Annotated in this window: 60 protein-coding genes and 1 tRNA gene (2 of these 61 only partly in view); 27 read left to right on the forward strand and 34 right to left on the reverse strand. The window is 56.1% G+C overall.

Annotation, left to right across the window (positions count from 1 at the left end; translation table 11 throughout):
• Together KORM41_RS08845 and KORM41_RS08850 are read right to left on the reverse strand one after the other, a co-directional pair.
• On the reverse strand, window positions 1-116 hold the start of the coding sequence (locus tag KORM41_RS08845) for a cob(I)yrinic acid a,c-diamide adenosyltransferase (RefSeq protein WP_068143537.1). Its footprint begins 451 nt before the window's first position; only the first 116 of its 567 coding nucleotides appear in the window; the start codon lies at window positions 114-116; its stop codon lies beyond the left edge, outside the window.
• Between the two features lie 10 nt (window positions 117-126).
• Window positions 127-315, reverse strand: coding sequence for a twin transmembrane helix small protein (locus KORM41_RS08850; protein WP_068143539.1), 189 nt, complete (start codon window positions 313-315; stop codon window positions 127-129).
• A 231-nt stretch (window positions 316-546) separates the two neighbouring features.
• Between KORM41_RS08850 and KORM41_RS08855 the strand changes: the two genes are divergently transcribed.
• A complete protein-coding gene (locus tag KORM41_RS08855) occupies window positions 547-1,071 on the forward strand; it encodes a hypothetical protein (protein WP_156431845.1) in 525 nt (174 codons plus the stop codon).
• Here KORM41_RS08855 and gluQRS read toward each other — a convergent pair.
• Together gluQRS and KORM41_RS08865 are read right to left on the reverse strand one after the other, a co-directional pair.
• On the reverse strand, window positions 1,055-1,906 hold the full coding sequence (gluQRS, locus tag KORM41_RS08860) for a tRNA glutamyl-Q(34) synthetase GluQRS (protein ID WP_068143543.1): 852 nt from the start codon (window positions 1,904-1,906) through the stop codon (window positions 1,055-1,057). The genes KORM41_RS08855 and gluQRS overlap by 17 nt on opposite strands.
• A gap of 60 nt (window positions 1,907-1,966) precedes the next feature.
• Complete coding sequence (locus KORM41_RS08865) at window positions 1,967-4,150, reverse strand: hybrid sensor histidine kinase/response regulator (protein ID WP_197420913.1); 2,184 nt, start codon at window positions 4,148-4,150, stop codon at window positions 1,967-1,969.
• A 242-nt stretch (window positions 4,151-4,392) separates the two neighbouring features.
• Between KORM41_RS08865 and KORM41_RS08870 the strand changes: the two genes are divergently transcribed.
• On the forward strand, window positions 4,393-6,555 hold the full coding sequence (locus KORM41_RS08870; protein WP_068143547.1) for a TauD/TfdA family dioxygenase: 2,163 nt from the start codon (window positions 4,393-4,395) through the stop codon (window positions 6,553-6,555).
• A gap of 176 nt (window positions 6,556-6,731) precedes the next feature.
• On the forward strand, window positions 6,732-7,304 hold the full coding sequence (locus KORM41_RS08875) for an HNH endonuclease (protein WP_068143550.1): 573 nt from the start codon (window positions 6,732-6,734) through the stop codon (window positions 7,302-7,304).
• 152 nt (window positions 7,305-7,456) lie between these two features.
• Here KORM41_RS08875 and KORM41_RS08880 read toward each other — a convergent pair whose 3' ends face one another.
• The 3 genes from KORM41_RS08880 to KORM41_RS08890 are packed head-to-tail and all read right to left on the reverse strand — an operon-like array spanning window position 7,457 to window position 9,138.
• Window positions 7,457-8,053, reverse strand: a complete 597-nt coding sequence (locus tag KORM41_RS08880; RefSeq protein WP_068143552.1) for a demethoxyubiquinone hydroxylase family protein — start codon at window positions 8,051-8,053, stop codon at window positions 7,457-7,459.
• Window positions 8,054-8,063: 10 nt separating this feature from the next.
• Entirely contained in the window at window positions 8,064-8,549 is a 486-nt protein-coding gene (locus tag KORM41_RS08885; protein ID WP_068143554.1) for a disulfide bond formation protein B, read from the reverse strand.
• Between the two features lie 10 nt (window positions 8,550-8,559).
• Entirely contained in the window at window positions 8,560-9,138 is a 579-nt protein-coding gene (locus KORM41_RS08890; RefSeq protein WP_068143556.1) for a YqaA family protein, read from the reverse strand.
• A 199-nt stretch (window positions 9,139-9,337) separates the two neighbouring features.
• Here KORM41_RS08890 and KORM41_RS08895 point away from each other — a divergent pair.
• Together KORM41_RS08895 and KORM41_RS08900 are read left to right on the forward strand one after the other, a co-directional pair.
• Window positions 9,338-9,422: transfer RNA gene (locus KORM41_RS08895), tRNA-Leu, on the forward strand.
• A 343-nt stretch (window positions 9,423-9,765) separates the two neighbouring features.
• A complete protein-coding gene (locus KORM41_RS08900; protein WP_068143558.1) occupies window positions 9,766-10,311 on the forward strand; it encodes a hypothetical protein in 546 nt (181 codons plus the stop codon).
• 21 nt (window positions 10,312-10,332) lie between these two features.
• On the opposite strand, the gene KORM41_RS08905 is transcribed toward KORM41_RS08900, so the two are convergent.
• The 3 genes from KORM41_RS08905 to KORM41_RS08915 all read right to left on the reverse strand — a co-directional run bounded on the left by KORM41_RS08905 (window position 10,333) and on the right by KORM41_RS08915 (window position 12,392).
• On the reverse strand, window positions 10,333-10,824 hold the full coding sequence (locus KORM41_RS08905; RefSeq protein WP_068143559.1) for a YybH family protein: 492 nt from the start codon (window positions 10,822-10,824) through the stop codon (window positions 10,333-10,335).
• 89 nt (window positions 10,825-10,913) lie between these two features.
• Entirely contained in the window at window positions 10,914-11,540 is a 627-nt protein-coding gene (locus KORM41_RS08910) for a class I SAM-dependent methyltransferase (protein WP_068143560.1), read from the reverse strand.
• A 135-nt stretch (window positions 11,541-11,675) separates the two neighbouring features.
• Window positions 11,676-12,392, reverse strand: a complete 717-nt coding sequence (locus KORM41_RS08915; protein ID WP_068143562.1) for a hypothetical protein — start codon at window positions 12,390-12,392, stop codon at window positions 11,676-11,678.
• Between the two features lie 148 nt (window positions 12,393-12,540).
• Here KORM41_RS08915 and KORM41_RS08920 point away from each other — a divergent pair, with 148 nt between their 5' ends.
• Entirely contained in the window at window positions 12,541-12,900 is a 360-nt protein-coding gene (locus KORM41_RS08920; RefSeq protein WP_068143564.1) for a GFA family protein, read from the forward strand.
• Window positions 12,901-12,927: 27 nt separating this feature from the next.
• On the opposite strand, the gene KORM41_RS08925 is transcribed toward KORM41_RS08920, so the two are convergent.
• Together KORM41_RS08925 and KORM41_RS08930 are read right to left on the reverse strand one after the other, a co-directional pair.
• Complete coding sequence (locus KORM41_RS08925; RefSeq protein WP_068143566.1) at window positions 12,928-14,661, reverse strand: sensor histidine kinase; 1,734 nt, start codon at window positions 14,659-14,661, stop codon at window positions 12,928-12,930.
• A complete protein-coding gene (locus KORM41_RS08930) occupies window positions 14,658-15,629 on the reverse strand; it encodes an ABC transporter substrate-binding protein (RefSeq protein ID WP_068143568.1) in 972 nt (323 codons plus the stop codon). Before KORM41_RS08930 ends, KORM41_RS08925 begins: the two co-directional genes overlap by 4 nt.
• Before the next feature lie 198 nt (window positions 15,630-15,827).
• Between KORM41_RS08930 and KORM41_RS08935 the strand changes: the two genes are divergently transcribed.
• Entirely contained in the window at window positions 15,828-17,120 is a 1,293-nt protein-coding gene (locus KORM41_RS08935; RefSeq protein WP_068143571.1) for a serine hydrolase domain-containing protein, read from the forward strand.
• A gap of 87 nt (window positions 17,121-17,207) precedes the next feature.
• Here KORM41_RS08935 and KORM41_RS08940 read toward each other — a convergent pair whose 3' ends face one another.
• The 12 genes from KORM41_RS08940 to pabB form a co-directional block, all read right to left on the reverse strand.
• Complete coding sequence (locus KORM41_RS08940; RefSeq protein WP_068143573.1) at window positions 17,208-17,624, reverse strand: ExbD/TolR family protein; 417 nt, start codon at window positions 17,622-17,624, stop codon at window positions 17,208-17,210.
• A gap of 11 nt (window positions 17,625-17,635) precedes the next feature.
• The gene (locus KORM41_RS08945; RefSeq protein WP_068143575.1) at window positions 17,636-18,259 is read right to left on the reverse strand and encodes an energy transducer TonB; all 624 of its coding nucleotides are present in this window, start codon (window positions 18,257-18,259) and stop codon (window positions 17,636-17,638) included.
• A 70-nt stretch (window positions 18,260-18,329) separates the two neighbouring features.
• Complete coding sequence (locus tag KORM41_RS08950) at window positions 18,330-18,920, reverse strand: NAD(P)H-dependent oxidoreductase (protein ID WP_068143578.1); 591 nt, start codon at window positions 18,918-18,920, stop codon at window positions 18,330-18,332.
• Window positions 18,921-19,074: 154 nt separating this feature from the next.
• A complete protein-coding gene (locus KORM41_RS08955) occupies window positions 19,075-20,433 on the reverse strand; it encodes a tetratricopeptide repeat protein (protein WP_068143580.1) in 1,359 nt (452 codons plus the stop codon).
• A 15-nt stretch (window positions 20,434-20,448) separates the two neighbouring features.
• Window positions 20,449-21,066, reverse strand: a complete 618-nt coding sequence (locus KORM41_RS08960; protein ID WP_068143582.1) for an energy transducer TonB — start codon at window positions 21,064-21,066, stop codon at window positions 20,449-20,451.
• Window positions 21,063-21,467, reverse strand: coding sequence for an ExbD/TolR family protein (locus tag KORM41_RS08965; RefSeq protein WP_068143585.1), 405 nt, complete (start codon window positions 21,465-21,467; stop codon window positions 21,063-21,065). Before KORM41_RS08965 ends, KORM41_RS08960 begins: the two co-directional genes overlap by 4 nt.
• Before the next feature lie 63 nt (window positions 21,468-21,530).
• On the reverse strand, window positions 21,531-21,947 hold the full coding sequence (locus KORM41_RS08970; RefSeq protein WP_068143586.1) for an ExbD/TolR family protein: 417 nt from the start codon (window positions 21,945-21,947) through the stop codon (window positions 21,531-21,533).
• Window positions 21,948-21,970: 23 nt separating this feature from the next.
• Window positions 21,971-22,498: a MotA/TolQ/ExbB proton channel family protein gene (locus KORM41_RS08975; RefSeq protein WP_068143589.1), complete on the reverse strand. Its 528-nt coding sequence runs from the start codon at window positions 22,496-22,498 to the stop codon at window positions 21,971-21,973.
• Window positions 22,485-23,852, reverse strand: coding sequence for a MotA/TolQ/ExbB proton channel family protein (locus tag KORM41_RS08980; RefSeq protein ID WP_068143590.1), 1,368 nt, complete (start codon window positions 23,850-23,852; stop codon window positions 22,485-22,487). The genes KORM41_RS08975 and KORM41_RS08980 overlap by 14 nt, the downstream gene beginning before the upstream one ends.
• A 2-nt stretch (window positions 23,853-23,854) precedes the next feature.
• The gene (locus KORM41_RS08985; protein ID WP_197420915.1) at window positions 23,855-24,622 is read right to left on the reverse strand and encodes a DUF3450 domain-containing protein; all 768 of its coding nucleotides are present in this window, start codon (window positions 24,620-24,622) and stop codon (window positions 23,855-23,857) included.
• Between the two features lie 644 nt (window positions 24,623-25,266).
• Entirely contained in the window at window positions 25,267-25,473 is a 207-nt protein-coding gene (locus tag KORM41_RS21790) for a hypothetical protein (protein WP_156431847.1), read from the reverse strand.
• 245 nt (window positions 25,474-25,718) lie between these two features.
• Window positions 25,719-27,578, reverse strand: a complete 1,860-nt coding sequence (gene pabB / locus KORM41_RS08990; protein WP_197420916.1) for an aminodeoxychorismate synthase component I — start codon at window positions 27,576-27,578, stop codon at window positions 25,719-25,721.
• A 180-nt stretch (window positions 27,579-27,758) separates the two neighbouring features.
• Between pabB and KORM41_RS08995 the strand changes: the two genes are divergently transcribed.
• From KORM41_RS08995 to KORM41_RS09005, 3 genes are all read left to right on the forward strand, one after another.
• Window positions 27,759-30,119: a transketolase gene (locus KORM41_RS08995; protein ID WP_068143597.1), complete on the forward strand. Its 2,361-nt coding sequence runs from the start codon at window positions 27,759-27,761 to the stop codon at window positions 30,117-30,119.
• Window positions 30,120-30,214: 95 nt separating this feature from the next.
• Window positions 30,215-31,117 carry a TIGR02285 family protein gene (locus KORM41_RS09000; RefSeq protein ID WP_068143599.1) on the forward strand — a complete coding sequence of 301 codons (903 nt, stop codon included), beginning with the start codon at window positions 30,215-30,217 and terminating at the stop codon, window positions 31,115-31,117.
• A gap of 103 nt (window positions 31,118-31,220) precedes the next feature.
• Complete coding sequence (locus tag KORM41_RS09005) at window positions 31,221-32,378, forward strand: acyltransferase family protein (RefSeq protein ID WP_068143601.1); 1,158 nt, start codon at window positions 31,221-31,223, stop codon at window positions 32,376-32,378.
• A 46-nt stretch (window positions 32,379-32,424) separates the two neighbouring features.
• On the opposite strand, the gene KORM41_RS09010 is transcribed toward KORM41_RS09005, so the two are convergent.
• On the reverse strand, window positions 32,425-32,814 hold the full coding sequence (locus tag KORM41_RS09010) for an MAPEG family protein (protein ID WP_068143603.1): 390 nt from the start codon (window positions 32,812-32,814) through the stop codon (window positions 32,425-32,427).
• Window positions 32,815-32,882: 68 nt separating this feature from the next.
• Here KORM41_RS09010 and KORM41_RS09015 point away from each other — a divergent pair, with 68 nt between their 5' ends.
• Window positions 32,883-33,470 carry a hypothetical protein gene (locus KORM41_RS09015; RefSeq protein ID WP_068143605.1) on the forward strand — a complete coding sequence of 196 codons (588 nt, stop codon included), beginning with the start codon at window positions 32,883-32,885 and terminating at the stop codon, window positions 33,468-33,470.
• An 88-nt stretch (window positions 33,471-33,558) separates the two neighbouring features.
• Here KORM41_RS09015 and KORM41_RS09020 read toward each other — a convergent pair whose 3' ends face one another.
• The 4 genes from KORM41_RS09020 to KORM41_RS09035 form a co-directional block, all read right to left on the reverse strand.
• Window positions 33,559-33,738 (reverse strand): hypothetical protein, encoded by a 180-nt coding sequence (locus tag KORM41_RS09020; protein ID WP_068143608.1) that lies wholly within the window; start codon window positions 33,736-33,738, stop codon window positions 33,559-33,561.
• 122 nt (window positions 33,739-33,860) lie between these two features.
• The gene (locus tag KORM41_RS09025) at window positions 33,861-34,997 is read right to left on the reverse strand and encodes an acyl-CoA dehydrogenase family protein (RefSeq protein WP_380084399.1); all 1,137 of its coding nucleotides are present in this window, start codon (window positions 34,995-34,997) and stop codon (window positions 33,861-33,863) included.
• 231 nt (window positions 34,998-35,228) lie between these two features.
• Window positions 35,229-35,579 carry a hypothetical protein gene (locus tag KORM41_RS09030; protein WP_156431848.1) on the reverse strand — a complete coding sequence of 117 codons (351 nt, stop codon included), beginning with the start codon at window positions 35,577-35,579 and terminating at the stop codon, window positions 35,229-35,231.
• Window positions 35,580-35,735: 156 nt separating this feature from the next.
• On the reverse strand, window positions 35,736-36,521 hold the full coding sequence (locus KORM41_RS09035) for a hypothetical protein (protein ID WP_068143614.1): 786 nt from the start codon (window positions 36,519-36,521) through the stop codon (window positions 35,736-35,738).
• Window positions 36,522-36,765: 244 nt separating this feature from the next.
• Here KORM41_RS09035 and KORM41_RS21795 point away from each other — a divergent pair, with 244 nt between their 5' ends.
• A complete protein-coding gene (locus KORM41_RS21795; RefSeq protein WP_156431849.1) occupies window positions 36,766-37,239 on the forward strand; it encodes a hypothetical protein in 474 nt (157 codons plus the stop codon).
• Window positions 37,240-37,293: 54 nt separating this feature from the next.
• Window positions 37,294-37,773 carry a GrpB family protein gene (locus KORM41_RS09045; protein ID WP_068143618.1) on the forward strand — a complete coding sequence of 160 codons (480 nt, stop codon included), beginning with the start codon at window positions 37,294-37,296 and terminating at the stop codon, window positions 37,771-37,773.
• 8 nt (window positions 37,774-37,781) lie between these two features.
• On the opposite strand, the gene KORM41_RS09050 is transcribed toward KORM41_RS09045, so the two are convergent.
• From KORM41_RS09050 to KORM41_RS09060, 3 genes are all read right to left on the reverse strand, one after another.
• Complete coding sequence (locus KORM41_RS09050) at window positions 37,782-38,309, reverse strand: hypothetical protein (protein ID WP_068143620.1); 528 nt, start codon at window positions 38,307-38,309, stop codon at window positions 37,782-37,784.
• A 21-nt stretch (window positions 38,310-38,330) separates the two neighbouring features.
• A complete protein-coding gene (locus KORM41_RS09055; protein WP_068143621.1) occupies window positions 38,331-38,630 on the reverse strand; it encodes an SCP2 sterol-binding domain-containing protein in 300 nt (99 codons plus the stop codon).
• Window positions 38,631-38,703: 73 nt separating this feature from the next.
• Window positions 38,704-39,429, reverse strand: coding sequence for a DUF748 domain-containing protein (locus KORM41_RS09060; RefSeq protein ID WP_068143623.1), 726 nt, complete (start codon window positions 39,427-39,429; stop codon window positions 38,704-38,706).
• A 174-nt stretch (window positions 39,430-39,603) separates the two neighbouring features.
• Between KORM41_RS09060 and KORM41_RS09065 the strand changes: the two genes are divergently transcribed.
• The gene (locus KORM41_RS09065) at window positions 39,604-41,118 is read left to right on the forward strand and encodes an EAL domain-containing protein (RefSeq protein WP_068143626.1); all 1,515 of its coding nucleotides are present in this window, start codon (window positions 39,604-39,606) and stop codon (window positions 41,116-41,118) included.
• A 65-nt stretch (window positions 41,119-41,183) separates the two neighbouring features.
• The gene (locus KORM41_RS09070; RefSeq protein WP_068143627.1) at window positions 41,184-42,071 is read left to right on the forward strand and encodes a TIGR01459 family HAD-type hydrolase; all 888 of its coding nucleotides are present in this window, start codon (window positions 41,184-41,186) and stop codon (window positions 42,069-42,071) included.
• Between the two features lie 67 nt (window positions 42,072-42,138).
• Here the strand turns inward: KORM41_RS09070 and KORM41_RS09075 are convergent, their stop codons facing one another.
• Both KORM41_RS09075 and KORM41_RS09080 read right to left on the reverse strand, forming a co-directional pair.
• A complete protein-coding gene (locus KORM41_RS09075) occupies window positions 42,139-43,113 on the reverse strand; it encodes a protein phosphatase CheZ (protein WP_068143629.1) in 975 nt (324 codons plus the stop codon).
• Window positions 43,113-43,499: a response regulator gene (locus KORM41_RS09080; RefSeq protein WP_068143631.1), complete on the reverse strand. Its 387-nt coding sequence runs from the start codon at window positions 43,497-43,499 to the stop codon at window positions 43,113-43,115. The genes KORM41_RS09075 and KORM41_RS09080 overlap by 1 nt, the downstream gene beginning before the upstream one ends.
• Before the next feature lie 257 nt (window positions 43,500-43,756).
• On the opposite strand from KORM41_RS09080, the gene KORM41_RS22365 reads away from it, so the two are divergent.
• From KORM41_RS22365 to mutL, 12 genes are all read left to right on the forward strand, one after another.
• Complete coding sequence (locus KORM41_RS22365; protein ID WP_269448945.1) at window positions 43,757-43,885, forward strand: hypothetical protein; 129 nt, start codon at window positions 43,757-43,759, stop codon at window positions 43,883-43,885.
• Between the two features lie 202 nt (window positions 43,886-44,087).
• The gene (locus KORM41_RS09085) at window positions 44,088-45,128 is read left to right on the forward strand and encodes a bifunctional riboflavin kinase/FAD synthetase (RefSeq protein WP_231727057.1); all 1,041 of its coding nucleotides are present in this window, start codon (window positions 44,088-44,090) and stop codon (window positions 45,126-45,128) included.
• Between the two features lie 36 nt (window positions 45,129-45,164).
• Window positions 45,165-45,887 carry a TerC family protein gene (locus KORM41_RS09090; protein WP_068143633.1) on the forward strand — a complete coding sequence of 241 codons (723 nt, stop codon included), beginning with the start codon at window positions 45,165-45,167 and terminating at the stop codon, window positions 45,885-45,887.
• 146 nt (window positions 45,888-46,033) lie between these two features.
• Entirely contained in the window at window positions 46,034-47,290 is a 1,257-nt protein-coding gene (locus tag KORM41_RS09095; protein WP_068143635.1) for a hypothetical protein, read from the forward strand.
• Between the two features lie 145 nt (window positions 47,291-47,435).
• Window positions 47,436-47,939, forward strand: a complete 504-nt coding sequence (locus KORM41_RS09100; RefSeq protein ID WP_068143637.1) for a response regulator — start codon at window positions 47,436-47,438, stop codon at window positions 47,937-47,939.
• Window positions 47,940-48,046: 107 nt separating this feature from the next.
• Window positions 48,047-48,580 (forward strand): response regulator, encoded by a 534-nt coding sequence (locus KORM41_RS09105; RefSeq protein ID WP_068143639.1) that lies wholly within the window; start codon window positions 48,047-48,049, stop codon window positions 48,578-48,580.
• Between the two features lie 225 nt (window positions 48,581-48,805).
• Window positions 48,806-51,658, forward strand: coding sequence for an isoleucine--tRNA ligase (ileS, locus tag KORM41_RS09110; RefSeq protein ID WP_068143642.1), 2,853 nt, complete (start codon window positions 48,806-48,808; stop codon window positions 51,656-51,658).
• 8 nt (window positions 51,659-51,666) lie between these two features.
• Complete coding sequence (gene lspA, locus KORM41_RS09115; protein ID WP_068143644.1) at window positions 51,667-52,200, forward strand: signal peptidase II; 534 nt, start codon at window positions 51,667-51,669, stop codon at window positions 52,198-52,200.
• On the forward strand, window positions 52,197-52,622 hold the full coding sequence (locus KORM41_RS09120) for a DUF3035 domain-containing protein (protein WP_068143646.1): 426 nt from the start codon (window positions 52,197-52,199) through the stop codon (window positions 52,620-52,622). The genes lspA and KORM41_RS09120 overlap by 4 nt, the downstream gene beginning before the upstream one ends.
• 242 nt (window positions 52,623-52,864) lie before the next feature.
• Window positions 52,865-53,224 (forward strand): hypothetical protein, encoded by a 360-nt coding sequence (locus KORM41_RS09125; protein WP_156431850.1) that lies wholly within the window; start codon window positions 52,865-52,867, stop codon window positions 53,222-53,224.
• Window positions 53,225-53,229: 5 nt separating this feature from the next.
• Complete coding sequence (locus KORM41_RS09130) at window positions 53,230-53,664, forward strand: hypothetical protein (protein WP_068143650.1); 435 nt, start codon at window positions 53,230-53,232, stop codon at window positions 53,662-53,664.
• Between the two features lie 81 nt (window positions 53,665-53,745).
• Window positions 53,746-55,322, forward strand: the 5' portion of a protein-coding gene (gene mutL, locus KORM41_RS09135; RefSeq protein ID WP_068143652.1) for a DNA mismatch repair endonuclease MutL. Its footprint extends 346 nt past the window's final position; the window shows 1,577 of its 1,923 coding nt (coding positions 1-1,577); it begins with the start codon at window positions 53,746-53,748; the stop codon falls past the right edge of the window.

The raw sequence follows: 55,322 nt of genomic DNA on the forward strand, positions 1-55,322 counted from the left end.
TCCACTGTGCCGTAGGCCTCAATGCGGGCGTTGTCCTTTGCCACGCGTTCACCGCCGGTGAGCGATGTCTCACCCTTGTCGCCGCCGCGTGTGTAGATTTTGGTCAGCTTCACCATGCCTGGGGCCCTAAATCGTAAAGGCAAACAGGGCGAAGAACACAATGGCCAGTGCCTGTGCGCCTACGCGGGCCTGCATCAGCTTATTGCCGTATTTTTTGTTGAAATCACCGCCCTTCGCCATGGAGCCAAAGCCGGCGAACAGGATGAAAAGGGTGATCAGCATGAACAGCATGCCGAGAACGAGGAAAATAAACATATGCGCTGTCTCTCTTTTGCGTTTCGCACACTATAAAGCAGTACGGATGCAGGGCAACATCAGACCGGTAGGTGCGGCAAAAAGGACGCAACAATATCTATTTCGAAAATCGCGTTATTGTTGTTACATTGTTATCATAAATAGCAACGGGAGGCTGGTTTGAGATTGAAATGGATAGTGTTGGTAGTGGGGAGTTTGCTCTGGTCTACGGCTGCAATTGGGCAGACTACTGTGACAAAAGTAAACGGCGGGAGTGTTAAAGTTGAATTGGGATATGGTATCGCGGTCAATAAGGGGTCTTCACTTAATCGAGAGTGGATCGCGATAAATGATGCAGACCTGCCCCTTAAAATTAAAGGAACCCCGGGAGTTCAGGCTATTTATGATGCTGGAAAAAAGTATTCGAATGGAAGTTTCAAGTTTGTCGCAGCATACACGGTTTCTGCTGATGAGGAGTTGACTGCAGTAGAGGTTCGTTTTTTGACCTTTGATGTTTGGGGTGATCATATTCGAACTCTGACTGCAACGGATGTTATTGACTTGAAAGCCGGAGAGACCAAGAGCTTAGACGGCGAGTGGCGTGTGTATTCTGATAACGACATTATTGAATACTACGCTTCAATTGCGTACGTGGCTCAAGTAAGAACAAAGGATGGGCGCGTCTTAAAGGCTAACGCGAATGCAGTTCTCGAAGAGGCTAAGAAGTTCTCGGCGAAATTTGCCATGACTGATTTGGAGCCTATCGCGGAAAAATAGAATGTATCAGTGCTTCCGGGTCGATATCTCTCGCGCGCAAGCTTTCGAGCGTGACGGATTTGTTCCGCTTGGCGAAGCGTTCGCCGTGCTCGTCCAATAGCAGCCCGTGGTGGTGATATATGGGTGTCGGATAGCCGAGCAACTTCTGCAACACCACATGGATGTGCGTGGCGTGGAAAAGGTCCTCGCCGCGGATGATATGGGTGATGTGTTGCAGCGTGTCGTCCACCACAACAGACAGATGATAGCTTGTCGGCGTGTCCTTGCGCGCCAGCACCACGTCGCCGAGCTCTTCGGGTTTCGCCGTTACCTCGCCCTTGATCTCATCGTGCCACGAGAGCGGCTCGCCGATATGCTCAAGCGCGGCCTTCAGGTCCAGCCGCCAGGCGTGCGGTTTGCCCTCAGCCAGAAGTGGAACTGCGTCTGCCCGCCCCCGGCAGATGCCGGGGTAGATAGGCCCGTCCGGGCCGTGTGGCGCGCTCTCGGCGGCCTCGATTTCACGCTGGATATCTTTCCGCGTGCAGAAGCAGGGGTAGACAACTCCCATGGCCTTCAGCCGGTCCAGCGCCGTCTGGTAATCCGAGAAATGCTCGCTCTGGCGCCTGACAGGTTCTTCCCATGTCAGGCCAAGCCATTTGAGGTCTTCAAAGATACCGTCGACAAATTCGTTTCGGCACCGAACTGTATCAATATCTTCAATGCGCAAGAGGAAGCGCCCACCCTCTTCGCGCGCGCGGTGGTAGGCCAGAAGCGCAGAGTAGGCATGCCCCTTGTGCAGCCGTCCGGTGGGGCTGGGGGCAAAGCGTGTCACGAGTTGTTGCGGATCAGTGCTCATGGCCGCACTTTAGAAAGAAGTGCTGGACAAGGAAACGGCAAAATGACCGTCCGTGGATGTCTATGATGAAACCAAACAGGCGGCCTTGTTGATGGCTGCTGCCAGTTCTTTCTGGTTGATGGGCTTGCCAACGCAGTCGTTCATGCTGGCCTCAAAATAGGCTGCTTTGTTGTCCTCCATCACGTCGGCGGTGAGCGCGATGATGGGGATGGACGCTGCGGCATGTGGCAGGGCGCGAATTTTCCTGGTTGCTTCGGGGCCTGACATTTCGGGCATCCTGACATCCATCAGGATCAGGTCAAAGTCATTTTCCTCTGAAACCAGCCGCAATGCTTCCTTGCCGCTTTCGGCAATTGTCACCTTGTGCCCCATCTTTTTGAGGGTGTTCTGGACAATCATCTGATTGATCTGATTGTCTTCCGCAACAAGGATGGACAACGCCTGTTTTTCCGCTGCCGGGGATAGGGCTGGTTCGGCCTCTTTTGGCAGGTCATCGGCGCTGGCAGGCTCATAGGGCACAGAAAACCAGAAGGCGCTGCCCAATCCCGGCGTGCTTTTGACTGTAATTTCGCCGCCCATACGTTCCACCAGTTTCTTGCATATGGCCAGCCCAAGGCCGGTGCCATGATATTTACGGCTGGTGGAAGCGTCGGCTTGCTCAAATTCCTGGAACAGGCGCCCCAGAAGTTCCCCATCCATGCCGATCCCGGTGTCGATCACTTCAAACTCAAGCCGTTTTTTTGCGGCATTGTGACCGCATACCAGCGTGACCGAGCCACGATCGGAAAATTTTACAGCGTTGCCCATCAGGTTCACCAGCACCTGCCTCAGGCGCGTCGGGTCTGCCTTAACGGCCTCAGGAAAATCCCTGGCAATTTTCGCGGTGATTTGCAGTGTGTCTTTTTTCTCCATCGGGCAGGTTTGATAAAACATCTGCACGACTTCATTTGCCATAATCGCCGGGTTGAAGGGGATCTGCTCAATCTCGAACTTGCCTGCGTCCAGCTTAGAAATGTCGAGAATATCATTGAGAATACGCAGCAGCGCCTGGGCGGCTGATTTGATCTTGTCGACCTTTGCCCGGCTTTCATCAGGCAGCTTGTCTTCCTGCAGCATGTCAGAAAAACCCAGAATTCCTGTCATGGGCGTTCGGATTTCGTGGCTCATGGTTGCCAGGAACGCGCCTTTCGCCTTGTTGGCCAGAACGGCCTGCTGCTCTGCGTGGCGGCGCTCAGCCATCTCCCGTGACAGGCGGTATAGCGCAGCGCCGAACAAAAGTGCTGTGACCAGGGTGGTGATCATGACAGGTGTCAGGGCCTTGATGCGCGCTGCCCAGATGGCTTCAGCCGGGATTTGCGCCACAAGCTTAAGCGCAATATTGTTCGTAACAGTCAGGTGGCTCTCGGTTACGCCGATGGTATCCCACGTCCAGTGGCCTGCGGCAGTTTCCGCGTGTCCTTGGGGTGTGGTGTTTATCTTTTGCCAGGCTAAGGGGTTGCGCGTGCCCAGTGTTTCCGTTTTCCCCAGCATGAAGCCCCATTCATCGGCCGGGTTTGGCGATTTCAGCCAGAATCCATCGGCATTCAGCAGCATGATGTTTTCATTGTCTGAAAAGCTGATGATCTTGTCGAGCATGGGCTTGGCCGAGATGTTCAGCACCACGATGCCGTGCGGTATGCCGCTGTTGTCAAACAGCCGAAGCGCCATTCGGACAACCGGATTGAAGGGTTGCTGGACTACGCCGTTCTCCACGTTCAGGTCAAGCGGGGAAACATAAAGCTCAGAGGGCCCAAGCTGGAGGCCCTGTCGCACATAGGGGCGACTGCTTTTGTCCTGCAGGTCATCTGTTTCCAGCCTACGGACATCGGCGGGGGCGGGTTGATCAATCCTGACAACCTCAACCCCGTCTTCGCCAATCCAGCGGACCTGGGCATAATTGGGGTTGCGCATCAAAAGTGTGGTGAAGGCATTGGCCACTTCATCAAGAGCCGGGTCAGCCTGGCTGACTGCCTGCCGCATTCTTGGTTCAAGGACTGCCACGCTATAGAGGTGGCTGGCAGGAAGCCTCAGGCTTGAATGGAGCGACTGGCTGGCAAGGCGGACAGAGAGCGTCTCGCGGGCAATGAACTGTTCATTCAAGCGTGTGTAGGCCATCTGCCCGGCGTAAAAGCCGAACGCGGCGATCACCGCGAGGCCGAGCAGTAGCCACAGAGTAAAGCGTTTGCCTGATATGTTTTTTGTCACCATCGTATCCAAATAGGGGAACCGGTGCTCAGAACGCCTAAGCAACAGTGCCTTATTTCCTACGCCTGTTCCAGTTGCTTTGGATGAAATTATCAGTTGAATACTTTCAAGGCCGTTAATTTACCCGAGTGAATTTCAACATGGGTGAGAAACCCTGGATGGTTTACTGCAGGCCATGCTTTGGCTTTTGGCCGCTTGCCCACGTCAAAACCCGCGGGTAAGATCGCGCCAAGGGGGCAGGGATGACACTACCGCGCATTGAAGCAAAAGAAATACCCATATATAGGCCGCGCGCGTTGAAAGCGTTGGCGCGCCGCATCGCGCGCACCATTACCCGCTATCCTTATTTCACGGTCGTATCGGGTTTTGATACAGTGGCCAACGAGGAGGAGATCAAGGCGCTCGCCAGCATGCTTGGTACGCTTGGTTGCAGCGCAAAACAGACGCAGCCGCCGCTTTCCTTCACCCGCGTCGCTGTGAACCCTGAGGCTGTCCGGCGCACCAGAAAAGCAACGGCCTACAGCCGGACCCACCTGCCCATCAGCCCCCACACAGACAGCAGTTATCTGCCTGAACCCCATGACCTGGTGGCCTTCCAGTGCGTGGTGGCGGACACGGGCGGCGGTGAAAATGCCATGGTGGCGGTGACTGACGTGCTTACCTGCCTTGCTCCCGCAGACATCAAGCGCCTTCGCCAGCCGGTGTTCCCATTCTCAAGGGGATATTTCCCTGTGCTTGAAGGGGAGGGAGCTGAGACCACGATCCGCTATTACCGCACGCAGGTTGACCAGGCGGTTCTGGACGGCGCGAGCCTGAGCGAGGATGACCGCGCGCTTCTGGACCGGCTGGATGACGTGCTGGCGCATAAGGCACAGGCCTTCACCTTCAAGCTGGAGGAAGGCGAGGCTGTGTTTTTCGCCAACCAAAAGGTGCTGCATGCCCGCACCGGGTTTACAGCAGACAGCAATCGAACGCTTTTCCGGGTGCGTCACACCGTTGACTTGAAGCACGCAGCAGCAGGCGGCCTCAAGAGCTGGCTTTCCGGGTTGCGTGCCAAGCCAGACACTGCGCCTGTGCGGCGGGACCCTGTTCATGACCTTAGGGATCAGGTCGCTGAAAGCCCGGATGATCCGCTTCTGGTGCGGCGGCTTTCCACAATACTGGCCTCGCGCGGTGCTTTTTCAGAAGCCGCTGTGTGGAACCAAAAGGCGCTGGCGCTGGCGCCCACGGCGTATGACAATCTTGTCCTCAAGTCCTGCTTGCGCTGGGAAGAGGGGGACCGCGAGGGTGCGCAGGAAGCCCTACGCCAACTGGCGGAGCATCACCCCTATGAATTCCCGCGCCGCGCTGATCCGGCAGGCCCCAACATTCTTCGGGTGCGGGGCATGAAGAATGTGAAATATCAGCTGCGCACCAAGGCGCGCGGATTTGAACCCTCGCTTGAAGGCGGGCATTTCTCGGTTACCAATTTCCTCCGTGACCGGCGCTATAATGTGTGGCTGCATAATATCTATGATACGCCGGCTGAGTGGCCGGGCGACAGGCCAGCCCCTGACCTGGTGCTGAACACCATTGCCTGCGCCGACAGAATGACCGACAGCCTGAAGGCCCTGTCAAAGTTCCTGGCGGCATGGCCGGGCGTGCCGGTTATCAACCACCCTGACAAGGTGCTGCAGACCACCCGGGAACAGAACTGTCGCCGGTTGGGGGCTATCGACGGTGTGGTGTTCCCGAAAACAGAGCGTGTGCATTGGGACGGCGGCGACACCGGCAGCATGGTGTGTGCGATCACTGAGAAGGGCTTTAGCTATCCGCTGGTGCTGAGGCCGGTTGAGACCCATACCGGGGTTGAAGTGGCTCTGGCGGCGGACACTGAGGCGGTGCAGGACTATTTCAATGCCGCGCGTGCAGGCCGGGATTATTACTTCATCCAGTATCATGACCTGTCGGACGAGAGAGGGTTTTTCCGCAAAAGCCGGACCTTCTGTATCGACGGGCAGTTCCACCCGGTGGCGAGCCTCGTGCACAACGACTGGAATGTCCATTCGGGCGACCGCTACAGCGTGATGGTGGACAGCGAAGAACTTCAGGCCAGTGAACAAGCCTATCTGAAGGATTTTGAAGGCTGGCTGGGGCCGGATAACATGGCGCGGCTTGAAGAGGTGCGCAAGCTCATCGGCCTGGACTTTTTCGGCATCGACTTCTGCAAGCTGGATGACGGACGCCTGTTCATTTTTGAATGCAACGCGGCCATGCGCCACAACTATGACCACGCCGGTGCCTTCCCCTATACCGAACCCTATCTGGACCGGGTATCGGACGCCTTTGACGCCATGCTCACCGCCCGAACGGGGCCGGTGGCGCACGAATGGATGAAGCTGAGCCAGCGCGCCGCGCGTTTCTAGGGCAAATGTTCGACCCGGGGTTGATATGCTGTGCGGGCACAACATAATGCTTTGTCATCCGCGTGTAACACTGTATCTTGTATATATGACCTGTCGGAGTTGAAGCCCTTATGTTGCGGGGCGGTGCCGATGGTGGGCGTCGGTACCCTTTCCGGCTTGTCGGGGGGATATAGACTATGGGTGTTAACTTTACGCCCCACTTGCCTTCGCCGGACAGTTGTCCGGCCCTTGTGCTGAACGCCGATTATCGGCCGCTCAGCTATTTTCCGTTAAGTTTGTGGAACTGGCAAACGGCCCTTAAGGCCGTTTTTTTGGATCGGGTGTCGATCCTGTCGAATTACGAGCGTGAGGTGCACTCACCCTCAATGACCATGCCGCTACCAAGCGTGATCGCGCTGAAGAAATATATCAGACAGCCGAAATATCCTGCTTTTACGCGGTTCAACCTGTTCCTGCGCGATGAATTCACCTGCCAATATTGTGGCTCAACGGAAGACCTGACGTTCGATCATGTCATCCCCAGAAGCCAGGGTGGCAGAACCAGCTGGACCAACATTACGGCAGCGTGCGCGCCGTGCAACCTCAGGAAGGGGGGTAGAACACCGGAAGAAGCGCACATGTTCCCAAGGCGCAAACCCACGAGGCCCTCGGCACACGAGCTTCACGAACACGGTCGCCAGTTCCCGCCAAACTATCTGCATGAAAGTTGGCGGGATTTTCTTTACTGGGACGCGGAACTGGAGCGCTAGGCGAAGCGGGTTTGTTCGTCATGCTGAACTCGTTTGGCGCACCGCCAGCATTGCAAACAGCATCCAAGCTATGTCTGCGGCAGCGACCTTGAGTGATTTGGGCGACAAATAGACCCTGAAACAAGTTCAGGGTGACGGCCTTGCGTGTGATGTCAGACCCGCTTGGAGATCCAGATGGCTGCGCGGCAGCCGGCCTTGATGGCGGCGGAAAGAACCGGGTAACCCACGGCTTCTTCAGCGCCATGTTCTTCGGCGATCTTTTTGTGTTCGACCTCTTCGGCCTGGAACTTCTCAATCACCTCTTCAAGCTCGGCGTCCTTGCCCTTAAGCGCATCGCGCTGGTGCTGGTAATGGTCGTCGATCACTTCTTCGACCGCCTGGGTGCAGGCCATGGCGGCCTTTTCGCCCATCAGCGCGGTGGTGGCGCCAAGCGCGAAGCCTGCCACATGCCAGAAGGGAGTCATCAGCGTGGGGCGCACGCCGCGTTCGGTGATCATCTTGTTGAAGCGGTCCAGGTGAACCTCTTCCTGCTCATACATGTGTTTGAGTAAGCCCGCTTTCGGGTGTTTGTCACCCATCACGGCGCGTTGGCCCGCATAAATCCGCACCGCGCCATATTCGCCCGCATGGTCCACGCGGATCATGCGCTCGGTCTCTTCCTTCAGGCTGCGATCACCCGGCAGCGGGCGCGCAGGCGCTTGTTTTTCAAGCGTTGGCTTCGGAAGTGTCTCTTTTGCGGTTTTGCTCATATCCAGTCCTTCAGGCCGACCTTGCCTTGTTCACGCAAAACAGCGTCATGCCGGTTGCGATCAGGAAATTATAGCCTGCCATGGATATGCCGAAAAGGGACCATGCTATATCGTCGCAGCGAATAAGTGGCGCGTCCATGATGGCCTTCAGCGCGTCATCAATGCTGTCGGTGACATTCACATAGCTTGAGCAGGTCGCAAGGCCTTCCCACCAGCGCTGCTCGACCCCGAAGTGGAAGGCGGCGATGCCTGCGTCTGTCGCGAACAGAAGCGCCAGCAGAACCAGCACCCATTTGCGTGGCAGGCTTTTCATGCCGGTAGCCAACAGGCTGACGGCCATGATGGCCATATAGGGATAGCGCTGCCACCAGCAGAGCTCGCACGGCGGATAGCCCGCAAGCTGGAAGCCGAAGGCGGACCCAAGCACAAGCGTGGCCATAATGCCTGCAAACAATACCGGTTCGCGGTCAGGGAAGGATGTGAGTGTCTCGCTCATGCGGATGGTCCTACAAATATTTCAGCGCAACAAAGCCCAGAATGCCTACCACCATGAAGGCCGTGGTGACAAGCCCGAGGCGCTTTTCAATAAAGTCGCGGATTGGGTCCCCGAACTTCCACAGAAGCGCGGCCACAAGGTAAAAGCGCGCGCCTCGCGCCGGAATGGACGCGCCAATGAACACAAGCGGGTTCAGGCCCACAACGCCGCTTGCTATGGTGACCACCTTGAAAGGAATGGGCGTGAAGCCCGCCACCAGCACAATCAGGATGCCATAATCGGTGTAATAACCGCGGAAGGCTTCAAACTGCGGCCCGTAGCCGTAAAACTCGATGATCGGTCGGCCGATGGTTTCAAACAGGAACATGCCGATCAGATAGCCCGCAACGCCCCCCAGCACGCTGGTGATCAGCGTAATGGTGGCCAGCCGCCAGGCCTTCAGCCGGTCGGCCAAGATCATGGGGATCAGCATGATATCGATGGGGATCGGGAAAAAGCTGGATTCCGCGAAGCTGATCGCGCCCAGCCATTTTTCGGACGCCGGGCTCTGGGCCTTTTCGATCGTCCAGTCGTACAGTTTCCTGATCACGGTGGTTATGTCCCCTCTGAATGCTGGTCCAGCAGCAAACCTCAAACTTCCTTAGCAATGGGGCAAGCTCAAGGCAACTGAATGCGCGTGTGCGGCTGAATAATTTATAAGGGGCCCAAAGGGCGGCCATTGTGCGCTTGACGGGAAAAGAAACGCGTATATTATGCGCGGGCTTTCTACCGCAGATTCTATGCGCAGTGCCCCTGTGGCGGAACTGGTAGACGCGCGGGATTCAAAATCCCGTTCCTTCGGGAGTGTCGGTTCGATTCCGACCGGGGGCACCAAAACAAACGGCGACCATCTGGTCGCCTTTTTGTTTTGTACCTTCCTTGAGGAATAACCGTGTTCGTTCACGAAGCGAATGGAATGAGCGGAGTAGACGTGAGCATGGCAAAGCCTGCGCAACGTCATTCCGACCGGGGGCACCATATCTTCCAGTTGCAATATATCGTGAGCTATCGCGGGCCTTCTTGCACGGCTTGGGCCTATTCAAGCCTCTAGCGCGTCAGCCGCCTCAAATAACCCCATATAATACTGAACTATTTGCCACGATAGCTATCGCAATTTGTGCAGAAATGGCTACAATCACGGGGGATTGGCGGTCATAACTTGAGGGTGGGGGCTTTTATGCTTGGTTTCTTCGCGGATTTTGAAACGCTAAAGACGATCCCTAATATCCCGGCTTCCAGCCGCACGTTCCAGTTGCCCGTTTATGCTCAGGTGGGGGATGACCTGTTCCTCTCATACTATACCGACGAGCAGGCCCCGGGATGGGAAGATGCCCTGGCGCTGGACCCGGCGGGGGCCATGTCCCACATGGCTTATGCCGTGCTCCGCTTTCATGATGTACTGTATTTTTCCTGCGAGACCTACGAAGACGATACCATTCGCGAACACCGGCTGGCGGAGTTCGGGTTGAAGCCTTTCAGCCAATATGTGGTGGAGCATTCGGCGCTGGTCGAGCGCCTGTTCGATCGTCAAGAGAAAAGCACGATCAAGCAGCAGCGGTACCCGCGGGAGGCGAGGCATTTCATTTTTACCATGCATGGCCATGTGTTCGAGCTGGTCGCCGCTGGGTTTGAGTTGGCGCGTGGGCGTGGGTCGCTCGTGGATGCCATCGCGCCCATGGTGACACGCCGGATGAACGGCCACGCTGCCGCGCAGCAGCCCTGAAGTACCCCTTTTTCCGCGGCGCTATTCCGCCGCGGCTTCGGGCGCTGGGGGCGGGCAGAAGCGCTGGCCCTTGTCGAATATGATCTTCCACTCGCCGTCGGCGTTTTTGCGCCAGGTGCTGTGGAAGTAGGCCACAACCGTGCCGTCGGGCGCCATTACCGGGCCAGTGGAGCGGGCGAGCGTACCGCTTTCAAGCACCAGCACGGTCTCAGGCTTCCATGAGAAAGGCGCGGCCTCGCCCTCATAATAGGCTTTCCAGCGTGCCATCACGGCTTCCTTGCCGCGGTCCGGCACATTCGGGCCCCAGAAGACCGTCTCTTCATCCAGGAAGCTGGCGAAGGCTTCGAAGTCGCGGTCGGCCATGGTTTTGGCGAAAGCCGCCTCCACCGCCGCCACTTCTTGTTCGAGCGCCGTGGCCTCATAGCCTGTCAGCAAGTCTGCCGCACTGAGTGCTGGTGCGCCCATGGCCATGGCTGCTGCCAGCACCAAGGATTTGAATTGAATATGGGTCATGCTGTTTCCTCCCCAGCTTATGTCTGGCTACCAGTTTACCGCTAAGCTGGAAGGATTGTCTATTATACGTCCGTTCAGGGCAGGGCCGATTACTCCGGCTTCCTGAGTACCATGAAAAGCGCCTTCTTCGGCCCCGGTTGCCACTTGTAGGCCACGCTGAAGCCAGCGTCCGTGAACTCTTTTTCAAGCTCCGCCGCCGAGAAGAACTTCACAACACTTGGGGCAAAACGCACAAGGCGCATCAGCGGCAGCAGGAACCGCACCCAGCCAAGCCCATCCTTGAGACAGGCGGTGCTGGTAACCATCAGCCCACCGGGCTTCAGCATATCATAGCAGCGCTGGATGACGGCCTGCCGGTTTTCCAGCAGGTGCAGGATGGAATGCGCCATCACCATGTCCTGGCTTTCGTTCGGCACATCCAGATCATCAATGGCGGCAACCTCGAATGACACATTCGTCACGCCTTCCGCTTCCGCCTTGGTGCGCGCAATAGCGATCATCTCTTCGGAGATGTCAGTGGCGCGAATGTGCTTTACATGGGGCGCATGCAGAAGCGCCGTGCTGCCGGTGCCGCAGCCGATCTCAAACACCTCCATGTCAGGCGTGAAGTAACTGCGCGTGACCTCAAGCTTGCGCTCATAAGACGGCATGTCGCCGATTTTGGCTTTGGCATAGCGCGCGGCTACGCGGTTCCAGAATTTGGCATCCTGATGCATGAATGTTCCCCATCGCTGCTGTCGTTTACGGCTTTGGTGCCGATTTCTGTAAATGTGGGGTGTTTGATGCCTGGTGTAAAGGGCTGTTGCGGGGCAGACGCCCCGCGCCGGTTGGTTGACCTCTGCATAGGCGGATCAATCGTTCAGTTTGACGATATCCTCGATCATCACACTGGCTTCGCCAAGGAGGGTGTTGATGGTTTTGGGGTCATCAAAGATACGGTAGACATTGACCGACAGCATATGATCGTTGACCAGGGTTATCCCGATCACGGCACCAACCGGCATCCGGCCATTTTCTGTCGCGACCTGTAGCTGAAGGCCTGCATAGACACCAGCATCGGTTTTCGCCAACAGTGACGGTACGCCGGTGCCGGAAATTTCAATAGGCGCCATGTTGTCCGTGCCCAGAACGCTCTCGCCGGCCTGGTTTACATTTTTGCTGATCTCGGCAACATCCACCTTCACGCCCTTGTCGAATTCCACGGCCAGGGCCTCGACCAGCTGTTTTCGCGTTATACCCTTGATCGGCTGGGCTTTGGTGCCGCCCTGTAGCGGTGACAACAGGATGACCCAGCGGCTTAGATTCAGAGAAACCCCCTCACGCAGCTGAGCAAGCTCATCGCAAAGCAGGTAAGCCCCCGCCACTTCGTTGCTGCCGGCGTTGGCCCTTACCTGAATATCTAGCCAGGCCTTGTCGAAAGGCTGTGCTTTGTCGATGGCGCAGAAGTCATCGTCCGCACGAACCGTCACGCTTGTTTCACCGAAGCTGACCTGATTGTCACCAGCATGGGTGGCGATGGAAAGGGCGATGGCAAGGCTGAAGGCTGTGGCCAGACGAATAAGTTTCATGGTTTCCCCCGAAAAAAAAGATTGAAGGACAGGCTAAGTCATCGGTGTATCAGAGGCAACAGCTTTGGATACAGTGCGGCTTCAAGGTTGATCTTTCATTCATGTTGCAAACTACCGTATTGTTGCCCTGCAAAATTGGGAGGCTGGTATGATCAAGGGAAGTTGCCACTGTGGTGCTGTAAGGTTCGAATTTCCAGGTTCGCCGGAATGGCTGACGGAATGTAATTGTTCCCTCTGTCGACGTCTGGGCGCGCGCTGGGCCTATGCCGATGAAGCGAATGTGACGCTTCATATGGCTTCAGGCGCAACGGAGAGCTATATCCAGGGCGACAGGACGCTGGCGACACACCGCTGCAGGACATGTGGCTGTGTGACCCACTGGGAAGCCCTTGATAAGTCGGAAAGCAGCCGCATGGGCGTGAATATGCGTCTGGCGGACCCCGCGGATGTGGCCGGCATCCGCGTGCGGCATCTGGACGGCGCGGATAGCTGGCAATATCTGGATTAGGGCACCTGGCGGGCCTGCGCGGCCTGCTCAGATATAATCGAAATCGTCTTCCCCATGGTGCGCTTGCGGTGCCTCGGGGTGGATGGGCACGGTCAGGATGACGGTCGTTCCCTTGCCTTTTTCAGACTCGATCTGCATGCCCCCCTTCATCAACAGCATGAAATGTTCCACCAGCGGCAGGCCAAGGCCCGTGCCTTCGCCCTCGGCCTGAACATACATCTGTTTGCTGACCTGGGCAAAAGGCTGCATGGCCAGCTCGATTTCCTGTTTGGTCATGCCGATGCCGGTGTCCGTTACTTTCAGTTCGAACTGGTCTCCCAGTTCTGTGGCCTCGATGGATATATGGCCCTCGGCGGGCGTGAACTTCACTGCGTTCGACACCAGGTTGATGATTACCTGCTTGAGGATGCGCGGGTCCGTAGTGATCTCCAGCGCGGGCACTTTCAGGTGCAACTGCTGTTTCTTGCGGTCCATCAGTGGCTGGCTGAATGCCACGGCTTCTTGAACAATCTGGTCCAGATAGGCGTCATTGAATTGAAGCTCGAACCGGCCGGCTTCCAACTTCGACAGGTCAAGAATATCGTTGATAATATCCAGCAGGTGCTTGCCGCTTTCGCAGATATACCCCAGATATTCGTCAGTTTGCTCCGGCGTGACGGCCATGTCCTTCTGCAGCATTTCTGAGAAGCCGATCACGGCATTCAGCGGCGTGCGCAGTTCGTGGCTCATGGACGCAAGGAAGCGTGACTTGGCGATGCTGGCGGCTTCGGCCTCCTCTTTCGCCTGCGTCAGTTCCATGGTGCGTTCCACCACCATTTGCTCCAGCCGCTCTTTCTGCTCTTCCTGCAGCTTATAATGCAGCCTCAGTTCGTGGATCATGTCCGCGAAGGCGCTTTGCAGTATCCGCAGTTCATCATGGCTGTGGCGTTCGCTGTTGGCCAGCAGGTCGCGGGTGACTTCGTCGTCCAGTTCTTTCTGCAGGCCACCAAATCGGGCCCGCCGGGCCAGGCTCGTGACGGTCTGCAGGGGTTTCAGCCAACGCTTCAGAAGCCATGCGGCGACAATGAGCCCAAGGAGCGCAAGCCCACCCGCATAGAGGCTCGCCTGCTGGATCAGGGCGTTGATGTTGCCGCGCACCCGTTCGGTGGTGACGCCCAGATGCACGATGCCGATCAGCTCCTGCTTTGGCGAGGATGTTGTGGCTGGTGGCTCCGTATCATTGTCCTGCAGTAATTCTTCTTCGAACAGGTCGTCACTGTCGCTTGTCAGCAGATCGCGCCAGATGGGGGCACCAATGTGCATGCCCGCGCCCAGCGTATCCGTATCTTCATCGCTGCTTTCGGAATGCTGCAGCACGATAGGGCCCCGCGACCGTTTCACGCCCGAGGCGACATTGGCGTCTACGGCCTCTGATACTGCCCCGGCGGGCAGGGTGGCGATCACCTGTCCTTCCGGGTCCAGAATGCTGATGTAATTGATGTCCGGGTCCTCAAGGTATGGGCCTAATGTCTGCTCCAGAAGCAGCCGGTCGCGCACCAGAACCCCAAGCTTGACGTTCTTTGCGATGCCAGTTGCCGTGGCTTGGCCGCGGCGCGCCAGGTCGTCTGTGAAAACCTGCGATGATGTCACAACGAAAGCGGCGGCCAAAAGCCCACCAACGGAGACGACTAGCAGCACAAGGAAACCTGTTGCCCTTTGTGTCAGGCTCAGGTTGTCGGCCAGCCAGCGACCCGGCGCCCATGTCCGTCTTTGGGCTTTCATCGCATCACCATTTTCACCCCTGCGGGCGCACCGCCGGTAACATCCGGTGTCTGGCGCAGGGTTTCCTGGTTGACGAGCAATTGAAAGAGGGTTGGATCATCCGAAAGGTCAGGCGGTGTTCCGGTTTCCAGATAGTGTTCAATGGCCTTGCCCAGTTTTTCGCCCAGGCGCTTTGGGTCAATGGTCAGGGCCGCCAGCATGCCGCGGTCCACCAGCCTGTCGCTGTCCACCAATGTGGGGACCTGGTTTTCAAGCGTAAGCTGAAGGATATATTCCACCGTGTCGGCGTTGATCGCCACGCGGTCCTTGATGAAGACGATTGCGTCCATCTCCTGAATCGCGGTGCGCAGGCCCACCGGCACATCATAAGGGCGCTGGACATAATAGAATTTTATCTGCAGCCCCAGTTCCTGCGCGGCCAAGACCGTTGGCTCGCGAATATCGTCCAGCCTGTGCCGGGTGGCCAGGAAGCCGACGCGCTCGATATTGGGGGCCAAGGCCTTGAGCGCTTGCAGCTTCAACTTGGGTGAAGGAGGGACCACCAAGCTTACAACGCCTTTGCTGTATCGGGTGTCATCCATCTCAGACCGGCCCAGGCTGTAGAAGATCGGCACATCCTGAAGTTCGCGGGAAATCATGCGTGTGGCCGGTTTGCCCAGGGTGATCACCAGATCGAGTGCATTATTCTGTCTAAGCTGTGCCAGCTCATAGGAAATCTGGCGGCCGACCCGGACGCTGCCTTTCATATCCATATATTTGACAGGGCGGCAGGGCAGGCAGTGCTCATTAAGCGCTTCTGCAACCGTGATGCTGCGCTCGTGTTTCAGGGTATCGACAATATAAACTTCAGCGGCCTGAACGGTGGCAGGCGCATGCAACCAGCCCAGAAGCATCCATGCACTTCTGCATCCAATAAGCCGCCACAGCGGGCGAAAGAACCCGTCAAATTTCCTGTTTTCCGCCGTCATATGCGATCGGATTGTCCCTTTCCCGACAAAAGGGTTAGCGGCCCCAAGCGAGGCTTGCTTACCTTTTGTAATCATATCAGCCAATAGGTTAGTAGGCCGTTAAGGACAATTTTATCCTTTTTGGCTGATTTCCACCATATGTGACTTGCTTCCCCTCAACTGGGGCCTATTGTTTTGGTGAAGCTGGAAGGACGTCCTATGAACAAGCTGCGCCTGATTGCCCTGTTGTTTGTTGCCTGGTCGGTGATGCCAACCGAAGCGGCGGATATGCCGACTGCCGCCCCCGAAGATGTGGGCCTTTCGGCCACGGTGCTGGATGACATGACCCGTCATTTTGACGCTTATGTGCGGGAGGGAAAGCTGACCGGCCTTACGACGCTTGTGGCGCGCCACGGCAAGGTGGTGCACTTCAAGGCCTATGGCGACCGGAAGCTTGCAAGCGACGTGGCGCTTGGAAAAAATGACATCTTTCGGATCTATTCCATGACCAAGCCAGTCACGGGTGTGGCCCTGATGATGCTGTATGAAGAAGGCCGCTTCAGCCTTGATGATCCGGTTGGCGCCTATCTGCCGGAGTTTGCAGGCGCGCGGGTTTTCAAGTCGGAGCGTGAAGATGGCACAGTTGAAACCGTTCCGGCGAAGCGTGAGATCACCATCCGGGACCTGATGCGCCACACAGCCGGGCTGACATACGGTCTTTTCGCCGATACGCCGGTGGACAAGCTATACCAGAAGAATGGCGTTCTTGAATCTGGCCTGTCGGCCAAAGAATGGATTTCGCGTCTTGCGCGCCAGCCGCTTCTTTACCAGCCGGGGGACAAGTGGGTTTACAGCTTCGCTGTGGATGTGCAGGGCCGCCTTATCGAGGTGCTCTCCGGTCAGCCGCTGGACCAGTATTTTGAAGAACGCATTTTCGCGCCGCTGGGCATGAAAGACACAGGTTTCTATATTACCGACAGGCAGGCGGAACGGCTTGTGGATATGGTAAAACCCGACAAGGACAAGGGGCTTACGGTCATTGTCGATCCCTATTTCCCGGACTATACCAAAAAACCCTCCAGCTTTTCAGGCGGTGGTGGGCTGGTGTCCACCACAGTGGACTATTGGCGCTTCGCCCAGATGCTGGCGAACGGCGGCGAGCTTGACGGCGTGCGGATACTGAAGGGTGAGACCATTCGCCTGATGGCGACGGACCAACTGCCAGCGCCCGCGGCTGCGTCCTGGGGCGGTGATCGCGGGCTCGGATTCGGGCTGGATTTTGCGGTAGTGAAAAACGTCCAGAAATATGGCGGCTACGGCAGCGAAGGCCTTTATTATTGGAGCGGCATGGCCAATACCAATTTCTGGGTTGACCCCAAGGAAGACCTGGTAGTGGTGATGATGACCAACCTGCAGCCATATGGTGCCCTTCCGCTCAAGGAAGACCTGCACAAATATGTCTATGAAGCCCTTGGGCAGACGGGCGGCGCAAACGCCGCCCAGGCGCGTTAGTCTTTAGCAGCATTGATAATAAAGAAAAGCGGCGGGGCAAAAGCCCCGCCGCGCGCCTGTCGATCGCTCACAACTGAAGACCCCCATCTACTCAGGGCGAACGACAATGGCGACTTTACCCGCTGGCATACCTGCCTTGACGGCTTCGTCATGGATGCGGATGAACCGGCCCATGGCGGCGTCTTTGTGGGTTTCCACCAACACGGGCGCGTTTGGCCGCGCGGTGTGGGCTTCCTTCACGATTGCCTCAATCGACCAGTGGTCAATCATGCGGCCTGCGTGAAAAATGCGGCTTTGGGCATCGACGGAGAAGCCGATCGGCTCGGTGGGCGACTTCGGACCCGATAGCGGCTTCTGGAAGTTGGGCTCAATGCCGTTTTCCCGGACAAAGCTCGCCGTCACGATGAAGAAGATCAGCATGATGAAGACGATATCCAGCATCGGCGTCATATTCGGCTGGGCTTTGGCCTGTGTCTTCGCCTGTGTGCGAATAGGTGTGCGCATAGCCTGCCTCCTTACCCGTTTTCGGCCATTTCAAAGACCATGCGGAACTGGACACCCGGTGTGGCGCGGGCTTGCCCGTCTACAACGGTGGGCTTGTATTTATATTTCTTGATGGCGGCGAGCGCGGAGCGATCAAACCACCCCTTCGGATTTGCATCCACCACAACGGCGTCTTCTACATCGCCTGACTCGGAAACCGTGAATTCCAGAATCACCCAGCCTTCAACGCCTTGTTCCAGCGCACGGCGTGGATATACCGGCTGCACGCGTACTAGCGGCAAGCGTTCGCCGTCAGACAAGCCCAGCGCCAGCTTGGTTTTGCCGGGAGTAACGATCTGGGGCTTTGGCGCCCGTCCGACCGTGACATTGATACCTTCGAGCGAGGCAGAGCGATCCACTGTTATTTCCGGTTGAGGCTCGACTTCTGGCGGCGGTGTTACCCGGTCGATTTCCCGGGCCTTGAGCTCGGTGATCTTTTCGATTGTGAAATCGCGGAATTGCTTTCTGGGGGTCTCCTGAAAGTCGAGATCATTGGAGGCAACAAGCCCCTGCATCAGATAGAAGAGCCCGAAAGTGGCGGCCATAGCGCCGCCGGCAATGGGAACAAATTTGGATTGGTTGGTAGCTGCAAACATAACGCCCTCCATCAATGTTATGATGTAACATTAACAGACTTTTGGGCACCTGAAAAGTTATAATATAACTTTATTGAACAGAGGCCCCAAGGCGACGCATTTTGGCGAACCAGCGCTGTTTTTTGGTGTCCGTCGCACGGTCGACCATGCCGAAATAGCTGGTGCGGATCGGCCCACAACCGGAAAAGGCCAGCACATTGCGCGCGAAGAATTTAACCCCGTGGGAGAGATAGAAGAGGCGGTAGGCGAAAGCGGGCATGCCCATGGTGACCACCAGGCGTACCGAGCGGCCTTTCAACAGGCTGCGCCATGCCGTCAGCTCATCTCCCTCAGGCAGAAGGGTAGGGCGGAAGATCTGCTCGAAGAAACCTTTCAGAAGGGCCGGCAGGCTGCCAAGCCATAGCGGGAAAACGATCACAAGATGGTCTGCCGCCAGAAGGGTGGCCTGCACATCCAGAAGGCCGGCTGGTGTGGCCCCGCTGTTCCAGTCGTCGGGTGAGCGCAGCATGGGGAAATCCAGATCCGTGACCGCGACGGTCGTGACCTCATGTCCGGCGTCCCCGGCACCTGCTTCGTATGCGCTTGCGAGCGCATGACACAGGTGGTTTTTGGCGCTGTCAGGATGGCCCTGCAGGATGACGATTTTCTTCTTTGTGTCCATGATACCGGTCTCCGTGTTGGAAACTGGCAGTATAGTTCCAGGGCCAGACGATGTCCTTGATGCCGGTCAACCGGGGCGCAGGTGTTCATAGTGGGGCCAAAGAAAAACGGCGCCCCGTATGGGACGCCGTTTCTCGATTTTTCTGTGAAGGCCGTTAGCCGTTCAGCATTTCTTCGCGCGCTTCCTCAGCTTTGAGATAGCTCTCCCACTGAGTAACCATGCGCTTGTCTCTGCGGTCGGTTGCCATGCGCTTCGCGGTCTTGAAGGCCTCACGGGCTTCCTTGAACCGCTTCAGCTCGGTAAAGGCCTGACCCCGCTGCATGGTCGCAGACAGTGTCTTTTCCTTGGCCTTTTCCGACTTGTCCTTTTCGAACGCTTTTATAACGCTCGCGAAGGAATCAAGGGCATCCTTATAGTGACCAAGCTGCATCTGCACCTGACCGATCTGGAACCAGAGATCACCGTCTTCATCGCCAGCTGCAGCCTTGGAGAGAGGCTCGAGCGCCTTCTCATACTCATAGGCCATCATATAGCACTGACCGAGGATCTTCTCGTTCTTCGGGGATTTCTCGACACGGTTTTCCTTGAAAGCCTTTTCGAGAATCCAGGCACATTTGATTGGTGCACTACGCGCCAATTGGATTTGGGCAACATTCACAAGCTGTGTCTCGTTATCGTCGAGGAAGCCTTGCTTGTAAGCTGCTTCCGTCAGCGAGTAGGAGGTCTGCTCGTCACCCAGTTCCTGATAGATACCTGCCAGCTGGGTCCAATAGCGAGGCTTTGGCCAGTTGATCAGCAGGATCTCCAGCACGTCACGGACTTTTTCGTATTGGCCGAGTTCCCAGTGAGAGGAAAGAGCAATGCTGTACCAGCTTTCTTTCACTTCCACAGTTTCAAGGGAATTGCCAATTTCGATGGCCTGATAGATATACTTCAGACACTCTTCGAACTCGTTCCGTACATAGTGCAGGTTGGCGATGAACTGCAGGTTGCTGACGCTGATCAGCGTCGGGTCAACACGGTTCTGCCAACGCTGGATATATTCCAGCGCCTTGTCGAAATCTTCCTCACTATAATAGAGTTGCCCCAGATTATAGATGATGCCGATTTCAAGAGCTTCCGGAATGGAATCTGCGAACTGCAAGATTTTTTCGTAGGCACTGATAGTGCCGCGAACGTCATCCTGCTCGTAGAAAACCTGTGCCTTCAACTGCCAAGCGACGGCGCGCTCGTAGTCGTTGGCCTTGCGCGCAAGCGCATCGTCCAGGATTTCCATACCTTCCGCATAGTTTTTGGCGTCGATGGCTTCCTGAGCCTTCTGCAGCTTCTTGTGGAAGTCTGCAGTCAGCGCCTGAACCTTGCGGGTGCTCTGTTTCTTGTTTGATTCCGCCCGTTGGGCGAAAGCAGTTTGCTCACCAAAGATTGGCGTACCTTCCGGCATTGGCAGGGCAGCGAGTACCGCTGCCGCAGCCACAGCCATTGGAAGAGATTTGATGGTCTTGATCATGCTCATGACTTTTCTCCTCCCCTAGTCTGCCAGATCGAAGCTGAACCGGTATTTAACGCCGGTCACCTTCTGCGGTTGGCCATTGACGACTTTCGGCTTGTATTTGAACTTCTGCGCAGCTTTCGTTGCGGCACGCTCAAAGTAGCCTTTCGGGTCGGCCTCGATGATGATGATGCTGTCAGCCGGTACAGTACCGTCTTCGTTCACCGTCAGTTCCACAATCACATATCCTTCGATGCCGCGCTCCTGAGCCCGACGTGGATATTGTGGTTGCACGCGTACGAGCGGCAGATAGTCACCATCCTGGCTTGGGCCGAGGTCGATGGAACCCAGATCTACGCCAGCGCCACTGTTGGCACGGCCGATCGCCAGGTTCATCTTGTTCGGACCCTGAACGTCCACTTGCGGAGCTTCGATCTCCGGCGGTGGCGCCTCCACTTCTGGTGGCTTCTCTACTTTACGCTCCATGCGTTGTGGCGGTTGCTCCTCGATGTCTTCAACGACATCGACAAAGCGTACGCGGGTCTGTTCTTCAAGATTCACTTCCTGACCGAAATCAACAAGCGCCTGCATGACATAGAACAGACCGAAGGTAACGCCAGAAGCGGCTATAAGAGCTGTTACAAATCTTGCAATCATGAACTCTGCTCCGCTGCTATGGCAATTGTTGGGACGCCAGCATCGCGCACGGCGTCATAGACTTTCATTACCAAACCGGCCTTCGCACTTTCGTCTGCCTGGATAGCCACAGTCCCTTTCGGGTTTTCACTGTGCAGCTTCTCAACCGCCGTCCGCAGAGCATCAAGCTCTACCTCTTCACGGTTGATCCAGATTTCGTCCGTTGGCGTGACAGCGATCAGGATACTAACCTGTTTCCTGGGAATCGCTGTTTCGGCCTCGGGTTTCGTCACCTGGACCCCGGCTTCCTTTACGAAGACCGCAGTAACGATGAAGAAGATCAGCATGATAAACACGATGTCGAGCATCGGCGTCATGTTGATATCCGCTTCTTCTTCCTGTTTTTGTGCGTGGTCTCGCATTGTTTTCTCCACTATGCCCCCGAAGGGACTGCCCTTGAGGCAGGGGCGAAGCCCCTACCGGCTTTACTTCTTGGGCGTCATCACGACTTTGTCAGAGCTGATCCCGATGGCCATCGCCGCATCATAGATGCGGAGGGAAAGGCCAAAATGGGAATCTGCGCCAGCCTGAATTACAACCGGTGCCTCCGGACGCTCTACGCTTTCTTTCTTGATGATCGATGACACGGACGAGATATCCACATAACGGAACTCATGCATGATCCGGCCGTTGTTATCGATAATGAAAGCGATAGCGCGCTTGTCATCTTCCGGTGGCGGAGGAGTTTCACTATTGTTGTCCTCCGGTTTGTTGATCTCCAGACCAGACTCTTTGACAAAGGTTGCGGTCACGATGAAGAAGATCAGCATGATGAATACGATGTCGAGCATCGGCGTCATGTTGACTTCGGCTTCGTCGCCCCCTTTTGCAAATTTACGCATTGGTAAATACTCCGATTCTGGTCTTAGTGATCCGTTGTCAGGCTGTCTTCGAGCCGCTCGGATTCGCGTTTTGCACGACGTTCGATATAGGTGCTCAGGAAAATGCCGGACAGTGCAGCAACCATGCCCGCCATAGTCGGGATTGTTGCCTTCGACACACCTGCCGCCATGGCGCGAGCGTTCGATGAACCCTGTGTCGCCATAACTTCAAACACCTCAATCATACCCGTAACCGTACCCAGCAGCCCGATAAGCGGACAAAGGGCAACGAGCGTCTTGATCATGCCAACACCCTGATTCAGGTTGTTGTTGACCTCGGAAATCATGGCTGTGCGAATTTTATGCGCATACCATGACCGACGCTCGGCACGGGATTCCCATGCATCGACAACGCGATTCTTCTGCTTGTTGTACTCCAGTGCGAAGTACCAAATACGCTCGATGATCAGCACCCACATGATGAACGTGACGCCAAGCACCAGGAACAGGACGTTACCGCCCCGCTCCATGAAGGCTTGGATCGCGCCGAATGCTTCATTAAGCGCTAGCATTCGCGTGCTCCTTCTCTGCGTGAACCGCGATGATACCAGCGGACTGTTCTTCCAGTACGTGAATCACGGACTTGGAAGTGCCGGCAACAAAGCTGTGCAGGAGCAGAGTAGGGATTGCAACCACGAGGCCCTCTACCGTCGTCATCAGAGCGGCGGAGATACCTGCGGCCATCATGCTTGGGTCACCAGTACCGAACAGGGTAATCGCCTGGAAGGTCTGGATCATACCAGTCACTGTACCCAGCAGACCGAAGAGCGGTGCTACTGCGGAAATCAGCTTGATCAGCGTCAGGAAGCGCTCAAGGGCAGGCGTTTCCTTCAGGATTGCTTCGTCAAGCTTCAGTTCCAGTGTTTCGACATCAACATTCTTGTTGCTGTCGTAAACAGACAGAACACGGCCCAGTGGGTTGTTGGTGTCAGCAACTTCGGAGCGAATCTGCTTCTTCACTTTGCCGGAAACCATCATCAGATAGAGCCACTGAACAACAGCCATCAGAACACCGATCGCCCCCAGAGCAAGAGTGAGGTAACCGATGAAACCACCCTGAGCGAGATACTCAGGCAGTGTTGGCTTTTCAACTTCCAGGCTCAGGATCTGACCACGGGATGGGTCAAGAGCGATTTCAGAGAAGCCGCCGGATGCGTTCTGGAACGTGTCAATTGTACCAGTCAGACGACCGGAAGGCTGACGCTGCAGCTCTTCAACTTCGCCAGTGCTTGGCTTGTAGATGTAGAATTTGCCGTCGCCTACGATGCCGAAGTCACCGATACGGGTTACGTCGGTTTCGTAGGTGTTGCCATCTACGCCGCGAACAGTCTGGTTGAAAGTCACGATTTCAGACGAACCGATCATTTCCTGAACCATCACTACTGGCCATGCGCGGATTTCTTCAATCGTTGGCAGTTCAGCAGAGTCAGAAGCTTTTTCTACCAGCGTGTTGATTGGGCCCATACGGCCAGGGTTGTCGATTGTCACGTGAGACGTGGAGATAATCGACTTGGCGTCACCAGCGTTTTGTTGAAGAACACCGAAGAGTTCCTGAAGCTGACCGAGACGCTCGCGCTGGACTTCCAGTTGACGGGCGATTTCAGCTTCGTTGTTGCGGCGTGTTTCTTCAAGACGCGCGGATTCACGCTCAAGGCGTTGCTGCGTCTGGCGCTCTTCGGCCAGAAGCTGAGCTTGTTGCTCTTTGCGTGCCATGAACTCACGCTCACGCTCTTTGTGCTGTTGCGTTTCAGTAGCACGGCCTTCTTTCACTTTGTCCAGAAGGCTATTGAGGTCTGCGGTCTGGGCGTTCGCTACGGCGGACAGACCCATGACGAGAACTGCAGCAGAGGTCAGAATCTTTTTCATTGTTATCTCCCCTTCTGAACCGGTGCTTTGACAGGCAGTACCAGTACATCTACAGGCATCTGGCTGCGTGCCATGCGAATGAGCTGCTTAACTGGCGTTGCATATTCTGCGTCCAGTTGAACCCAAGAACGGGAGTCCTGATCCCAGGTAGCAGTCTCTTTACCGTCTTTCGTCTGGTAGTAGAAACCAACGCGACCGATACGAACGAAGTCAACACTACGACCGTCAGCCAGCTGACCTTCGTAGGCGTTACGCGTACGACCGTACTGAACTTCAGCTTTGTAAGCTTCAAGAATCACACGGAAACGCTCTGGGTCGCTTACGTTTGGATCGTCAATGACGTCCGTCAGGTTTGCGACACGCTCGCGGCGCTCTTCGATCTGGAATGGGATATCGAGCTCAACAAACTCAGACAGGTCTTTGACCATGTCTTCCATGAGCGGAATCACCTGACGTTTGATTTCGTCAATCTGCCCGATGGAGCGTTTGATTTTCTCGATTTCTTCTTCCTGCTTGGTGATCACACGGCGCTGTTGAGCATTGTAGGCGCGCAGGCCTGCATTGGTCTTCAGAACCGTTTTGAAATCCGTGTAAAGTTTGGAAGTAGCGTCGGCTGTTTTATCAATAGTAGCCTGGGACGCTTGTGCGATTTTATTGGCCTGGTTTACCTCTTCAACAATCGACTTCAGGCGTGCGTCTTGTGCGTTTGCAACAGTAGCACCCAGAAGGATCGAGGCAACCGCAGCCGTCGAGACAGCTATACGTTTCACTTTAGCCTTATCCATTTTCTGCCCACATGGGTTTTAACAAAGCTACCAGCCTCCTCGGAAACCGAGGCCGCCAGCAGCGGATTAAACCTTGCAAAGAAAAGGTGCCCGAAGGCTCCTAACCTTTACCCTTTCAAAAATTGGGAGCAAGCCGACAGCTATGCATAGTCCCGGACCCAAGAGCCCGTTCAGTCAAAGTGTCGTATCAAAAGGCTTTCCCGTACCTCTCCCAATTGTGCCGACCACCACACGGATTTTCTCCGCTTCTAATCTCATTGTCTCGCCGTCTAGGTTCCGACCTCGGGGAGGCAGGAGGACGATTTATTATGATTTTCCCCGCCTCCAGAAACTGTCGTCTCTGAAAGTGGAGATGAGACGGGCGGTCCGGCTCGGAGCCTATCATCCAAGAATCTTCTGTGATTCCAAGCAAAAATTTCACTTTTCGTGTCAGAATCCCGTCAAGCATATAATTTTACTGCTTTCATTCCTGTGGATGAATAGGTGAAACTAGTATGTAATAATATAACTATTGCAATGCAAAGTCAATTGTTTAGCAATGATCTATGCAAGCAGATGGGAATGTATCGGATGCATTCGGACTTTGATTGGCACCTGAGTGCGCTCGCCAAACCATGGTTTAGAAAGTGTCAGGAACGGGTAGCGTTTTTCTGCTGCAACTCCATCAGCGCGGCAACGACGCCGTGCCACTGATTCTCGGTAGATACCTGAATTGCATGTTCAATTCCCATATGGCTGGACAAGCGACTGGCCAACATCCGGCTATCTTCAGAGATGTGTCCGGTGTCAAAATCGCTCGCGCCGCCGTGGGGTGAAGCACAAGATGTTGAACGCATACTGTAACCCTTAACTAAGCACTTACCTCTCGCAGCCAGCTACTGCCGACAAGCAAAGATGCTAGCAGTCAGTTCTAAAAATCGGGTTAACAGTTGCCGACGAATTGATCCAAAGCAGGTGAAAATTTATTCAGCGCTGATCAGCTTTTTTCCACCAAATTGCATGCAAAACCTCCCCTGAGGGAGGGTGATTCGGTGTCACGGTACATAAAAATCGGCGCAGCAGGGAGAATCAGGAGCCGTTTCTAGCGGGTGTCGTCAGAGACCGTGACCCGCCGCAGGCCCCGTACGCTGTTGCCGATATATACCTCGTCTGCCGCCAGAAGGTCCTCGCGGCGAATCATCTGTTCTGCGATGGCGGGTGTATGGTCTGCCAGAAGCGCTTGCCTGAGCGTGCCAGCCAGAAGACCGCATGCAAGGGGCGGGGTCAGCCACAGGCCGTCCTTGACAATAAAGACATTGCTGATGGCGCCTTCCGTCAGTTCATCCTTTTCATTGAAGAAGAGGATATCGTCGTACCCGGCCTTGAAGGCGCGCGCGAAAGCGCCGTCATAGAGCTCTCGTCTCGTTGTCTTGTGGTGCAGGAAGGTATCGTCTGACTTCACGCGGTCTTTCGCCAGACAGACCCGTCCTGTCTGCGCCTGGGGCAGAAGCGGGGCACTGGTCACGGTGACAGCGCCAGTTTGGCCTAGCAATAGGCGCACCCGGCGCGGCGCATCCAGTGGCATGCAAGCCTCGCCGTGCTCATCAAGCATGGCCAGCGCGTCGGCGCGGTCTAAAGCGAAATCGAAATAGCGGGCGCTGGCCTCAAGCCGCGCCAGATGCTCGTCCAAAAGGTCGAAGTTGCCGTCCACCTCAAGCTTCATTGTTTCAATGAGCGAGAAATCCTTGGCTTCTGTGCGGGTGAAGCGCGCCTTCAGCAGGCATTCTTCATATTCGCCCGTCGGGTCGCTGTCCGCCACGACGCCGCTGCCCACGCTCAGGCGGCCTTTGCCGTCAGGCCCGAAGGTCAGGGTGCGAATCGGCACGTTGAGGGACCAGTCCATCTGGCCGTTTTCGCCCGCAGACGGATCAGGCGGGCTGAAGTGGCCGATGGCGCCGCAGTAGATACCGCGCGGCGCGGCTTCAAGCTCAGCGATGATCTCCAGTGCCCGTACCTTCGGCGCGCCGGTTACAGACCCGCAGGGAAACAGCGCGTTCAGAAGCCCTGATGGTGTCAGGCCTTCGCTGGCCTTTGCCGTGATGGTGGAAGTCATCTGCCACAGGGTCGGGTAGCATTCAGTCTCGAACAGGCCCGTGACCTGCACGCTGCCGGGCTCGCTGATGCGGCTCAGGTCATTCCTGATCAGGTCGACGATCATCAGGTTTTCGGCGCGCGATTTCTCATCGCTCTTGAGCGCGGCGGCCACGGCTTCGTCCGCTTCAAGGGTCAGCCCCCTGGGCGCTGTGCCTTTCATCGGCTTGCCGGTCAGCCTGTCGCCCTCGCGCCTGACGAACAGCTCCGGCGAAAGCGATAGCACCTTGTGCCCGCCATGATCCGCCCCTGTGTCGATATAGGCCCCGAAGGGCACCGGCTGGCTGGCCCGCAGGCGCTCGTAAAGCGCAAGCGCGTCGCCTTCAAGGGTGCAGGGAAGCGGGAAGGTGTAGTTGATCTGATACACATCCCCCGCATGAATATAATGATGCACCTTCTCGATCGCGGCCAGATAGTCGACTTCCGTGACGGGCGAATCACCGATCTCAAGCTTTGCCATATGCCGGTTGCCGCGCCGGGCGCTGAAAAGGGCTTCCGTCATATCTGATGGCGTCAGGGTCTTGCGGTGGCGGGTGGCCATCATCCAGATCAGCGGCTCATCGGCGCGCTTGGTCATCCGGGGCTTCAGGCGCGGCTCGAAATGGGCAGCGCATTCGTATGATATCCAGCCCGCCAGGTGCAGGCCGGATGCGAGCGCGGCGTCCATGGCCTCAAGCGCAGGGCCGACTTCCTCGAGCGTGTGTGCCACAATCACCGTTTCCGGGTCATGAAACAGAAGCGACCGACCCGCCCGGTGCGCCGGGCGGCTATCATCAAGGAGCACCATCGGCGCGTGTCTCAGGTCGGTCACATTCATGTCTCAAATTCGGGCACGCCGGTGGATTGGCGCGCTGGCCTGCTTTCCAATATTTAGTTACTATTGAAACTGTTGGGCTGGCGGATTAGAACCAGTCCCGAAATCCGGGTCCTTATGTGACACAGCTTCAGGCGCGTCAATATGCGTGCCCCATAATATAGAGGGAAAGTCCCGATGCCCCCAATAACTGATGCCGCAGGGAGCCAGCACGCCACCGTTGATCCGGCTGAGCTTGAAACCATCACTGATCTGTATGATCGGGTGCAGTGGCTGTCGTCCTGGACCATCCATCACGCCAACAATATCCGCGAAAGCCGCGACGGCCTCAAGGTGGGCGGGCACCAGGCCTCAAGCGCTTCGCTGGCGGCGATCATGTGCGCGCTTTATTTCGGGGTGCTTCGGCCCGAAGACCGGGTGGCGGTAAAACCGCACGCAAGCCCGGTGTTCCACGCCATCCAGTATCTGTTTGGCAAACAGACGCGCGAGCAGCTGGAGCGCTTCCGGGCGCTGGGCGGCGCGCAAAGCTATCCCAGCCGCACCAAGGATATCGACGATGTGGATTTCTCCACCGGGTCTGTAGGGCTTGGCGTGGCCATGACGGCTTTTGCCTCCATGGTGCAGGATCATCTGATCGACCGCGGCCTGATGGACGCCAGCAAGGCTGGTCGCATGATCGCCCTTATGGGCGACGCTGAGCTGGACGAGGGCAATATCTATGAAGCACTGATCGAAGGCTATAAGCATAACCTCAGGAACTGCTGGTGGGTGATCGACTATAATCGCCAGAGCCTCGATTCGATCACATCCGACCGCATGTTTACCCGATTCACTGACATCTTCGAGACAACGGGCTGGAAGGTGATCAATATCAAATACGGCAAGAAGCAGCAGGCGGCGTTCAAGAGGCCCGGCGGTATCGCGCTCCGTGACTGGATTGATGCCTGCCCCAACACGCTTTATAGCGCGCTGACCTACAAGGGCGGTGCGGCCTGGCGCGAGCGCCTGATGGCAGACATCGGCGCGAAGCGCGGCGTGAAGAAGCTGCTGGAAGGCTATTCAGACACTGAACTGCAGGCGCTGATGACTAACCTGGGCGGTCATGACATTGAACTCCTTTTGGAGACCTTCCGATCTATCGACAGTGACCAGCCACACTGTTTCATCTGCTATACGGTCAAGGGTTACGGCCTGCCGTTCCAGGGCCACAAGGATAACCATTCTGGCCTGATGAACCCATCCCAGATGGCGGAGCTGCAGGCGCAGATGGGCGTGCCGGAAGGCAAGGAGTGGGACCTGTTCGCCGGCATGGAAGACAAGGCAGCACACCTTGAGAAATTTCTGACGAAAGTGCCGTTCAACCAGCCGGCCACCCGCCGCCATGATGCGCCGACACTGAAGCTTGAAGACGCGCTTGAGCCCGGCTCAGGCAAGCAAAGCACGCAAGTTGCGTTTGGCAAGATCATGAACGCACTTGGCAAGGGCACCAGCAAGCTCGCAGACCGCATCATCACCACCAGCCCGGACGTGACGGTATCGACCAACCTGGGCGGCTGGGTGAACCAGCGCGGCATCTACAGCCGCGACCTGATGGAAGACGTTTTCAAGGCAGAAAAGGTGGTCAGCCCGCAGATATGGCAAGGCCACGGCAAGGGCCAGCATATGGAACTGGGGATCGCCGAAAACAACCTCTTTCTGGCGCTTGCTGCCATGGGGCTGGCGGGCAGCCTGTTCGGCGAACGGCTGATCCCGGTGGGCACGCTATATGACCCCTTCATTAACCGCGGCCTGGATGCCCTCAATTACGCCTGTTACCAGGACGCCCGCTTTATGCTGGTGGCCACGCCAAGTGGCCTGACGCTCGCGCCGGAAGGCGGCGCGCACCAGTCAATCCATACGCCGGTGATCGGCATGGCGCAGGACAAGCTGGTGTATTTCGAGCCCGCCTATACCGATGAGCTGGCGGCCATTATGGCCTGGGGGTTTGATTACATGCAGGCGCCGGACGGCAGCTCCGTCTATCTGCGTCTTTCCACCCGCGCGCTCGAACAGCCATCGCGTGATGGCGATGCCTGGCAGGCCGATATGCTCAAAGGCGCCTATTGGGAACACGCGCCGGCCCAAGGTGCGGAGCTGGCGATCATCTACACAGGTGCGGTGGCGCCGGAAGCAAATGCCGCCCTTCAGGAAATTCTGGAAGACGTCCCAGGCGCAGGCCTGATGGCTGTGCCGTCGCCGGACCTGTTGCACAAGGACTGGTCGGAAAGTGTTCGCTCGCTCGGGCGTGACGGCGTGCGGCGGGAAAGCCATATTGGCCGTCTGCTTGCCAGCCTGTCGCCGAACGCAGGGATCGTGACGGTGATTGACGGTGCGCCCACCACGCTCAGCTGGATAGGCGGCGTGAAAGGGCACCGCACCATGCCGCTGGGGGTCGATCAGTTCGGCCAGTCGGGCGACATTGATGACCTGTACGACAAGTACCGTATTGGCACGGATGCGATCCTTGATGCCTGTGCGTCGGTGTATGTGGTGGATTGATTGACACATTTCGCGAAAAATTTTCCCTTCTGAGTTGTTTTGTGTAGTCTGCCCTCATAAACAGCCCGACGTTTGGTGAAGGATAGGCAGTGCAAGTGTTTAGTTTGAAACGGCTTCAGGCGAATACCTGGTGGAAGAAGCTGGCCATGGTGCTGCCTGCCTTTTTTACGGCTGCTGCTTTTGCTGACAGCGACACGTCAGAACCTGTCGACATCTCATGGTATCTGTTTGACTATCCGCCCTCCTATATCACCGAAGGCCCCTATGAGGGACAGGGATACCAGGACCAGATTCTGGCAGATATCGAACGGTCCGCGCCTTCCATTCGTATCCACCGGATTGCCACGTCAATGGCACGGGTCATATCGAACATGGAACATGAAAAAGGCGCCTGTGCCGGGGCACTGGCGAAAACGCCCGAACGCATGACCTACATGGTTTTTTCTGATCCTATTCTTGTCTCCATGCCGCTCCGGCTGGTGATCAGGAAGGATATGATGGCAACCTTTTCGCCATTTCTTGATGACAAGGGCCAGGTGATGTTGTCGGCGCTTTTAAACACCGAAGCCGGACTGAAGGGCGGAGTTGTGAAGGGGCGTGCCTATGGTCAACAGCTGGACGTCGCCATGGATAAAGAAGCCCGGTTGGGCAATGTGGTGCGCGCGGGGCAGGGGCATCTGGTCCTCCGCATGCTGGCCCGTGGCCGCATCGGCTATACCTTCGGCTATCCGGATGAGATTGGGTTCTACGCCCGTATGCTGGAGAGCGAGGGTGTGGAAGCGAAATTTGCGATGCTTCCTGTTGCTGGTCATTCCACAAACTCTCACAGCCATATTGGCTGCACGAAAGATGCGGCGGGCAAAGCTTTCATTACGGCCGTGAACCGCGTCATCGCGGAACCAAAAACGCATGCAAGATGGCAGTCTTACTATCTGAACTGGGTGGACCCTTCGGCGCGCGCTGCAGTTACCGCCACAATTGATCAAGATATTCAATAGCAGTAGCCCATACAGCGCGCGGTACCATTTCAGCTAAATTGACAGCGCTGTCCTTAAGCGTATGATCGTCAAATAATACAAAAACATCAGCGAGGAAAATTAAGTGAGCGACCGTCAGGCGGGCTATTTGCCGTCATTAACCGCCATGCGCGGCATTGCCGCCACCTGGGTAATGCTGTTTCATATCGATGTAAGTCTGTTCTATCGCAATTTGGGGCCCTTGGTTCCGCATGAAGTGACGGGGCTGATCACCGGTGGCTACATGTGGGTGGACTTCTTTTTCGTGCTAAGCGGCTTTGTTATTACCCACGTCTATGCAGGTCATTTTGAGACCGGGCTGGGCCTTCCGGCGGTGCGTGCTTACCTGAAGGCCAGGTTCCTTCGGATTTACCCGTTGCATCTTTTTACACTGCTGCTGCTGATCCTTTTCTGGCAGGGACTGGAAGCGTTCCAGCCTCATCTGATGGATGACAGCATGCGAACCTATTTTTCGCCCGCAGCCCTGCCCAGCAACTTTCTGCTGACTAACGCGATGGACCAATATGTGTTTCTGTCTTGGAATATTGTGTCTTGGTCTATCGGTGCAGAATGGTGGACCTACTTTGTGGGCATGTTGATGCTGGTTCTGATTGGCCGGGGCAGGGCAGCGGCAGCGCTTGTCATTATGGGGTTTGCAGGCGTCTGCCTGCTATCTCTTGTGCATCCTGAAGGTAAGCTGGACATCACTTTCAACTATGGCTTCTTCCGGTGCCTGTTTGAATTTTCGATGGGGGTGGGCCTTTATCGTTTTTACAGGCAGGGGGTGTGGCAATCCTGGTTGAAGACGGACGGTGTTGTCTTCATCGTTCTCGCTCTGATTGCCCTGGCGCTGCATTACGACTGGAGCGACCTGACATTGCCGCCGCTTTTCGCCTTGCTGGTGATCGCGGGCGCAAGCAACCGGGCCAACTTCTCACGGATAATGGAAACAGCTTTGCCGCGCTATTTGGGCAAGATTTCCTACTCTGTCTATCTGATGCATGGGGTCTGGTTCATGGTTTTCTGGGCGTACTTGCCACAGCTGAAACAGGTCTTTGGATTTGACGCACTGCCGCTTCAATACCGGACTGTCTATCTGGTGGCCTTTGTGGCTGTGTCTGTTGTTTCGGCGACGCTGACTTACCGGTATGTCGAGGTGCCTGGCCGCACCCTGTTCAGGCGGCAGGCTGCCATCGCCAGGCCACAGCCTGTTGTTGCCACTGCGGACGTGCCTGAGAAATAGAAAAAGCGGCCGCAGCCGCTTCTTGATCTGCTTTTGCTGCAACTGACTAGATTACGCCGTAGCCGCTCAGAAGCCCTACGACGCTGGCGATCAGGATCACCAGCCAAGTGAAGACGGTGCCCCAAAAGCGGAACGGGTTGCGGCCTTCGAATTTGCCGAAAGTCAGCCCGTGCATATAGCGCCCAACCACAAAGAAGGCAGACAGCACGATCAGGAAAACGCTGTTCACGCCCCGATATTCCAGAAGCCCGATCAGGATCATGGCCATCGGCGCGTATTCGATAAGGTTGGCGTGTGCCCGGATGGCGTTCTGCAGGCCTTCGTCGCCGCCGTCGCCGATAGAAACTTTGGCGCGCCCTCTGTTTTTTGCAACGTTATATGATAAATAGAAAAGAAGCAGGCCCAAAAAGCTTGCAGAAATTATGGTAATAGTCATAAGCCCTCCCCGGTTGCTATGGGAGAAGGGTGGTGCCAGAAGGCATGAAGGTCAAGTAAGGAATACAAGTGGATCGGAAAGTCAAAGATCGGTTCAGGGACTGGAACTTGCTGCACAAATCCGTTGTGGCATTGATCGCGGCCTTTTTCGTAAGCGTTGCCTACCGGGCGGTCATCGTGATCGATTCCGCCTTCGAAGTGCAGCAGGAAGCCGTGCTGCCCTACGCCGCAGAAACTATCTGGCCCTGGATATATACACCCGAGCGCCGGAGCAACTGGCAGGCGTGGCAGATCGATTATGCGCCCTATATGGGGGCGCCGGATAAGGTCGAGTCGACACGCCTCGCGCGCTGGAAGAAAGAATATAAGCGGTGGCATGCCGTTGAGCGCACGACCGAAGTCGTGCAGGCCCGCGTCTACGCCACGGTTCAGGAATCGGACAAGGATACACGCTGGTTCCGTGTCGAGCTGACGCCGGAAGGGCCGTGCAGTACCCGCGTACGCCTTTATGACATGGTGCGCCCCAAGGGCTATGAAGAGCGGTTCTGGTTTTTTACCAGCCTGGACGACGAGCAAAAGAGGGTCGACGCATCGCTTAAGGCGCTGGATCGATGGGTAGACGGAACGTCAGAGGGATGCGCAACCACCGAAGAATAGATGGCGGTGAAGCTACTGTCTCGTGGGAGATATGGATGGATGTGGTTGTGGCAAGCGCCAGCCAGAACGCCCGGCAGTTACAGAGGACCTAGTCGTCGGCCACGTCAAAATCAGTGAATTCCCATTCGTCGATGTTTTCCATCTCGGCCAGGAACAGGTTCTCGGCCGCGACAACAGCTTCCTCTTCTGAGGACGCTTCAACATCGGTAACCCAATAGAAGGTGCCATGTGGAAGTGCTGCTTTCAGGGTAACTTTGCGGCGAGCCATAGGGGTGTCCTTAATTCTGCTTGTTTGGTGTTTTAAAAACATCTCACAAGCGCCGGTCTAGCATGAAGCAAAAGCCCCTGCAATCACCCCGATGGCTATTTTCGCCTTTTTGGTCGGGCAGGCTATAGCGAGCGCCCGATCAGTTCCTTCATGATCTCAGACGTACCGCCATAGATGCGCTGGACCCGGCTGTCTGTATAGTGGTGCGCGATCTCATATTCGGCCATGAAACCGTAGCCACCGTGAAGCTGCACGCAGGTGTCCACAACGCGGCCCTGCATCTCGGTTGTCCACAGCTTGGACATGGCGCCGCCCACAGCGTCCAGTTCGCCTTTCACATGGCGGGCAAGGCACTGGTCGATGAAGGCCCAGCCCACATCAATCTCGGTTTTCATTTCCGCCAGCTTGAAGCGGGTGTTCTGGAACTTTGCGATCGGACGTCCGAACGCCTGGCGTTCCTTGACATAATCCAGCGTGATATCGAACGCACGCTGCGCGCCAGCCATGGCAATCACGCCGATCGACAGGCGTTCCTGCGGCAGCTGCTGCATCAGATACATGAAACCCGCCCCTTCATGCCCGATCAGGTTGGTGGCCGGGACACGGACCTCGTCGAAGAACAGCTCTGACGTGTCCGATGAATGCTGGCCAATTTTCTCGAGGTTGCGACCGCGGCGAAAACCCTCGCGGTCGGCCTCCACCACAATCAGGCTGACGCCCTTCGCGCCTTCACCCGGGTTGGTTTTGCAGGCCACGATGACAAAGTCGCAATTCTGGCCGTTTGAAATGAAGGTCTTCTGGCCGTTCACCACATAATGGTTGCCGTCCAACTTCGCGGTGGTCTTGATGCCCTGCAGGTCAGACCCGGTGCCTGGTTCCGTCATGGCGATGGCGCCGACCATCTCACCAGTGGCCATTTTCGGCAGGATGCGTTCTTTCAGGTCGTCGGACCCATAGTGAAACAGGTATGGCGCCACGATGTCTGAATGCACCGCCAATGCTGCACCACCCGCGCGGGTGTAGACTTGCTCTTCGTTGATCACGCAGTTGAAGCGGTAGTCGCCGCCAACGCCGCCATATTCTTCCGGCATCTGCGGGCACAGGATTCCGGCTTCACCCGCCTTGTTCCAGAATTCGCGGGGCACCTGCCCGGCCTTTGACCATTCCGCTGTATAGGGGGTGGCTTCGGCTTCAAAGAATTTGCGGACAGCGTCCCGGAAAATATGGTGCTCTTCGTCATAAACTGCACGGCGGGCCAGCATGTGGTTTCCTTCCCATTTGTTCCCTCTGGTCTATGAAGATGGGGCGGGGTCGGGGAGCTGTCAAATAAAATGGACGGAACAGTCCACTAATTGCCGGTTTGTCAAGGGGAAGTAGCGAGCGTGCGGGCACAAAAAAAGGGACCGATTGGTCCCTTCCGTTCGTTGATAGGGCTTTTTGTTCCCTATGGGTGTGCCCCCCGAGTGCCCTTTTGCATTCGGAGTGCCCTTTTATCCGTCCTGTGACCGGCGGTAGGCGCGGATCGCTTCGTTCATGCGGATCTGCAGTTGGCGGCGGCGCTCGTGGACGGCGGCCAGGTCTTCATCCCAGCGCGCCTGCTGTTCTTTTGTCAGGTAAGGCATGATTTTCGCGGCCCGCTGGTCCATGCAGGTGAGATATTCATCCACCTTTTTGGAATATTCCACGATGGCATCGCGGCTGTCGCGAATCTGGTCGGCGGTTGCAACACTGCCGTCGGGAACGGGTGGCTGGTCCATCGGGGGCTCGCCACAATCGGCTGCAGTCGCAGGCGCGCTCATCACCAGGAAGCCAGCAAATACTAGAGACAGGGTTTTCATCATCGATTTCTTATCCTTACCAGTCAGAGACCGCATCATACAAAGTTTGGCTCATAGAACAACTGCCATAACAGCTTGGCCAAAATTGGGCGGCGACAGGTGGCGTTGAATGAAGAAAGGGCCGGCACTGGGCCAGCCCTTCTTTGATTGGTCGGCGTTCTAGTCAGCCTTCTTGGCCGCAGCTTTCTTCTTTGGTGCTGGTTTCTTGGCTGCCGGCTTTTTCTTCGGAGCCGCCTTTTTCGCAGGCTTTGCCTCTGCTTCGGCTTCACCGCCGGAGAGGTCGATCGGCTCGGGCGCTACGTCATTCGCCGCCGGTGCCTCGGCTGCCTGTGGCGCTGCAGATGGTTGCTGTGCTGCCGCGGCTGCTTGCTGGGCTTCCATTGCTTTCGCGCGGGCTTCGTCTTCCGCCTTGGCATGCTCCGGGAACAGTTGGCGATAGACGGCATTTACGCGGCCGCCAACGTCCGAAAGGGCTTTCGCCACGGCCTGTAGGTTATACCCGACGCCGCGATAGTAGAATGTATGTGTGTTCGGGTTATAGGCGCGGTAGATGCATTCTTCCGGCGTATTGCCGTCACCTATCTGGGCAGGGTCGCCGACGAAATCGAAAATAACCTGGCGGCCTTTGGTGTTGCCGATCCACTCCTCGACCTTCTCATCAGCGCGTTCCCAAAGCTCGGCCAGACGGCGGTCGTTCAGCGGGTGCTTCTCAGGCAGTTGCAGTGCTTTACGCAGCGCTTCTCCCCGACCGCGGGCACGGGCGCGCGTTGGCCACAAGAGCAATGAAATCTGGCTCGACGGCATCAGGACCATCTGGCCGCCGTAAAGGACACCATTGGCTGCCTGGTTCATAACAGCCTGGTTGAAAAGGTCGAACGAAGCCTGCGCGTGAAGGCACTGGTTCCTCAGTTCGTGAATGTAAATGGCAAGCGTATTATTATCCATGTCAACTATTCGCTTTATTCTTGAGTTTGTTCGCAGCTGTCCCTCTGCACCTCCTCCCAGATGGTGCGCCTGAATAGCCTATTCAAGCCAGAGACTGCCCCCTATGGCCTGAGCGATAGCACAAGCGATCCCCCAAATACCAGCACGGAATCGCGCCTTTTGGCACAAGACATCACGTTGCCTCATTGCCAGAACAGGGCGAAGACTGTAAACTGCCAGTGGGTGAAACAAGTTGGGTGCAAAAATGGCTGATGCTGCTTTTGCTGCAAGTTCGCGGGGTGCGAGCCCTGTTTCCCGTGCGGAACGTCCTTCCGCGCGCCCCAGCAGTGCGTCTTCAGGCCAGTCAGCAGACTTCAGTCGGAGCCTGAACCAGGGTCAGGGCGAATCGGGGCGTCTTCTGCCTGGGCAGGGCACGCCACCGCCACAACCCGGTCGAGGTTTGCTTGGTAACGGCGTTTCGTTTCTTCTGGCCCAAACAAGAACGCAGGAAGCCAACGCTCCCTTGCCGCCAGTCTCCAACTTCGAGCGGGCAAAAAACCGCTATCTGGCGACACAGTCCAACATCAAGGATACGATCGCGGCCAACAGCATCTTGCGTGGCGAAGCCAGCGATGCTTCCGTGGCCGAAGATGCGGCATCTCATGCTCATGTCTATGATGATGATGTCGAAGAAGCCCAGTCGGGCCCTGTGCAATATGCTTCCGGCAGCCTGATTTAGGCGCTGTTTTTTTTCCAGTCCCCTAATTCGTCCCTCAATCTTTTGAGCTAATCCATGACCGAAAAATTTTACATTCAGCACTGGGATGCTGCCTTGTTGAAGCGGCAGGCAGAGGCTACGGCGTCTGCCGTCAAGGCGATCTTGCCGGATGCGGATGTTCGTGAGGTCGGCAGTACCGCAGTGGCCGGTGCAATCGGCAAACAGGATATTGATCTTTTGGTGCGTGTAGCTCCAAACGCATTTACCGAGGCCCGCGATACTCTTGATGAAGTTTTTCCACGGAACTCTGAACAGCTTTCGACATGTGACTTTCAGGGCTATTTGATCCCCGATGATTTGGACGTTGCTGTGCAACTGACTGTCCATGGCGGGCAATATGATGTGTTTCTGCCTTTTCTGGATGCACTGACTTCAGATGCAGTGCTTCTCGAGGCCTATAATCAGCTAAAGCGGGATTGGCACGGAAAGTCCATGCAGGACTACCGTACGGCAAAGTCAACCTTCATTGAGGCTGTTTTGGCAGACCTTGGGTAAAGTGACAGTTAGGACGCGAGTTGGGAAGACAGGATCGTGAGCCAACGGTTTACCCGTTTCTCATGTTCGCCCGGTTTGCTGTCGCCAATCGGCTTGCGGCTATAGATTGCCAAGGCGCTTGTATAGTTGTCGATTTCGATGACCCGAACCGTCAGGACCGCTGGAATGCTCTCGCCAGGCAGGCGTTCGAGGAAGTCAAACTGGTTATTGACGGGATCAAAGCCATAAGTGCGGATCGTGGGCATGCCGTCCACATAGTCGGCAAGAGCGAGGCGGAGCGTACGGGCATCCACCTCGAAGCGGGCTGCTGGACCGTTGGTGATTGCTGCCTCGCACAGGGTGGCCGGGCACAAAAGGTACCCGCTATCGTCCCCCTCGAAGGCCAGCGTCTCAAACTCAACGGTCTCAAGCGTGCCGCTTTCATCGCCGAAAATACTATCGCCCCCGCCGATCTGGACCAGGAAATAGACTGCCAGTCCAATGACTATGACAAAAAGACAAAGCCCGATGGCGAGGGAGCGAAATTTTTCCAGCATGATAACCTTTAAACCAGTTGCTTAACCCAGGATCGAGCCAAGCTGCATGGCAAGGCTCATGTCGCCTTCTACACGCAATTTACCGGTCATGAAAGCCATCTGTGGATTGAGATTTCCTTCGGCGATCTGGACGAAGTTGTCCATGGTGACTTTCACAGTGCAGTCAGCCTCGGAATCCTCATTATCAACAACAGTTGGAGACGCTTTGCCGTCAATGCGGACAACGCCGTCGTCGCCGAAATCGAACTTGATAATGGCGGCGAGTGGGGAATGCGAACCAACGCGGCCGCGGATTTCTTCAGTGATTTTTTCCAGTGACATAATGTCCTCCCTTGCAACTGATAGTGAATATTGGACTTAACAGTCCAGAAATCAATCAGTTATTGCTTATATCTCAGTTCTGGTCGTCTTTTTTCTTCTTCAGCTTACCAACGAGGCTGGTGATGCCTTTTTCAAGCGACCCTTCCTTGTCTTTTACAAGCTCTTTCAGTTTGTCGGATGCGCCAGCTTTGATGAGGGCCTGCGCAATCTGTGGCTGCAGCACGGACATGACGTGGCGCGCGATCTCTGCTGGCGCCATGCCTTTCTCATCTGTGCCAAGGTCGGTTATGGTGAAGTCAGCGAGCTCGATTGTCTTGTCCACACTCAGCGCGCCTTCGGTTTTCACGGCAACCTTAGGCGCCCTGATCACCATTTTCTTGATGGTGAGGGTAATGTTTGACGGCTTGGTATCGTCTGCTGGGCCCACATTCTGCTGCAGCTGCTCGAAATTGGTTTTGCCGTCGATTCGGCGGGCATCCAGCATGGGAGAATCAATCACGATACTGTCGATGATTACATGGTCAGACAGGAGCGTGCTTGGCTGCAGCTGCATGTCGAAACTGCCAAGGCTGGCAATCTGGCCTTCCCCATAGCCTTCGGGCTGGCCGATCTCAAGCCCCTTGAAGCTGACTTTTCCGGAAAAGGGCGACAAGTTGATGCTTTCAACTGTCACAGGAACCTTGAGGGTTTTTGGCCCACCGGTTTCAACGCCGGCTTTTACGATGGTGTTGATCTGGCTGTAGGCGACGCCTACGCCTACCAGCAGAATAACCACCAATCCAAGAAATAGTTTTTTCATTGTCGTGCCTCCGTCCCGCTTCGATCCGATTGGCGATTATGATGGCACTGTTTTACGGCCTTGTTAAGGCATAAGGCTGAGGGAATGCGTGAACAAAAGTCTTAACGAATCCCGTCAGTTATGCCAGCATGGCGGCAAAGCTTGGCAAGTTGACCGATAAAGGGTGGTGATTTCATGGCTGTGCTGACGCAAGTTCTCCTGCTGGTGTCCTATATGATCTTGGGGCTCGCGGTGATGATAATCCCACCGCGCCTGTTCGGGATGCCTGAACAATTGGCGCAGCTCCTGGGGGTCGTGGTTTTTTTCGGGGCCTGGCAGATACAAAATCTTTTCACCGTAAGGCGGATCGAAAAAGAAACGTCCGCTCGGGTGGCCGTTCTTGAAGATGTGACAACCATCCTTCGTGGGGACTTGGAACGGACCCGACGCAAGACGGAGCAAGGTGACGAAAAAAGCGATGAAGTCGTCGGTGAACTGAAGGTACTGCATACCCTTCTGACGCAGCTGATGAAGCGCGAGGTGGAGCTTGAAGCCAAGGTGCCCAAGGCTACCAGAATCGCACAACGGGGCGGTAAGGCTGGTATCCTTGAGCCAACCGATGAAGAGGCGCTGGCGCTGAGCGCAGACCATGTGCCGGAAAAAGTGGTCGACACGAAGGCTGAAACCAAACAAGGCAAGACACCGGAATCGGCTCTTGAGTTGGAGCCTGAAGGTGACGTGGACGATGATGGCGGGCTTGAGCTTGATGAAATCGAACTGACGCCGGAAGAGGCCGCGATGGCAGTTGTGGACGAGGGCGACGGTGAAGAGATGGAGCCTTTGCCCCAGGATGAAGAGGGTGAGGATGAGGGCGTAGAGCCGGGCTCCGATGCGCCGCGGCCAAACCGCCCAACCCCCAAAGCGCCGGTGCGCGGTAAGAAAGCGCAAATTCGCCTGATCAAGCGCGAGGATCAGCTTCTGTCTGTGATCCGAAGTTCGCTTGCAGAGAACCGGGTTGACCTTTACCTGCAGCCGATTGTGACACTGCCTGCCAGGCGGTCGGTCCATTATGAATGTTTTTCCCGTGTGCGGGACGAAGAAGGTCGTATCATCCTGCCGCGCCAATATATGAGGGTGGCTGAAAACAAGGGGCTGATCGGGACAATCGACAACCTCCTGCTGTTCCGCCTGATCCAACTGGTGCGCCGGCTTGGCAAGCGGCGCCCGAAGGTGCGCTTCTTCATCAATATGTCCCGTTACTCAATGGAGGATGAAGAATTCTTCCCGCAGTTCATCGATTTCATGTCGGCCAATTCGGAGTTCCGTGACCGCCTGGTGTTTGAAATCAGCCAGGAAGATTATTATATGCTGCCAGGCGAGGTGAAGGAACGGCTTCTGGCGCTTGGGCGCAAGGGGTTTGGTTTCTCAATGGATCTGGTGAAGGATTTCAATAAGGACTTCACCTATTTGGGTGAGAATAAGTTCCAATTCATCAAGGCCGATTTGGGTGATTTGATGGCTGCGCATCCTGAAGAAGGGGATGTGGAAGCGATCAAATCGTTCCTGCGACGGAACGGCATGCAGTTGATTGCGAGCCGGGTTGAGAGCGAAGATGATGTGCTAATGGCGCTGGAGTCCAAGGTGGAATATGCCCAGGGATATCTGTTCGGCGAACCAACATCTGCCGCTAATCTGAGCAGCGAATTTTAATTTGTAACGAGTAGGTCATTCGGGTGTCCGCCTAAGCCCTAGCTCCAAAATCTGGAGGCAGTTTCATGCCGAACTCATCCGGTACCAGCGTGCATATAGCCGCTGGACTAAGTGAATTGATGGACGAAACAGACCTTGTGATCTGTGATCTTTGGGGCGTGATGCATGATGGCCTGAAGCTGCATTCTGGTGCGGTTGACGCGATCCAGAAGGCACGCGCTGCAAGGGCGAAGACCGTTTTCCTTTCCAACGCTCCGCGTCCGCGCGGCTATGTAAGGGATCATTTGCTTGAAATGGGTCTGCCTTCTTCGCTGACGGATTTCGTCGTGACCTCGGGCGGCTTGGCACGCGATGAGGTGCGCGAGCTGTATTCGGGTGCGAAGCTCTATCATCTTGGGCCGGAAGGTGATCGCAACACTGTTGAAGGCCTGCCAGTTCAAGAGGTGGGGCACCCGGATGATGCCGAGATCATCCTGGCGACTGATCTGGACTTCCGCGATATTGATGCCCATGGCCCCTGGTTGCGAACCGCCGCAGAGCGGGGTGTTCCCTTTTTGTGCGCGAACCCTGACAGGATCGTGCATGTGGGTGATCGCCTTTACCCCTGTGCCGGCGCTGTGGCGGACCTCTATGCCTCAATGGGCGGGGATGTGCATTGGTTTGGAAAGCCCACCCCGAAAGCTCTGAGGTCTTGTGTCAAGGAAGTCGGCCTGGACGCGGACACCACCGGCGAAAGGGTCATGATGATCGGGGACAGCCTGCAGACAGATATAGCGGGAGCAGGTGCCGCAGGTTATCGGGGGATCTTTATCACAGGGGGGATTCACCGCAATGATGCCCCGCTTCTCGACCAGGCCTCGAACAAAGGGCGTGTGCCTGTGCATGCCTTCCGAAAGATATTTGGTAAGGAAAAGGCTGTACCGCATGCTGTCATGCATAGCCTGAAGTGGTAGGAGCCCAAAGAAAGAACCGGGCCGAAGCAAGCTCCAGACCCGGTTCCTTTTGAACTGTCAAGCTGGCCTAGCCGAACAGGGCGTCGATATCGTCCTGGCTGACCTCTTCACCTTCGGGAAGATCGATCTCTTCCTCTTTGGCTTCTTTGGCCGGCTCGGCTTTCTTTTCAGCCTTTTTCTTTTCTTCCTCGGCTTTTTTCGCCTCTTCCGCTTTCTTCTCGGCTTCCTTTGCCTCGTGCTCGGCTACCGGATCGAAATCCTCCTCGAACATATTGTCGAGTTGTTTGGGCGAAACGGCCTTCGGAGCTTCTACTTTAGGTTCCGGTTTTGGCTCAGGTTTCGGGGCAGGCTCTGGAGCAGGCTCAGGGGCTGGTGCTGCAGCCGTTTCCGCAGCCTTGGCCTGGGTGCCCATGAGGGCGTCAACCTCTGACTGGTTGATGCCTTCGCCTTCGAGTGCAGGGCCGGACAGCAGCGATCTGTCTTCCGGAATAGGGCCTGCGGCTTCCTTGGCTTCCTCGATGTCCTGTTCGGTAACACCAAGAAGGTCACGCAGTTCCATGACGCGGGTTTCAATGTGTGCGAGCGTCTCAACGACCTTGGAAATGCGTTGGCCTGTGATGTCCTGGAAGGAACAGGCTTCAAAAATACGCATCACGGCGTCCTGGCTGGTGGCGACATAATTGTCTTTGTCGTCAGGGTCCAGCGCCATGATTTCCTCGGCAGCCTCCATGATGGTATTGGTGGCTTCCTCGGTCTGCTGAACAATCGCATCCAGTTCCAGGCCAGCGCGTGGAATCCTGGCGCTTTCCAGATCGCCCGGCTGCAAGGATGCAATCTCTTTCCGCGCGTTGGAGATATAATCGCTCAGCGATCGGCATTCCCGGTAAATAGACGTATCGATTGATTTGAAGAAAACCGACATTGTTCCGATCAGCACTTCGGTTACCGATGCGACATCGGTCAAAGACAGTTGCGTCGTATCTTGCTTCCGTAAGCTGTCGACTAGCAGTTGGATCTGCTTCGGAAGCGCCGGATTGGTCATCAGAAGTCTCCGAGCACCGCTACCAATTTGGTTTTCAGCGTCGCAGCGTTGAACGGCTTAACAATATAGTTGTTAACGCCGGCCTTTTTCGCCGCAATCACGTTATCCGTCTTGGATTCTGCCGTAACCATAATGAATGGTGTGTTTTTGATTACGTTGTCGGCGCGAACCTCTTTCAGGAACTCGTAACCGGTCATCGGCTCCATGTTCCAGTCGGAGATGATCAGGCCATATTGTTTGGCCCGTGCTTTTTCAAGCGCCATAGCACCGTCGGTTGCTTCGTCCACATTGTTGAAGCCAAGCTGCTTCAAAAGGTTGCGGACAATCCGCAGCATTGTCTTGTAGTCGTCGACGATAAGGATCGGCATACCCATATCAACGGCCATGATAATTCCTCAATATTATTGATTACGCACCCTCAGTGCCAACGTGACACCGCTAAATTCCTAAACAGGACACTAGCCCCGATAGCATGAAGAATTGGTTAACCCATCGCTGCGTAAGTTTCAAACACTAACTCGTTCATTTGAAACCATATTATTGCGCGCCAAAGCTATCATACCCAAGAAAAGGTGGACAAAATGCAAAGAATTCCGCCATTTAGGTCGATATTCCTGCTTCAGTATGCCTGAAGGAGGCATAAATGGTACAGCAGCTTTTTTTTGAAGATATAGCCATTGGCCAGAGCGAGTCGATCACAACAGCCGTTACGGCTGAAATGTTTGAGGCGTTTTCGGAAGTTTCCGGTGACGTTAATCCTTTGCACCTGTAAAAATTGGGGCACTGTCGTCGCAACGGTGGAAGTAACGTCTTTGGAAAAGAACCGGGTGTCTTCCAAAACCAATTGTATGGTAGGGGACAAAACAGTGGTGACGGGTGACGCATTGGTGTATGTCCCGAGCCGACCAGCCGCTTAAATTGCGGCAACTGAACAACCGGGCCCCAGAAAACACAGCGGTCGGGTAGCAACGAGGATGGTTCACACCATGCGCCTTCTGAGGCACATCAATGAGGTTGGCGCCGAGCATCGCGGCAATGTTGTTGCGCTCGGCAATTTCGACGGCTTCCACCGGGGGCACCAGGTGGTCATCGGTGAAGCAGGGCGTCTGGCACGTGAGATGAAGCTGGGCCTTACGGTGGTGGTGACAGAACCTCACCCGGTCAGCTTTTTTGCTCCCAAGGCGCCGCCGTTTCGCCTGACCCCATTTCGTGAGCGGGCACAGCTTTTAGAACAGTTTGGCGTTGACCAACTTCTGGTTCTGCCTTTTGACAAGTCTCTGGCCGGCATGCCTGCCCAGGATTTTGTTACTGAAATTCTCCTGAAGGGCCTTGATACCAAACATGTGTTCGTGGGCTATGACTACCGTTTCGGCAAGGGGCGCGGAGGCGGCACGGATGTGCTGGCCTGGATGGGAGAAATGGAAGGCTTTGGCCTCAGTGTCATCAAGCCTGTCACAGTTGGGCTCGAAGGCTATGCCGGAGAAGTCTATAGCTCTACCCTGGTTCGGCAGGCGCTGCAGGCCGGTGAGGCACGCAAAGCCGCCGCGCTTCTTGGGCACTGGTGGTCGATCAATGGCCGGGTAACGAAGGGCGATCAACGTGGCCGTACCATTGGATTTCCGACAGCCAATGTAGAGTTGGGGGAGAGCCTTCAGCCGAAATTGGGCGTCTACGCCGTGCGGGTGCATATCGAAGGCGATGATCGGGTAATCCACGGTGTTGCCAATGTCGGAAAACGGCCGACTTTCGATAAACGTGATGTCCTTCTTGAAGTGCATATGTTTGACTTCGATGAAACCTTGTACGGCAAGCATTTGCGTGTCGAACTGGTCGCTTTCCTGCGTCCGGAACAGAAGTTCGAGGGGATTGAGGCGCTCAAGAATCAGATACACCGGGACAGCCGTGTGGCGAGGATTGTCCTGGCAGAGCCCGAAAATGCCCGTGACCGCCTTGAGGCGCCAACACTTGATCGCTATCTCAACCTCTTTCCAGAGCCACATATCCGTGCCCGTTAGGGGTTTTGAAGCGCACAAATTCATACGGGGGACGCAATGGAACTTCTACTTGATTATCACATTTGGGTCAGCTTTCTGACACTGACATCGCTCGAAATCATTCTGGGCATCGACAATGTGGTCTTCATTGCGTTGCTGGTAGGGCATTTGCCGGAAGGTCAGAGGAAACGGGCCCGCATGATTGGCCTGACACTGGCGCTCCTGATGCGAATTCTGCTTCTCCTGGGTGTTGCCTGGATTATCAGCCTGCAGACACCCTGGCTGACGCTCTTTGGCCAGGAGTTTTCCGGTAAGGATATCCTGATGCTCCTTGGGGGTGGATTCCTGCTCTATAAAGGCACCAACAGTATTCACGACGAAGTAACGGGGGACTATAAGGCAGAGATCAAAGCCGCTACAGGCGGTATGGCTGCAGTGATTGCGCAGGTGGTGTTCATCGATATAATTTTTAGTTTCGATTCCGTAATGACTGCTGTGGGCATGACAAAAGTCATCCCAGTCATCATTGCTGCCATGACCATCGCCATGCTGGTGATGATGTTCTCAAGCGGCTATATCGCCAGCTTCATCGAGCGTTTCCCTACGCTCAAGATTCTGGCGCTTAGCTTTATCATGCTCATTGGTGTGTTCCTTGTGGCGGAAGGGCTCGGCTTCCATGTGCCCAAAGGTTACATTTACTTCGCGATGGCCTATTCCCTGGGTGTTGAATGCCTCAACCTTCTCAGGCGCCGCCGCAAGCTGGCAAAGCAAGAAAGCTAGTTCAAACCGCAAATGCAAAAGTGGAAGCCTGGTGCCGGAAGGGGCCGGGCTTCTTTGTGCCTGTGGTTCACAGAGGCCTCCTGTTTCCGTTTCTATTCAAAAGCGCCGCCCTCTTGGCGGCTTGACCAGGATCAGGGAGAGCGGAAATGATTATCACCTTCAATGGCGAAGATGCGGTACCAGCCTACGGCCCAGGGACAGAGGGCAACCCACCAACAGCTGCCCAAAGTCGGACCAATGTTGTCAACGCGGTCAATACGGCGATCAGCAACCGGATCAAGGCGGTGGGCGATGTCGCGAACGTCCAGGTGATTGATGTTTTCGGTGACCTGAAAGGGGCCGAGCTCCTGAACAGGGGGGAGCCGGAGCAACTGATATTCACGCAGTTGAATTATTTTTTCCGCGCCTCGACAGATGTGTCAGGACTTGCGCCTTTGCAGGGCGTTGAAGGATTGGCCGATGGTGGCCGTCGCAGGTCGATTGGACTGACTTCGTCGAGCTTGCAGCGAAGCCAGCTGACTTTTGCCGACTTCAATACAATCATTGAGATTGGCACTTTCTATTCGGTGGCCCGCCGTGGTGCCAGCCACAAGAAATACGGTACTCGGATTGTGGGTTTCTATTTCAAGGGCACGAACAATGACGGCCAGTTACTGCGACTGTATCTGCCCGATGATTGCGGCCGTATGAGGCCCATTCAGCAGCTGGTTGACCCAACAGTTGAGGATATTGAGGGTGAACTGGTGGGGATCAATACAGGCAGCGACTATCAGGTTGGTATCTTTAAAACGCCGCTATCTCTCAAGCTTCGCGATGGGCTCGATATCTGGCGCAACATTATCAATATCGGCGCGACAAGCTTCTCAGGTGATTCCAGCAAATATCTGGACAGCTTCGGCATGGTCACCAGCTTGACCCCTACGGGCAACTACATCGATGCCGGGTCAACGAGCGAAGTGATCTTTGCCTTGGACTTCGAGCTTGTGGATCGAGACGGGGAGGGCCCTTTTGGGACTTACGAAATGGATTTCCAGTCCTCCAACACAAACAGGAATCTTCTGGTGGACCAGCAGGGCAAGGAACGCACCTGGAGCATTCCGTCCGTGTCCGCGCTGGATGTCGAAATCGGAAGCCCTTTTTCGCAAAAAACAACCCATACCCGTACGCGCCAGCAGGAGTCCTCGGGCCAGAAGCAGATTCTGGAGAAACTGATCCAGAACCTGCCCGCCAAATATTACAAGCTCGTCAACTTTACCGGCACGGAAGTGGGTAGTGTTGATGCTGCAATCTGGGTGACAGACAACCTAGACCGCAAAACCAAGATCACGGTGCCTCTTGGTAAGAAGCTGCTGCTTGTTGAAGAAGAGGTCGAAGTGGTACAGGCCATTATTGATGCCATCTAGCGCCGGGGTGCCCGCGCTATTTGGTGGTGCTGTTCAACGTGATTAACGCACCTTTAATCATGGCACCTTAGGCTGGTCGTGAAACCACTTTGGAGGTGACGCGATTAGCGGTCCAATAGACAGTCTGGCCAATCTTCATGTCTTAATGGCGCTTGGGAACGCTCAAGCGGCTGCAAGCCTGAAAGATATCCTGCTCAGGCGGCGGGTGGGCGTCTTTACGCCCGCCAATAACCGCGACGCGGTGGAGATGATGCTGGATCATAGCTATAATATGCTGGTGATCGACGAGCATTTCCCTGACCTGGGGGGCATAGATTTCTGCCGGTTCCTCCGCCTGACCAACAGCCCGATGGCTGTGGCGCCGGTTATTTTCGGCATTCATGAGCCGAACCAGAAAAAGGTGATTGCGGCTCGGGATGCCGGAGCCACCAAGATTGCAGTGATGCCATTCTCCGGCGCTAGCCTGATCAAGGCAATGGAGGATGCGGCAAATGATCCGCGTCCCATTATCCAGGACACCAGCTATAATGGGCCGGATCGCCGGACCCGGAGTGTGCCACCCCCAGGTGGTGTTGACCGTCGCTCGAAAACGCCGACTTCAATCGACCGGGCCACCCAAATGAAGATTCTCCGTGGCGTGAAGAGCTGATCCCGGCAAGTCCATTAATGAAAATTATAAGCCGCGCTTGAGTTAGCTGCCTGCGTCTTATATGACGAAAGACGTCAAACATATAAGTCTGTCTGGGAGGGCCGCGCGTGAGGCTGGGCGAGAAATCCGATCTTCGAGTGCTGATCGCTATGGCCAATGGCCAGGCTGCCATTGGTGCGCGGGCTGTGTTCAAGGAACAAGGGGCCATAAGCTATCAGGTTGCTGAAAACAATCGCGATGCCATGGAAAAGATGAAAGCGGAACAGTTCAACCTTCTGCTAATTGAAGACACTTTCCCTGACATAGGCGGCATCGATTTCTGCCGTTTTATCCGCATGATGAATGCGCCAATCTCTGTTGCGCCCATCATATATGCGCTTAAGGACCCGGACCGTGAAAGCGTCCATCAGGCGCGTGATGCAGGTGTCAACAAAATGGTGGTGATGCCTTTCACCACGGCAAGCCTGGTGAAGAATCTGGAAGATATCCTGTCGCACCCAAAGCCCTTCATTCGTGTGACAGGCTATTATGGCCCTGATCGCCGTGTGGGTGGGGGAAGCTATTCCGGGCCCGAGCGCCGGAAGAAGCAGCAAGGTGTTTTCCCGGTTGCCAACCAGAAAAAGGTCTTCAAGGGGCTTTAAAAGACCGCCTTTCCGCTCGACACTTCCGGTCAAGATTGATAAAAGTGCGGCCATGCAAACCCACAGTAAATATGGCTGGCCTCGCGCTGGCATCATTATTCGAATTACTGGCCCGGCGCTAATAGACTAGCGACCGGGGTTTTAAGTTTACACATTTTCCAGAATTCAATTGGGTGCGACGCAATTTCAAGGCGGCCCCATTTATCAAGAGCGAGACAAACAGTCATGTCTGCCGACAATAGTGAAAAGCGCGATTATCGCGATACCGTCTTCCTGCCGAAAACAGATTTCCCCATGCGCGCGGGCCTGCCGCAGCGCGAGCCAGAGTTTCTGAAGCGCTGGGAAAAAGATGCCATCTACAAGACCCTGCGCGAGGACGCGAAGGGCCGCGACAAGTTCGTGCTGCATGATGGCCCTCCGTATGCCAATGGCAACATCCATATCGGCCACGCGATGAACAAGATCCTCAAGGACGTGATCGTCAAGTCGCAGCAGATGCAGGGCAAGGATGCCCCGTATGTGCCCGGCTGGGATTGCCACGGACTGCCGATCGAATGGAAGATCGAGGAAAAATACCGCAAGAAAAAGAAAAACAAGGACGATGTGGACCCTGTTGAGTTCCGCAAGGAATGCCGCGCCTTCGCCGACGAGTGGATCGATGTGCAGCGCGAAGAGTTCAAGCGTCTTGGCATCTTCGGCAACTGGGAAAAGCCCTACCTGACGATGGACTTTGACGCAGAAGCGCAGATCGTTGAAGAACTTCTGAAGTTTTCAACCTCTGGCGCGCTCTACCGCGGTTCCAAACCGGTGATGTGGTCGCCAGTTGAGAAAACAGCACTAGCGGAAGCTGAGGTCGAATACCACGACCATACAAGCGTGCAGATCGATGTGGCTTTTCCATTCCTTAAAGCGACACACGAGGATCTTGAGGGTGCGCGGGTTGTTATCTGGACCACCACCCCTTGGACCATCCCGGCAAACCGTGCTGTCTGCTATGGTCCCGATATCGACTATGTGGTGGTCGAAGCCACAGAAGTGGGCGAGGGCGCCCTGATGGCGGAAGGTGACCGTGTTGTCGTTGCCGAAGCTCTGCTTCTGGATTTCGTCAAGCGTGCGGGCATTGAGAACTATCTTGTGATCAGCCACCTGAAGGGCAGCGCCTTTGAGGGCGCTATCCTCGCGCACCCATGGCGCGGTCACAAAGACGGCAACCGGGGTTATGACTTTGATGTGCCGATGCTGCCGGGCGACCATGTAACCACCGAGGCTGGTACCGGTTTCGTGCACACAGCCCCTGGCCATGGTGACGACGACTATCAGGTTGCCCATGTGAAGTTCGGTATTGAAGTGCCTTACACGGTCGACGAAAGCGGGTGCTATTATGAGCATGTTCCGCTGGTGGCAGGCGAGCATGTCTATAAGGTTGCCGAAAAGGTATGTGAGCTGCTTACTGATGCCAGCGCGCTGATGGCGAAAGGCCATCTGACGCACAGCTACCCACACAGTTGGCGCTCCAAGGCACCGCTGATTTTCCGCAATACGCCGCAATGGTTCATCTCCATGGAGAAAACGGACCTACGCGCAAAGGCGCTTCAAGGCATTGAAGATACCAACTGGTACCCTGCCATTTCCAAGAACCGCATCAGGGCCATGGTTGCGGACCGGCCTGATTGGGTAATCTCGCGCCAGCGGGCCTGGGGCGTGCCGATCACAGTCTTCGTGAACAAGGCGACCGGCGAGCTGCTACAGGACGCAGATGTCAATGCCCGCATCATTGCCGCCGTCAAGGAAGGTGGCGCGGATGCATGGGTTGCTGTACCAGCGCAGGAGTTCCTGGGCGACAAATATGACGCCGAAGATTTTGAGCAGGTGCACGATATCCTGGATGTTTGGTTCGATAGTGGTTCGACGCACGCGTTCGTCTGCGAACAGCGTGAGGAGTTGCAGAGCCCAGCGGACCTGTATTTGGAAGGGTCAGACCAGCACCGCGGTTGGTTCCAGTCGAGCCTTCTTGAAAGCTGCGGTACGCGTGGCCATGCGCCTTACAAGAATGTTCTGACCCACGGCTTCACCATGGACGGCGAAGGCCGCAAAATGTCCAAGTCGCTCGGTAACACCGTGGCGCCACAGAAAATCATCCAGCAATATGGTGCAGATATCCTGCGTCTTTGGGTGACGTCGGTGAACTATATGGAAGATGTGCGCATCGGCGACCAGATCATCCAGGGGCAGGTAGATGCCTACAGGAAGATCCGCAATACCATGCGCTATCTGCTGGGCAATCTTGACGGCTTCACGGAAGAAGAGCGGCTGCCGGCAGCCCAGATGCCAGAACTTGAGCGGTATGTGCTGCATCGCCTGGCGGAGATTGACGCCCTGATCCGGGATCGTGCGAACCATTTCGATTACAACCCGATTTTCCAGGCGCTCTATCAGTTCTGTATCGTTGAGCTCTCAAGCTTCTATTTCGACATCCGCAAAGACGCGCTTTACTGCGATGCAGCGAACAGCAGTCGTCGCCGCGCTGTGCGCACGGTGCTGGATGAAGTCTTCATGCGTCTTACTACCTGGTTCGCGCCGATCCTTGCCTTCACGGCCGAGGAAGTCTGGCTGTCCAGGTTCGGAGATGACGCCCAGAGCGTGCACCGTCAGATGTGGCCTGAAACACCAGCCGACTGGAAAAACGACGCACTGGCAGAGAAATGGACCATGATCCGCCGCTTGCGCCGTGTGGTCACTGGTGCGCTTGAACTGGACCGCCGTGAGAAACGTATCGGCTCCAGTCTGCAGGCGGATGTGGCCGTTTATGTGGCCGACCACGCTTATGTGGACGCACTGGCGGGTCTTGACCTCGGGGAGCTGATGATCACTTCCTCAGGCCGCATCATTGAGGCAGATGCCCCAGAGGGTGCCTTTACCCTCGAGGATGTCAAAGGGGTTGCCGTGGTAACGGCGGCTGCAAGTGGTGACAAATGCGAGCGCTGCTGGGTGGTGTCCGAAGAAGTATCCGCCCACGGTGAGCTGTGCAACCGCTGTGCGGATGCTGTAGCAGGGCTTGATGCCCAGGCTGCGGGCTAATCACCCTGATGGCGGGGCCATATTTCAGAAAAGGGCTTTTGGCGGCTGCGGGTTTGCTTGTGGCCGACCAGCTCTCGAAATGGTGGATTCTCGAAGGCCTCCGTTTGCCAGAGAAAGGCAGTATTGAGCTGCTGCCTTTCCTGAATTTCTCCATGGTCTGGAACCGTGGCATTTCAATGGGTATCCCGCTTGGCGAATCCCTTGGGAGATGGGGCATCATTGTTCTGACCGGGCTAATCAGCCTGTGGGTGGCGAAATGGCTGTTTGATACGGCCAAGAAAGTGGAAGCCTGGGGGCTCGCGTTGATCCTGGGCGGCGCCATTGGCAACATCATTGACCGCTTCCTGCATGGTGCCGTGGTGGACTTTGTGCACCTGCATGCGTTGGGCTACAGCTTCTATGTTTTCAATGTGGCGGACGCGGCAATTACCATTGGTGTGGTGCTTCTGCTTATTGATGGGTTGCGGCCAGACAAGAAAGGCCCTAAAAATGCCCAAAAGGTCGGCGACAGTACGGCCGACCACAAAGGAGAGAGTTCATGAACCTCAAGTCTGTTTTGTTTATCGGTGCGGCTGCCCTGACGCTTGCGGCATGCGGTGGCGGTAAAAACAGCCCCGACGAGTTTGAAGTTGTCAGCCGTGCGCCGCTTGTGGTGCCGCCGGAAGCAGACCTGTCGCCGCCACGTCCGGGTGAGCCGAACGCTCAGACGATTGATGCCAGCGGCCAGGCTTACGAAGCGCTGTTCCCAGGTAAGAAATTCAAGCGGTCTGAGCCAAAGTCTGACTCTGAGCGTGATCTCTTGTCCCGCGTTGGCCCAAGCGAGCCGGACGTGCGCTCCAATGTTGGCCAGAAGGACCTGGCTGTCGTGAAGAAAACTCTCCTGCTGGCGGATATTCTTGACGCCGAAGAGCGTGAGTTCCGGACCGACAATGTGTCTGTACGCCGGGTGTCTTCTGGCAGCTGAAACTAGCGCTATAGAGTATGGGAAAGCCGCAGGCGTTGATGCTGCGGCTTTTTTTGTGCCTGCTCTCCTGGCTGAACGCCTCGTCCATCCTCAACCAAAATGCTATGCGCATTTGGCACGCCCGTTGCTTATAGAATCGCGCCGGTTGCGTTACGAGGACAAGTGATATGGACATCGCAAAAACAGACGCCAGTACGCAACATACTGAATCTTTTGGAAGAACCGGAACCAAGACGGGGGTCATGGATACAGTTCGAGATTTTCGCGCTCTCATGGAGCAGTTCGACGGGACGGGTGAGACGCGCATTATTGCCCACCAGAGGAACGGTATTGCCGAGTTGGGCGTGGTTGGGTGGGCAATGCGTGCCCTAGAACTTGACGCCTATATGGTCGCCAAGAAGGACCTTCTGGAAGAAGAAGGCCTGACCGTTGATGACCTCTATGAAATGAAAGCATCCGAGCGCGCCGTTTTTGAAGCTCGTGTTATCAACAGTATGCGCAAGGAAGACATGGCGCAGGCGGTCAGGGCGTATGAAGAGCTCGAGCTGGAGCGGAAAAAGCAGAATATGTACAGGGTGGTTACAATTCCGGATCCGGAGTAGGCCCCATGAAAATAATTCCATCATTTCCAGGCCTGGCTCCTTCGCCTGACAGCACAGCGGACACAAGCGCGCCTCAACCCAAAGAAGGCACCCGAGAAGCCTTCAGTGAGTATCTGCAGGCTTTTGATGCCGCGGGAAAGGCGCGTGTGAAGGCCGATTTTGCCCAGAAAGCCGAGGGGTTTGATCCCATTGCCTGGATGTTGCGTGTTCGGCATCTTGGCCTTTATGACCAGGCCCGCCATGACCTGATGGCCGAAAAGAACCTCGACCATAGCGACCTCGAAAAAATGAGCGAAGAAGACCGTATCATCTTCGAATCACAGGTTTATGACCGTGTGCGCGATAAGCTTGTTGAGCGCATGGGCAGGCACCATCACTGCCACTGTGACGAGGAAGAGATCAGGCTTTATCGCGCCGCGCCCTTCCTGATTTCAAACTAAGTTTCAGCCCCTTTTGCTGCTGGCGATAAATTGCGCTTGGCGGCTCTTCCATGGCCCAGAAAACCCTGATAGGGTCGCGCCATGACAAGCCAGAACAGACATGATCTTCCGAAACAGGCAGGCATCATCCACCTGCTGAGCGAACGCACCATCAACCGCATTGCGGCAGGTGAGGTGGTCGAACGGCCCGCGAGTGCCGTCAAGGAACTGGTGGAGAATTCGGTCGACGCTGGCGCTACCCGCATTGATGTTGTGATGCGCGATGGCGGCAAGGCGCTTATCCAGGTGGTGGATGATGGCCGCGGCATGGATGCTGAAGAGCTGAGTCTTGCGGTGGAGCGCCACGCAACTTCCAAGCTGAAGGATGACGATCTGGTCAATATCGCCTCGCTTGGTTTCCGGGGCGAGGCGCTGGCGTCCATTGGCGCGGTAGCTCGGCTCACCGTTACATCGAAAGCCAGGGGCACAAATGAGGCCTGGGCCGTGCGCGTAGAAGGCGGGCAAAAGCACGCGGTGGAGCCCGCGGCGCTCACCACAGGCACCCGCATCGAAGTGCGGGACCTGTTTTATTCCACGCCCGCGCGGCTGAAGTTCATGAAAACGGCGCGCACGGAATATGCCCAGGCAGGCGACGTGATCAAGCGGCTGGCGATGGCGCACCCGGATGTGGCCTTCACCCTGTCTGACGGGGACCGCACCACCTTCCGCGCCCCGCAGGTGACAAGCCTCACGGGTGATGTACGGCTGGAGCGGCTGGGCGCGATCCTTGGCAAGGAATTCCGTGAAAACGCGCTTGAGATTGATGCCGAGCGAGAGGAGCTTCGCCTGACCGGTTTTGCGGGCCTGCCAACCTATTCGCGCGGCAATGCCCAGCACCAGTATCTTTTCGTCAATGGCAGGCCGGTCAAAGACAAGCTGTTGAACGGGGCCGTACGCGGCGCGTACCAGGACTATCTGGCGCGGGACCGCCACCCCATTCTGGCGCTGTTCCTCGATGTACCCTCAAGCTTTGTGGACGTGAATGTGCACCCCGCCAAGGCAGAGGTTCGTTTCAAGGACGCTGGCCTTGTGCGGGGCCTTATTGTCTCCGCGCTCAGGCACGCGCTCGCTGCAGCCGGGCACCGGGCGTCGACGACCGTCGCAGGCGCAGCGCTTGGTGCCATGCGCCCACACACGGGGCTTTCCTCCCTGCCGATGGGTCGCCCGCACGAGCGCCCAACCTTGCCTGCTGGATTTAACGAAGTCGCCGAACAGATGTATAGCCCGTCCGCCGGGTCATATGGCGAGATGCGGGAAAGCCAGCTGGCGTTCGACCGCACGGGCGATATGGCAGCACCTTCCGCCCGCCCGATTGACGAGCAGGCCACCTATGGCGCGCGGGCGGCGGATGTGCCGCAATCTGCGCCGCAGGACCTCCCCCAAGATTTCCCTCTGGGGACCGCGCGGGGGCAAGTGCACGCCACTTATATCGTTAGCCAAACCGCCGACGGCATCGTGATCGTTGACCAGCACGCGGCCCACGAACGGCTGGTTTATGAACGCATGAAAAAACAGATCGCAGCTACCGGCGTGGCGCGGCAAAGCCTGCTGCTGCCGGAAGTGGTGGAACTTGAAGACGGCCCGGCGGAGCGCCTTCTCAAGCGCATTGATGAGCTTGA

The sequence above is a fragment of the Kordiimonas lipolytica genome, from assembly GCF_001550065.1.

Bases quoted from the DNA above. Each gene is read 5' to 3' on its own strand.
- KORM41_RS08850 (WP_068143539.1), bottom strand. From the start codon at position 315: ATGTTTATTTTCCTCGTTCTCGGCATGCTGTTCATGCTGATCACCCTT.
- gluQRS (WP_068143543.1), bottom strand. From the start codon at position 1,906: ATGAGCACTGATCCGCAACAACTCGTGACACGCTTTGCCCCCAGCCCC.
- KORM41_RS08870 (WP_068143547.1), top strand. From the start codon at position 4,393: ATGACACTACCGCGCATTGAAGCAAAAGAAATACCCATATATAGGCCG.
- KORM41_RS08875 (WP_068143550.1), top strand. From the start codon at position 6,732: ATGGGTGTTAACTTTACGCCCCACTTGCCTTCGCCGGACAGTTGTCCG.
- KORM41_RS08880 (WP_068143552.1), bottom strand. From the start codon at position 8,053: ATGAGCAAAACCGCAAAAGAGACACTTCCGAAGCCAACGCTTGAAAAA.
- KORM41_RS08885 (WP_068143554.1), bottom strand. From the start codon at position 8,549: ATGAGCGAGACACTCACATCCTTCCCTGACCGCGAACCGGTATTGTTT.
- KORM41_RS08900 (WP_068143558.1), top strand. From the start codon at position 9,766: ATGCTTGGTTTCTTCGCGGATTTTGAAACGCTAAAGACGATCCCTAAT.
- KORM41_RS08905 (WP_068143559.1), bottom strand. From the start codon at position 10,824: ATGACCCATATTCAATTCAAATCCTTGGTGCTGGCAGCAGCCATGGCC.
- KORM41_RS08910 (WP_068143560.1), bottom strand. From the start codon at position 11,540: ATGCATCAGGATGCCAAATTCTGGAACCGCGTAGCCGCGCGCTATGCC.
- KORM41_RS08915 (WP_068143562.1), bottom strand. From the start codon at position 12,392: ATGAAACTTATTCGTCTGGCCACAGCCTTCAGCCTTGCCATCGCCCTT.
- KORM41_RS08920 (WP_068143564.1), top strand. From the start codon at position 12,541: ATGATCAAGGGAAGTTGCCACTGTGGTGCTGTAAGGTTCGAATTTCCA.
- KORM41_RS08925 (WP_068143566.1), bottom strand. From the start codon at position 14,661: ATGAAAGCCCAAAGACGGACATGGGCGCCGGGTCGCTGGCTGGCCGAC.
- KORM41_RS08930 (WP_068143568.1), bottom strand. From the start codon at position 15,629: ATGACGGCGGAAAACAGGAAATTTGACGGGTTCTTTCGCCCGCTGTGG.
- KORM41_RS08935 (WP_068143571.1), top strand. From the start codon at position 15,828: ATGAACAAGCTGCGCCTGATTGCCCTGTTGTTTGTTGCCTGGTCGGTG.
- KORM41_RS08940 (WP_068143573.1), bottom strand. From the start codon at position 17,624: ATGCGCACACCTATTCGCACACAGGCGAAGACACAGGCCAAAGCCCAG.
- KORM41_RS08945 (WP_068143575.1), bottom strand. From the start codon at position 18,259: ATGTTTGCAGCTACCAACCAATCCAAATTTGTTCCCATTGCCGGCGGC.
- KORM41_RS08950 (WP_068143578.1), bottom strand. From the start codon at position 18,920: ATGGACACAAAGAAGAAAATCGTCATCCTGCAGGGCCATCCTGACAGC.
- KORM41_RS08955 (WP_068143580.1), bottom strand. From the start codon at position 20,433: ATGAGCATGATCAAGACCATCAAATCTCTTCCAATGGCTGTGGCTGCG.
- KORM41_RS08960 (WP_068143582.1), bottom strand. From the start codon at position 21,066: ATGATTGCAAGATTTGTAACAGCTCTTATAGCCGCTTCTGGCGTTACC.
- KORM41_RS08965 (WP_068143585.1), bottom strand. From the start codon at position 21,467: ATGCGAGACCACGCACAAAAACAGGAAGAAGAAGCGGATATCAACATG.
- KORM41_RS08970 (WP_068143586.1), bottom strand. From the start codon at position 21,947: ATGCGTAAATTTGCAAAAGGGGGCGACGAAGCCGAAGTCAACATGACG.
- KORM41_RS08975 (WP_068143589.1), bottom strand. From the start codon at position 22,498: ATGCTAGCGCTTAATGAAGCATTCGGCGCGATCCAAGCCTTCATGGAG.
- KORM41_RS08980 (WP_068143590.1), bottom strand. From the start codon at position 23,852: ATGAAAAAGATTCTGACCTCTGCTGCAGTTCTCGTCATGGGTCTGTCC.
- KORM41_RS21790 (WP_156431847.1), bottom strand. From the start codon at position 25,473: ATGCGTTCAACATCTTGTGCTTCACCCCACGGCGGCGCGAGCGATTTT.
- KORM41_RS08995 (WP_068143597.1), top strand. From the start codon at position 27,759: ATGCCCCCAATAACTGATGCCGCAGGGAGCCAGCACGCCACCGTTGAT.
- KORM41_RS09010 (WP_068143603.1), bottom strand. From the start codon at position 32,814: ATGACTATTACCATAATTTCTGCAAGCTTTTTGGGCCTGCTTCTTTTC.
- KORM41_RS09020 (WP_068143608.1), bottom strand. From the start codon at position 33,738: ATGGCTCGCCGCAAAGTTACCCTGAAAGCAGCACTTCCACATGGCACC.
- KORM41_RS09030 (WP_156431848.1), bottom strand. From the start codon at position 35,579: ATGATGAAAACCCTGTCTCTAGTATTTGCTGGCTTCCTGGTGATGAGC.
- KORM41_RS09035 (WP_068143614.1), bottom strand. From the start codon at position 36,521: ATGGATAATAATACGCTTGCCATTTACATTCACGAACTGAGGAACCAG.
- KORM41_RS21795 (WP_156431849.1), top strand. From the start codon at position 36,766: ATGGCTGATGCTGCTTTTGCTGCAAGTTCGCGGGGTGCGAGCCCTGTT.
- KORM41_RS09045 (WP_068143618.1), top strand. From the start codon at position 37,294: ATGACCGAAAAATTTTACATTCAGCACTGGGATGCTGCCTTGTTGAAG.
- KORM41_RS09050 (WP_068143620.1), bottom strand. From the start codon at position 38,309: ATGCTGGAAAAATTTCGCTCCCTCGCCATCGGGCTTTGTCTTTTTGTC.
- KORM41_RS09055 (WP_068143621.1), bottom strand. From the start codon at position 38,630: ATGTCACTGGAAAAAATCACTGAAGAAATCCGCGGCCGCGTTGGTTCG.
- KORM41_RS09060 (WP_068143623.1), bottom strand. From the start codon at position 39,429: ATGAAAAAACTATTTCTTGGATTGGTGGTTATTCTGCTGGTAGGCGTA.
- KORM41_RS09065 (WP_068143626.1), top strand. From the start codon at position 39,604: ATGGCTGTGCTGACGCAAGTTCTCCTGCTGGTGTCCTATATGATCTTG.
- KORM41_RS09070 (WP_068143627.1), top strand. From the start codon at position 41,184: ATGCCGAACTCATCCGGTACCAGCGTGCATATAGCCGCTGGACTAAGT.
- KORM41_RS09075 (WP_068143629.1), bottom strand. From the start codon at position 43,113: ATGACCAATCCGGCGCTTCCGAAGCAGATCCAACTGCTAGTCGACAGC.
- KORM41_RS09080 (WP_068143631.1), bottom strand. From the start codon at position 43,499: ATGGCCGTTGATATGGGTATGCCGATCCTTATCGTCGACGACTACAAG.
- KORM41_RS22365 (WP_269448945.1), top strand. From the start codon at position 43,757: ATGGTACAGCAGCTTTTTTTTGAAGATATAGCCATTGGCCAGAGCGAG.
- KORM41_RS09085 (WP_231727057.1), top strand. From the start codon at position 44,088: ATGGTTCACACCATGCGCCTTCTGAGGCACATCAATGAGGTTGGCGCC.
- KORM41_RS09090 (WP_068143633.1), top strand. From the start codon at position 45,165: ATGGAACTTCTACTTGATTATCACATTTGGGTCAGCTTTCTGACACTG.
- KORM41_RS09095 (WP_068143635.1), top strand. From the start codon at position 46,034: ATGATTATCACCTTCAATGGCGAAGATGCGGTACCAGCCTACGGCCCA.
- KORM41_RS09100 (WP_068143637.1), top strand. From the start codon at position 47,436: ATGGCGCTTGGGAACGCTCAAGCGGCTGCAAGCCTGAAAGATATCCTG.
- ileS (WP_068143642.1), top strand. From the start codon at position 48,806: ATGTCTGCCGACAATAGTGAAAAGCGCGATTATCGCGATACCGTCTTC.
- lspA (WP_068143644.1), top strand. From the start codon at position 51,667: ATGGCGGGGCCATATTTCAGAAAAGGGCTTTTGGCGGCTGCGGGTTTG.
- KORM41_RS09120 (WP_068143646.1), top strand. From the start codon at position 52,197: ATGAACCTCAAGTCTGTTTTGTTTATCGGTGCGGCTGCCCTGACGCTT.
- KORM41_RS09125 (WP_156431850.1), top strand. From the start codon at position 52,865: ATGGATACAGTTCGAGATTTTCGCGCTCTCATGGAGCAGTTCGACGGG.
- KORM41_RS09130 (WP_068143650.1), top strand. From the start codon at position 53,230: ATGAAAATAATTCCATCATTTCCAGGCCTGGCTCCTTCGCCTGACAGC.